This is a genomic window from Curtobacterium pusillum (assembly GCF_013359865.1).
Lineage (GTDB): Bacteria > Actinomycetota > Actinomycetes > Actinomycetales > Microbacteriaceae > Curtobacterium > Curtobacterium pusillum.
In genome coordinates this window covers 1-57,671 of the sequence record NZ_JABMCE010000077.1, presented here as the reverse complement: position 1 = coordinate 57,671, position 57,671 = coordinate 1, and the positions used below count along the sequence as shown (strand labels likewise).

The 57,671-nt window shown below is 70.8% G+C and carries 46 protein-coding genes and 1 pseudogene (1 of these 47 running past the window's edge); 3 read left to right on the top strand and 44 right to left on the bottom strand.

What is annotated here, in order from left to right; all coding sequences use genetic code 11:
• Nucleotides 1–2,778, bottom strand: partial view of a glycoside hydrolase family 2 TIM barrel-domain containing protein gene (locus tag HP507_RS10155; protein WP_271207004.1) — the 5' portion only. It extends 258 nt beyond the left edge of the window; 2,778 of the gene's 3,036 nt are visible here — the first part of the coding sequence; it begins with the start codon at nucleotides 2,776–2,778; its stop codon lies off the left edge, out of view.
• A gap of 154 nt (nucleotides 2,779–2,932) precedes the next feature.
• Here HP507_RS10155 and HP507_RS10150 point away from each other — a divergent pair, with 154 nt between their 5' ends.
• Nucleotides 2,933–3,961, top strand: a complete 1,029-nt coding sequence (locus HP507_RS10150; protein ID WP_175351668.1) for a LacI family DNA-binding transcriptional regulator — start codon at nucleotides 2,933–2,935, stop codon at nucleotides 3,959–3,961.
• Nucleotides 3,962–4,004: 43 nt separating this feature from the next.
• Here HP507_RS10150 and rbfA read toward each other — a convergent pair whose 3' ends face one another.
• The 12 genes from rbfA to HP507_RS10090 all read right to left on the bottom strand — a co-directional run bounded on the left by rbfA (nucleotide 4,005) and on the right by HP507_RS10090 (nucleotide 18,107).
• Entirely contained in the window at nucleotides 4,005–4,457 is a 453-nt protein-coding gene (gene rbfA, locus HP507_RS10145; protein WP_175351667.1) for a 30S ribosome-binding factor RbfA, read from the bottom strand.
• 110 nt (nucleotides 4,458–4,567) lie between these two features.
• Nucleotides 4,568–7,441: a translation initiation factor IF-2 gene (gene infB / locus HP507_RS10140; RefSeq protein ID WP_175351666.1), complete on the bottom strand. Its 2,874-nt coding sequence runs from the start codon at nucleotides 7,439–7,441 to the stop codon at nucleotides 4,568–4,570.
• Nucleotides 7,442–7,515: 74 nt separating this feature from the next.
• The gene (locus HP507_RS18195) at nucleotides 7,516–7,842 is read right to left on the bottom strand and encodes a YlxR family protein (protein ID WP_175351665.1); all 327 of its coding nucleotides are present in this window, start codon (nucleotides 7,840–7,842) and stop codon (nucleotides 7,516–7,518) included.
• A 99-nt stretch (nucleotides 7,843–7,941) separates the two neighbouring features.
• Nucleotides 7,942–8,937: a transcription termination factor NusA gene (nusA, locus tag HP507_RS10130; RefSeq protein ID WP_175351664.1), complete on the bottom strand. Its 996-nt coding sequence runs from the start codon at nucleotides 8,935–8,937 to the stop codon at nucleotides 7,942–7,944.
• Nucleotides 8,938–9,118: 181 nt separating this feature from the next.
• Nucleotides 9,119–10,870, bottom strand: coding sequence for a proline--tRNA ligase (locus HP507_RS10125; protein ID WP_175351663.1), 1,752 nt, complete (start codon nucleotides 10,868–10,870; stop codon nucleotides 9,119–9,121).
• 44 nt (nucleotides 10,871–10,914) lie between these two features.
• Entirely contained in the window at nucleotides 10,915–12,048 is a 1,134-nt protein-coding gene (gene ispG / locus HP507_RS10120; protein ID WP_175351697.1) for a flavodoxin-dependent (E)-4-hydroxy-3-methylbut-2-enyl-diphosphate synthase, read from the bottom strand.
• 58 nt (nucleotides 12,049–12,106) lie between these two features.
• A complete protein-coding gene (locus tag HP507_RS10115) occupies nucleotides 12,107–12,646 on the bottom strand; it encodes a cysteine hydrolase family protein (protein WP_217508681.1) in 540 nt (179 codons plus the stop codon).
• 5 nt (nucleotides 12,647–12,651) lie between these two features.
• Nucleotides 12,652–14,097: a purine-cytosine permease family protein gene (locus HP507_RS10110; protein WP_175351661.1), complete on the bottom strand. Its 1,446-nt coding sequence runs from the start codon at nucleotides 14,095–14,097 to the stop codon at nucleotides 12,652–12,654.
• A gap of 34 nt (nucleotides 14,098–14,131) precedes the next feature.
• Nucleotides 14,132–15,466, bottom strand: coding sequence for a M50 family metallopeptidase (locus HP507_RS10105; protein WP_175351660.1), 1,335 nt, complete (start codon nucleotides 15,464–15,466; stop codon nucleotides 14,132–14,134).
• A gap of 97 nt (nucleotides 15,467–15,563) precedes the next feature.
• Complete coding sequence (gene dxr, locus HP507_RS10100) at nucleotides 15,564–16,649, bottom strand: 1-deoxy-D-xylulose-5-phosphate reductoisomerase (protein WP_175351659.1); 1,086 nt, start codon at nucleotides 16,647–16,649, stop codon at nucleotides 15,564–15,566.
• Nucleotides 16,650–16,652: 3 nt separating this feature from the next.
• The gene (locus HP507_RS10095) at nucleotides 16,653–17,624 is read right to left on the bottom strand and encodes an FKBP-type peptidyl-prolyl cis-trans isomerase (RefSeq protein WP_175351658.1); all 972 of its coding nucleotides are present in this window, start codon (nucleotides 17,622–17,624) and stop codon (nucleotides 16,653–16,655) included.
• Between the two features lie 6 nt (nucleotides 17,625–17,630).
• Nucleotides 17,631–18,107 (bottom strand): OsmC family protein, encoded by a 477-nt coding sequence (locus HP507_RS10090; RefSeq protein WP_271207003.1) that lies wholly within the window; start codon nucleotides 18,105–18,107, stop codon nucleotides 17,631–17,633.
• A 33-nt stretch (nucleotides 18,108–18,140) separates the two neighbouring features.
• On the opposite strand from HP507_RS10090, the gene HP507_RS10085 reads away from it, so the two are divergent.
• A complete protein-coding gene (locus HP507_RS10085) occupies nucleotides 18,141–19,133 on the top strand; it encodes an asparaginase (RefSeq protein ID WP_175351656.1) in 993 nt (330 codons plus the stop codon).
• 2 nt (nucleotides 19,134–19,135) lie between these two features.
• Here the strand turns inward: HP507_RS10085 and HP507_RS10080 are convergent, their stop codons facing one another.
• The 23 genes and pseudogenes from HP507_RS10080 to HP507_RS09975 form a co-directional block, all read right to left on the bottom strand.
• Nucleotides 19,136–19,891 carry a hypothetical protein gene (locus HP507_RS10080; protein ID WP_175351655.1) on the bottom strand — a complete coding sequence of 252 codons (756 nt, stop codon included), beginning with the start codon at nucleotides 19,889–19,891 and terminating at the stop codon, nucleotides 19,136–19,138.
• A 132-nt stretch (nucleotides 19,892–20,023) separates the two neighbouring features.
• Nucleotides 20,024–21,574, bottom strand: coding sequence for an FHA domain-containing protein (locus tag HP507_RS18405; protein ID WP_271207001.1), 1,551 nt, complete (start codon nucleotides 21,572–21,574; stop codon nucleotides 20,024–20,026).
• Nucleotides 21,575–21,997: 423 nt separating this feature from the next.
• A pseudogene (locus tag HP507_RS18555) lies at nucleotides 21,998–22,066 on the bottom strand (zinc-ribbon domain-containing protein); the annotation flags it as partial.
• The gene (locus HP507_RS10070; RefSeq protein ID WP_175351653.1) at nucleotides 22,063–24,549 is read right to left on the bottom strand and encodes a transglutaminaseTgpA domain-containing protein; all 2,487 of its coding nucleotides are present in this window, start codon (nucleotides 24,547–24,549) and stop codon (nucleotides 22,063–22,065) included. The gene HP507_RS10070 and the pseudogene HP507_RS18555, both read right to left, overlap by 4 nt.
• On the bottom strand, nucleotides 24,546–25,958 hold the full coding sequence (locus tag HP507_RS18190) for a DUF58 domain-containing protein (protein WP_175351652.1): 1,413 nt from the start codon (nucleotides 25,956–25,958) through the stop codon (nucleotides 24,546–24,548). Before HP507_RS18190 ends, HP507_RS10070 begins: the two co-directional genes overlap by 4 nt.
• A complete protein-coding gene (locus tag HP507_RS10060) occupies nucleotides 25,955–26,926 on the bottom strand; it encodes an AAA family ATPase (RefSeq protein WP_175351651.1) in 972 nt (323 codons plus the stop codon). Before HP507_RS10060 ends, HP507_RS18190 begins: the two co-directional genes overlap by 4 nt.
• Before the next feature lie 65 nt (nucleotides 26,927–26,991).
• The gene (locus HP507_RS10055) at nucleotides 26,992–32,850 is read right to left on the bottom strand and encodes an Ig-like domain-containing protein (protein ID WP_175351650.1); all 5,859 of its coding nucleotides are present in this window, start codon (nucleotides 32,848–32,850) and stop codon (nucleotides 26,992–26,994) included.
• Complete coding sequence (locus HP507_RS10050; protein WP_175351649.1) at nucleotides 32,847–34,259, bottom strand: serine/threonine-protein kinase; 1,413 nt, start codon at nucleotides 34,257–34,259, stop codon at nucleotides 32,847–32,849. Before HP507_RS10050 ends, HP507_RS10055 begins: the two co-directional genes overlap by 4 nt.
• Nucleotides 34,260–34,388: 129 nt before the next feature.
• Nucleotides 34,389–35,210, bottom strand: coding sequence for a PP2C family protein-serine/threonine phosphatase (locus HP507_RS10045; RefSeq protein ID WP_271207000.1), 822 nt, complete (start codon nucleotides 35,208–35,210; stop codon nucleotides 34,389–34,391).
• Between the two features lie 3 nt (nucleotides 35,211–35,213).
• The gene (locus tag HP507_RS10040; protein WP_175351648.1) at nucleotides 35,214–35,945 is read right to left on the bottom strand and encodes an FHA domain-containing protein; all 732 of its coding nucleotides are present in this window, start codon (nucleotides 35,943–35,945) and stop codon (nucleotides 35,214–35,216) included.
• A gap of 54 nt (nucleotides 35,946–35,999) precedes the next feature.
• Nucleotides 36,000–36,557 carry a hypothetical protein gene (locus HP507_RS10035; RefSeq protein ID WP_175351647.1) on the bottom strand — a complete coding sequence of 186 codons (558 nt, stop codon included), beginning with the start codon at nucleotides 36,555–36,557 and terminating at the stop codon, nucleotides 36,000–36,002.
• A 105-nt stretch (nucleotides 36,558–36,662) separates the two neighbouring features.
• On the bottom strand, nucleotides 36,663–37,427 hold the full coding sequence (locus HP507_RS10030) for a YaaA family protein (RefSeq protein ID WP_175351695.1): 765 nt from the start codon (nucleotides 37,425–37,427) through the stop codon (nucleotides 36,663–36,665).
• 5 nt (nucleotides 37,428–37,432) lie between these two features.
• The gene (locus HP507_RS10025) at nucleotides 37,433–37,696 is read right to left on the bottom strand and encodes a F0F1 ATP synthase subunit epsilon (RefSeq protein WP_022905458.1); all 264 of its coding nucleotides are present in this window, start codon (nucleotides 37,694–37,696) and stop codon (nucleotides 37,433–37,435) included.
• Between the two features lies 1 nt (nucleotide 37,697).
• Entirely contained in the window at nucleotides 37,698–39,152 is a 1,455-nt protein-coding gene (gene atpD / locus HP507_RS10020) for a F0F1 ATP synthase subunit beta (RefSeq protein WP_175351646.1), read from the bottom strand.
• A gap of 47 nt (nucleotides 39,153–39,199) precedes the next feature.
• A complete protein-coding gene (locus HP507_RS10015; RefSeq protein WP_175351645.1) occupies nucleotides 39,200–40,102 on the bottom strand; it encodes a F0F1 ATP synthase subunit gamma in 903 nt (300 codons plus the stop codon).
• Nucleotides 40,103–41,731: a F0F1 ATP synthase subunit alpha gene (atpA, locus tag HP507_RS10010; RefSeq protein WP_175351644.1), complete on the bottom strand. Its 1,629-nt coding sequence runs from the start codon at nucleotides 41,729–41,731 to the stop codon at nucleotides 40,103–40,105.
• A gap of 107 nt (nucleotides 41,732–41,838) precedes the next feature.
• Nucleotides 41,839–42,633 carry a F0F1 ATP synthase subunit delta gene (locus tag HP507_RS10005; protein ID WP_175351643.1) on the bottom strand — a complete coding sequence of 265 codons (795 nt, stop codon included), beginning with the start codon at nucleotides 42,631–42,633 and terminating at the stop codon, nucleotides 41,839–41,841.
• Nucleotides 42,634–42,635: 2 nt separating this feature from the next.
• Nucleotides 42,636–43,181 (bottom strand): F0F1 ATP synthase subunit B, encoded by a 546-nt coding sequence (locus HP507_RS10000; RefSeq protein WP_175351642.1) that lies wholly within the window; start codon nucleotides 43,179–43,181, stop codon nucleotides 42,636–42,638.
• Nucleotides 43,182–43,190: 9 nt separating this feature from the next.
• A complete protein-coding gene (gene atpE / locus HP507_RS09995; RefSeq protein WP_175351641.1) occupies nucleotides 43,191–43,427 on the bottom strand; it encodes an ATP synthase F0 subunit C in 237 nt (78 codons plus the stop codon).
• Nucleotides 43,428–43,494: 67 nt separating this feature from the next.
• Nucleotides 43,495–44,355 carry a F0F1 ATP synthase subunit A gene (gene atpB, locus HP507_RS09990; RefSeq protein ID WP_175351640.1) on the bottom strand — a complete coding sequence of 287 codons (861 nt, stop codon included), beginning with the start codon at nucleotides 44,353–44,355 and terminating at the stop codon, nucleotides 43,495–43,497.
• Nucleotides 44,356–44,459: 104 nt separating this feature from the next.
• Entirely contained in the window at nucleotides 44,460–44,963 is a 504-nt protein-coding gene (locus tag HP507_RS09985; protein WP_175351639.1) for a Cg1360 family ATP-synthase-associated protein, read from the bottom strand.
• Nucleotides 44,960–46,186 carry an MraY family glycosyltransferase gene (locus HP507_RS09980; RefSeq protein ID WP_079236207.1) on the bottom strand — a complete coding sequence of 409 codons (1,227 nt, stop codon included), beginning with the start codon at nucleotides 46,184–46,186 and terminating at the stop codon, nucleotides 44,960–44,962. Before HP507_RS09980 ends, HP507_RS09985 begins: the two co-directional genes overlap by 4 nt.
• The gene (locus HP507_RS09975) at nucleotides 46,183–46,857 is read right to left on the bottom strand and encodes an L-threonylcarbamoyladenylate synthase (RefSeq protein WP_175351638.1); all 675 of its coding nucleotides are present in this window, start codon (nucleotides 46,855–46,857) and stop codon (nucleotides 46,183–46,185) included. Before HP507_RS09975 ends, HP507_RS09980 begins: the two co-directional genes overlap by 4 nt.
• Before the next feature lie 37 nt (nucleotides 46,858–46,894).
• Here HP507_RS09975 and HP507_RS18400 point away from each other — a divergent pair, with 37 nt between their 5' ends.
• Complete coding sequence (locus HP507_RS18400; RefSeq protein WP_175351637.1) at nucleotides 46,895–47,545, top strand: HAD family hydrolase; 651 nt, start codon at nucleotides 46,895–46,897, stop codon at nucleotides 47,543–47,545.
• A gap of 56 nt (nucleotides 47,546–47,601) precedes the next feature.
• Here the strand turns inward: HP507_RS18400 and prmC are convergent, their stop codons facing one another.
• From prmC to HP507_RS09930, 8 genes are all read right to left on the bottom strand, one after another.
• On the bottom strand, nucleotides 47,602–48,489 hold the full coding sequence (prmC, locus tag HP507_RS09965; protein WP_376984388.1) for a peptide chain release factor N(5)-glutamine methyltransferase: 888 nt from the start codon (nucleotides 48,487–48,489) through the stop codon (nucleotides 47,602–47,604).
• Nucleotides 48,490–48,491: 2 nt separating this feature from the next.
• Complete coding sequence (gene prfA, locus HP507_RS09960; protein WP_175351636.1) at nucleotides 48,492–49,574, bottom strand: peptide chain release factor 1; 1,083 nt, start codon at nucleotides 49,572–49,574, stop codon at nucleotides 48,492–48,494.
• A gap of 3 nt (nucleotides 49,575–49,577) precedes the next feature.
• Entirely contained in the window at nucleotides 49,578–51,782 is a 2,205-nt protein-coding gene (rho, locus tag HP507_RS09955) for a transcription termination factor Rho (RefSeq protein ID WP_175351635.1), read from the bottom strand.
• Between the two features lie 162 nt (nucleotides 51,783–51,944).
• Complete coding sequence (gene thrB / locus HP507_RS09950) at nucleotides 51,945–52,901, bottom strand: homoserine kinase (protein ID WP_175351634.1); 957 nt, start codon at nucleotides 52,899–52,901, stop codon at nucleotides 51,945–51,947.
• Between the two features lie 32 nt (nucleotides 52,902–52,933).
• Entirely contained in the window at nucleotides 52,934–54,013 is a 1,080-nt protein-coding gene (gene thrC / locus HP507_RS09945; protein ID WP_175351633.1) for a threonine synthase, read from the bottom strand.
• Nucleotides 54,014–54,051: 38 nt separating this feature from the next.
• Nucleotides 54,052–55,359 (bottom strand): homoserine dehydrogenase, encoded by a 1,308-nt coding sequence (locus HP507_RS09940; RefSeq protein ID WP_175351632.1) that lies wholly within the window; start codon nucleotides 55,357–55,359, stop codon nucleotides 54,052–54,054.
• Between the two features lie 28 nt (nucleotides 55,360–55,387).
• A complete protein-coding gene (gene lysA / locus HP507_RS09935; protein WP_175351631.1) occupies nucleotides 55,388–56,803 on the bottom strand; it encodes a diaminopimelate decarboxylase in 1,416 nt (471 codons plus the stop codon).
• A gap of 59 nt (nucleotides 56,804–56,862) precedes the next feature.
• A complete protein-coding gene (locus HP507_RS09930) occupies nucleotides 56,863–57,618 on the bottom strand; it encodes an LmeA family phospholipid-binding protein (RefSeq protein WP_175351630.1) in 756 nt (251 codons plus the stop codon).
• Between the last annotated feature and the right edge of the window lie 53 nt (nucleotides 57,619–57,671).

Here is a 57,671-nt window from a genome sequence, read left to right as displayed (position 1 = left end):
CACCGACACACCGGCTCCGGCGTCGGTCGTCGCGCTGAGCCAACGGACGTCCTCGTGGTTGCCGCAGTCCTGTGGCACGACGTAGCGGGTGAACATCGCCGAGACGTCGCTCCGCCATCGGCCCACGGTGTTCGCGGTCTTCGAGTCCGGGTAGTTCTCGCCCGGACCGCGCCCGTACCACTCGATGTTCCGAGCGTCGTTCGGGACGTCGAACGACAGCCCGATCCGGGGAACGAGGTCGCGGTAGTCGCCGTACGGCTCACCGGCCACCCGGAGGTCCACCGTGCCGTCTCCGTGGATGTTCCAGTGCATCTCGACGCGCATCCCGTACGCGAGCGACGGCGGTGCGATCGTCCCGGACGACGACATCGTGACGACGCCGTCGTCCTCACCCCAGGACACGCTCCGGGTGCTCGTCTGCATGTGCGCCAGGAGCCGCGGCTCCCACAGGGCCTCGTTCTCCTGGTGGTGGTTGTCGATGAGCGGCTTCCAGAACCCGATCCGCGGGGGCCCGACGACGACGGGCGCACCGTCGAGGGTCCACCTCTCGAGCTCTCCGGTCAGCAGGTCGAAGCGGAGCGCGTCCCCGCGGCTCGTGGTCACTTCGAGATCGGTGCCGACCGTGCTCGCGGTGGCGGGCGAGGTGCCTGCCGTCGGGCTGCTCGCCCAGGCCGAACCGTGGACCGGGAAGTCCCAACGTCCGAGCTCGCGCATCGGCTCGGACCAGCTCCTGGCGGTCGTCGAGTACGCCCGCATGACCAGGCGAGTCTCCCGTCCCGCCACGGAGAGCGGCAGGAACGGCGTCCGCCAGGTGTCTCCCGGTGCGAGCGCACCGGGCCGCAGCGTCGTCGAGGACGTCGGCCTCCCGTCAGAGAGGGTCTCCACGGTGAGGACCACATCGGAAAGGTCGGTGAACCACCGGCGGTTCGTCACGACGATGGTGTCGTCGACGTGGGCGACCAGCACGGGGCAGATCACCTGCTTGTACTCCAGCAGACCGGGACTCGGCTCCTGCCACGGGAACACGAGCCCGTCGATGCAGAAGTTCCCGTTGTTCGGGTAGTCGCCGTGGTCTCCCCCGTACGTGTAGTACCGCTCGCCCTCGGCGGTCTCGGCACGCAGGCCGTGGTCGGCCCACTCCCACACGAAGTGCCCCTGGATGTGCGGCCACCTGTCGAACACCTGCTGGTAATCGGACAGGCCACCGGGCCCGTTGCCCATCGCGTGCCCGTACTCGCAGATGATCCGGGGCTTCGGGTGCGGGTGCTCCCCGAAGTCGTTCATCTGCTGCACGCGCGAGTACATCGTGGAGACGACGTCGACGACCTCGGCGTTCCGGTCCTCCTCGTAGTGGACCGGACGGGTCGGATCGAGTTCCTTGCAGCGCTCGTACATCGCGCCGATGTTGCGCCCGAAGCCGGACTCGTTCCCGAGCGACCACATGACGATGGAGACGTGGTTGCGCTGCGCGAGGACGTGGCGTTCGATCCGGTCGACGTACGCGGTCTGCCAGTCCGGATCGTCGGTCAGCCGCTCGATCTGGCCGATGTTGGCGAAGCCGTGACTCTCGAGATCCGTCTCGGCGAGCACGAGGAGACCGATCTCGTCGCAGAGCTCGTAGAACCTGGGGTCGTTCGGGTAGTGCGCGGTGCGGACCGCGTTGATGTTGTGCTGCTTCATCAGGTGCAGGTCCCGCTCCATCCGCGCGATGTCGACCGCGCGACCGCGTCGGTCGTCGTGGTCGTGGCGGTTGACGCCGTGCATCGTGAAGTACGCGCCGTTGAGGCGCATGAGGCCGCCTTCGATGGTGAGTTCCGCCAGTCCGAGACGGTGCGGCACGTACCCGACGGCACCGTCGTCGCCCTGCACGATGATCGTCATGTCGTACAGGACGGGCTCCTCCGGATTCCAGAAGTGGGCGTCGCGGATCGTGACGGTGACGTCCTCCCCGTCGATCACGTCCGCTTCGGCCACCAGCGTGTCGCCGTCACGGATCTGCCACACGATCGAGCGCGCGCCGTGCGCGTGAGCGGAGAGCGTCACGGAAGCGCTGTCGTCGTCGTGGCGGTGCGTGCGGACGAAGAAGTCGTCCAGATGAGCGGCGGGTCGTGACGTCAGGTAGCAGTCGCGGAAGATGCCCGAGGCCCACCACATGTCCTGGTCCTCGATGTAGGTCCCGTCCGAGAACTGGAGCACCTTCACGGCGAGCAGGTTGTCGCCCGGGCGGGCGTGGTCGGTGACGTCGAACTCGGCGGCGAGCCGAGACCCCTTCGTCGTTCCCACGTAGGCGCCGTTCCAGTAGATCTCCGCGTAGCTCTCGACACCGTCGAACCGGAGGATGCGACGGTCGCCGGACGGGGAGTCCCCGAGGTGGACGACGCGCTGGTAGACCCCGGTCGGATCGTTCGACGGCACCAGCGGCGGGTCGACCGGGAACGGGTACCCCTCGTCGGTGTACTGGAGCCGGCCGTACCCGTCCAACTGCCACAGGTGCGGCACGGACACGATGTCCCAGTCGTCGTTCGCGTCGGTCGCGAACGACGTCGGCACCCGGCCCGGGTGGTCGAAGAGGCGGAAGCGCCAGTCACCGCTGAGTGCGATGAACCCGCGGGATCGCGTCCGGTCTCGGGATCGGGCGTCGTCAGGGGTGTCGTAGTGGAAGAAGTACGCCCGTGCGGGGAGCCGGTTCCTGCCGGTGACCGCCGGGTTCTCCCAGTCGTGGGGCGTGTCGGAGAAGGGGACGACGGCGCGTGCGGCGTCCTTGCCAGAGTGGAGCACGCCGTCAATGTAACCGGTTACAATTGCGAGTGTCAACGGTGCGACCGGCTCGTGTCCGACTTCGGAACCCGCCTTCGCAGCGAGCCGCTCCGACCCCTCGCGGGGCCTCCGCGATACTGGAGGGCCCGCTGAAGGACGTTCCGAGGAGGCAACCGTGCAGCGCCCCAGAACCCGCGCCCCCGGCGTCGCGACCGTTGCGGACGTCGCCCGCGAGGCCGGCGTCTCGCGTGCAACGGTCTCGCGGGTCATCAACGACTCGCCGCTCGTGACACCGCAGACGAAGGACCTCGTGCAGGACGCCATCCGACGGACCGGGTTCGTCGTGAACGCCCGGGGCCGGGCACTCGCCATCGGAAGGGCCGAAACGGTCGGCGTGCTCATCACGGAACCCCTCGACGAACTGTTCGAGGACCCGACCTACGCGCGCATCCTCCGCGGCGTCACGGAGGGGCTGTCCGGCAGCGGCACGCTTCCCGTGATCTTCCAGGCCTCGACCGAGGCCGAACGCGCGCTCGCGCTGCGGAGCTTCGACCGGAAGGCCGTCGACGCCGTCATCCACCTGACGCCCTACCGGGATCCCGAGCTCCTGGATGCACTGGCGGGCACCGGTCTCCCGGTGGTCCTGTGCGGGCAGGTCGAGAACGGAGCGGCTCCCGATCCTCGGTTCTCGAGCATCTACGCCGACGACGTCGCCGGAGCCCGTCTCGCTGCGACACACCTGGCCGAGTCGGGACGCGATCGGATCGCCGCGGTCCTCGGCCCGCTCGACAACCCGGCGACGACCGATCGTCTGCAGGGCTTCCGCGACGTCCTCGGCCCCCGATTGCCCTCGGAACGGGTCCTCTTCACCGGCTGGGACACCTCAGCGGGCATCAGAGCGACACAGACGCTCCTCGAACTCTTCCCTGAGGTCGACGCGATCCTCGCGGGTTCGGACCGCATCGCGGTCGGGGCCATCGCCGTCCTCAACGCGCAGGGACGAGCCGTCCCCTCCGACGTCGCGATCATCGGGTTCGACGACCACCCGATCGCCGCGAGTGCGGTTCCCGCCCTGACCACGATCGCCCAGCCGCTCCAACGGCAGGGAGAGCTCGCTGCGCACACCGCCCTGCAGATGATCGCAGGGCAGTCCCCCACCGTGAGCGAACTCGACATGCGGCTCGTCGTTCGCGCATCCGGGTGATCAGGCGTCGTCGGGCGGTCCCACCAGAGCCGTGAGACCAGCCCTAGGCGCGGGCGGCGTCCTCGTCCTCGTCTTCGTCCTCGTCGTGCTTGTACGGGTCGGCATCGCCGGCGTACGCAGCCCCAGCGGACGCGGCCCGGACCTGCTCGTCCCGCATCCTGGCCTGCGCGAGGAGGTCTTCCAGGTGCGCTGAGGTGTCCGGCAGCGCGTCCGCGATGAACTCGAGCGACGGGGTCAGCCGCGCCGTGATGTTCTTGCCGACCTCGGTGCGGAGCATGCCCGTCGCGGCCTTCAGCGCCGCGGCGGAGTCGGCGCGCTCCTCGTCGGTGCCGTACACGGTGTAGAAGACCGACGCGTGCTGCAGGTCACCGGTCACGCGGACGTCAGTGATGGTCACGAACCCGAGCCGCGGGTCTCGGAGACCCTTGTCGAGCCGGCGTGCGACGACTTCCTTGATGCGGTCCGCCATCTTGCGTGCGCGCTGCGGATCGGCCATGGGTGCCTCCTGAGGCAGTGGCGGGACGGATCCCGCCGGGGTCATTCATGGAAAGGGGTCGGGCCCCGGCCTCTCACCAGGAGAGGCCGGGGCCCAGGGTAGTCACGCGATCAGTCGCGCGGCTTCTCGACGAGCTCGGTGGTCTCGATCTCGTCGCCGATCTGGATGTCGTTGTACTTGCCCAGACCGATACCGGCTTCGAAGTCCGTGCGGACCTCGGTGACGTCGTCCTTGAAGCGACGCAGCGACTCGATGGCGAGACCATCGGCGAGCACCACGCCTTCGCGGATGACGCGCGCCTTGGCGTTGCGCGTGATCGTGCCGGAACGGACGATGACACCCGCGATGTTGCCGAACTTCGAGGAACGGAACACCTCGCGGATCTCGGCGACACCCGACTGGACCTCTTCGTACTCGGGCTTGAGCATGCCCTTGAGGGACTGCTCGATGTCCTCGAGTGCGTTGTAGATGACCGAGTAGAAGCGCACGTCGATGCCTTCGCGCGCCGCACGCTCACGGGCCTTGACGTCCGGACGGACGTTGAAGCCGATGACGATGGCGTTGTCGATCGTGGCGAGGTCGATGTCCGACTCCGTGATCGCACCGACACCGCGGTGCAGGATGCGGAGCTGGACGCTGTCGTCGACCTCGATGTCCAGGAGCGACTGCTCGAGTGCTTCGACAGCACCGGAGACGTCACCCTTGATGATGAGGTTGAGCGACTCGACCTTGCCCTCTTCGAGTGCGCGGGTGAAGTCCTCGAGCGAGATGCGCTTGCGGGCCTTGGCCAGCTGGGCGTTGCGCTCGGCGGCTTCACGCTTCTCGGCGATCTGACGTGCCGTGCGGTCCTCTTCGGTGACGAGGAACGTGTCACCGGCGCGGGGCACCGACGACAGACCCTGCACCTGGACCGGGCGGCTCGGCGTCGCGGCCTTGACCGCTTCGCCGTTCTCGTCGGTCATCGCACGGACGCGACCGTAGGCCGTACCCGCCACGATGGCGTCGCCGACGTGCAGGGTGCCGGACTGGATGAGCACCGTCGCGACCGCACCGCGGCCCTTGTCGAGCCGTGCTTCGATCGCCACACCGCGGGCGTCCTTGTCGGGGTTCGCGCGCAGGTCGAGACCGGCGTCCGCCGTGAGCAGCACGGCGTCCAGGAGGTCCTGGATACCGATGTTCTGACGCGCGGACACGTCGACGAACATGACGTCGCCGCCGTACTCCTCGGCCACCAGGTTGTACTCGGTGAGCTGCTGCCGGACCTTCGCCGGGTTCGCGCCCTCCTTGTCGATCTTGTTCACCGCGACCACGATCGGCACACCGGCCGACTGCGCGTGGTTCAGCGCCTCGATCGTCTGGGGCATGATGCCGTCGTCCGCCGCGACCACGAGGATCGCGATGTCCGTCACCTGGGCACCACGGGCACGCATGGCCGTGAAGGCCTCGTGACCCGGGGTGTCGATGAAGGTGATCGGACGCTCGACGCCCTCGTGCTCGGTGACGATCTGGTACGCACCGATGTGCTGGGTGATGCCGCCGGCCTCGCCCTCCACGACCTTCGAGTTGCGGATGGCGTCGAGCAGGCGCGTCTTGCCGTGGTCGACGTGACCCATGACGGTGACCACCGGGGGCCGCTGCTGCAGCACCGAGTCGTCCTCGTCGTCCAGCTCGGCTTCGAGGTCGATGTCGAAGCCCTCGAGGAGCTCCTTGTCCTCGTCCTCGGGCGAGACGATCTGGATCTTGTAGCCCAGCTCCTCGCCGAGGACCTCGAACGTGGCCTCGTCCAGCGACTCCGTCGCGGTCGCCATCTCACCGAGGTGGAACAGCACCGTCACCAGGTTGCCGGGGCTCGCGTCGATCTTGTCCGCGAAGTCCGAGATGCTCGCACCGCGCCGCAGACGCACGACCGTGTTGCCGTCGCCACGAGGGACCTGCACACCGCCGAGCGACGGCGCCTGCCGCATCTCGTACTCGGCGCGCTTCGTCCGCTTCGACTTGCGGGCACGGCTCTTGCCGCCACCGCGACCGAACGCACCCGCGGTACCGCCACCGGGGCCACGACCGCGGCCACCGCCACCGGCGGGACGCGGGCCGCTGAAGGCCGGACGCGGGAAGCCGCCACCGGCACCACCGGCGCCGCCCGGACGACCACCGGGGCCGCCACGACCGCCACCCTGGCCCGGGCGCTGCCCGAAGCCGGGAGCACGGTTGCCCTGCCCGGGGCCACCGGGACGCGGGGCACCCGGACGGGGAACACCCGGACGCGGCGGGGCCGGACGCGGGATGCCGTTGCCGCCACCGGCACCGCCGGCGGGACGCTGACCCATGCCCTGGTTGGACGAGTACGGGTTGTTGCCCGGACGCGGCGGGCGCGAGCCCATGCCCTGGCTCGACGCGTACGGGTTGTTGCCGGGACGGGCGCCCGGCTTCGGGCCACCAGGCTTCGGGCCGGCTGCTGCGCCCGGCTTCGGGGCACCGCCGGGCTTGACGGCGTCGCCCTTCGGCGCTGCCTGACCGGCGTCACCGTTGTCGGCGGCGGCCTTCGCGGCCGCTGCCTTCTCGGCCGCTGCGGCCTTCCGCGCTGCCTCGGCCTCGGCCTGGCGCTGCGCGACCGACTTCGGGGCACCCGGGACGGGTGCGGACGAGTCGGCGGGGGTCTCTGCGGGAGCCTGTTCCGGCGCCGGGGTGGGCGCGGGGCGGACGGGACCGGGCTTGGCGCCACCCGGCTTCGGTGCTGCGCTGCCGGCAGCCGCACGACCGGGCTTCGGCGCTGCCGAACCGGCCGCGGGAGCGGGTGCCGCAGCGGGCTTCGACGCCGAGGCGCCGTCGGCCTGCAGCGCAGCGCGGAGCTTGCGTGCGACGGGGGGTTCGACACTGGAGCTCGGGCCCTTGACGAACTCGCCGAGTTCCTTGAGCTTCTCCATTGCGGTCTTGCTGTCGACACCGAGTTCGGATGCGATCTCGTGTACGCGTGGTTTTGCCACTGTTCTCCTTCACGGGTCCCACCCCGTGAAGGGGCAGGACTCAATGGATGACGGGTCTCATTTCGAGCCGCTCATCAGTTGTCCATAAGCCGTTCAGCCTGTTCTGTCGTGTCCTGGTGGCGCGCCTGCTCGGAGCTCTCTTCGCTGCGCTGGAGTGCTACGAGGTAGTCACGCACCGCGGACGTGTCCGGTTCATGATCGAGTCGGAGCGCCCGGCGGAAGGCCCGGCGCTTGACGGCCTGATCATGTGCTTCGACGGTCGGGGTGAGCCACGCTCCCCGCCCCGGCATGACTGCCTTCGGGTCCGCCACGACACGGCCGTCGCTCAGGGCGACGACACGGAGGAGGGAGGACCGGGGTGCACGACGGCGACTGCCGATGCATGTTCTGACGGGAACCACCTTACTCCTCCCCTCCGACGACCGCGATCCGGCGCGCCCGGACGGCCGACGCCCGGAGCGAAACCGGGCCCGTCGCGTCCGGACGCGCAGCCGACGTCGTCAGTCTTCGCCGTCCAGGATGGAGTCCGGCTGGATGTCGATCCGGGCACCGGTGAGCTTCGCGGCGAGGCGGGCGTTCTGCCCCTCCTTGCCGATCGCGAGCGACAGCTGGTAGTCGGGAACGAGGGCGCGGACGGCCTTCGTCGAGGCGTCGAGCACGAACGCGCTCGTCACCTTCGCCGGCGACAGCGCGCTGGCCACGAAGGACGCCAGGTCGGACGAGTAGTCGACGATGTCGATCTTCTCGGCGCCGAGCTCCGTCGTCACCGCGCGCACGCGGGCACCGAGCTCGCCGATGCACGCACCCTTGGCGTTCACGCCGGGCTCGTTGGCCTTCACCGCGATCTTCGTGCGGTGACCGGCCTCGCGCGCGAGCGACGTGATCTCGACGACACCCGACGCGATCTCCGGCACCTCGAGCGCGAACAGCTTCCGGACCAGACCCGGGTGCGTGCGCGACACCGTGATCTGCGGCCCCTTCGCACCGCGGCCGACGCTCGTCACGTACACGCGGATGCGCGAACCGTGCTTGTACTCCTCGCCCGGCACCTGCTCCTCCGGCGGGAGGATCGCCTCGACCGTGCCGAGGTCGACGTGCACCATCTTCGGGTTCGGGCCCTGCTGGACCACGCCCGCGACGATGTCGCCCTCCTTGCCACGGAACTCGCCGAGGATCTTGTCGTCGCCGATGTCGCGAAGACGCTGGTTGATGACCTGCTTCGCGGCGAAGGCGGCGATGCGGCCGAAGTCGTTCGGCTGGTCGACGGCCTCGCCGATGACGGTGCCCTCGTCGTCGCGCTCCGGCACGTAGACGGAGACCTCGCCCGACTTGCGGTCGAGCTCGACGCGCGTCTGGGCGTCGACGGGCTCCTCGTTCTCCGCGCGGTGCTTCTGGTACGCGGTCAGGATGGCCTGTTCGATGATCTGGACGAGTTCGTCGAACGGGATCTCCCGCTCACGCTCCATGAGTCGCAGGACTGCGAGATCGATCTTCACCGAGGGCCTCCGTATTCAGATGAGTCGCTCCGGCGCATTGGAACCGCGCAGAAGTCGGCGTCCAGACTACCCCACCCGCAAGACGCAACGAGGGCGGTTTCTCGCAGCGGTACTGCGCTGCGAGAAACCGCCCAGGTGGCGTTTTGCGGACCGGCGGGCCGGCGGGTCGGAGGGCCGGCGGCTAGATCGCGCGGACCGCGTCCAGCAGCTCCGCTGCCGGCACGTCGCGACGCTCGCCGCTCGCGCGGTCCCACAGCTCGACGACGCCGTCGGCGGCGCCACGACCGGCGACGACCACGATCGGCATGCCGAGCAGCTCCGCGTCGCGGAGCTTCACACCCGGCGAGACCTTCGGCCGGTCGTCGTAGACGACGTCGAAGCGCTCGCCCTCGAGCTGCGCGACGATCGAGGTCGCCAGGTCGTAGGCGACCTCGTCCTTGCCGGTGGCGACGACGTGCACGTCGAAGGGCGCGACGTTCTTCGGCCAGACCAGGCCCTTCTCGTCGTTGTGCGCCTCGGCCAGGATCGCGAGGATGCGGGTCACGCCGATGCCGTACGACCCCATCGTGACGGTGGCGAGCTTGCCGTTGTCGTCCTGCACCTTGAGTCCGAGCGCCTCGGCGTACTTGCGGCCGAGCTGGAAGACGTGGCCGATCTCCATGCCGCGGGCGGTCTCGAGCGGCCCGGAGCCGTCTGGGGCGGGGTCGCCCGCACGGACGTCGGACACCTCGGCGACGCCGTCGGCGGTGAAGTCGCGGCCCATGACGAGCCCCGAGACGTGCACGCCACGCTCGTTCGCGCCGGTGATCCAGGCGGTGCCGTCGACCACGCGGGGGTCGACGAAGTAGCGGATGCCGGTGGCGGACTCGGCACCGAGGACCTGCGGGCCGATGTAGCCCTTGACCAGACCCCGGTGCTTCTTGAAGTCGTCGTCCCCGGCCGCCTCGACCTCGGCCGGCGCGAAGGCCACCTCGGCGCGCTTCATGTCGACGTCACGGTCGCCGGGGAGCCCCACGACGACGACCTCGCGCGTGCCGTCGAGGTGCGTCAGCGCGAGCACGACGTTCTTCAACGTGTCGGCCGCGGTCCACGGGGCGCCGTCGCGCGGGGCGACCTCGTTCGCGTGCGCGACGAGCGTGTCGATGGTCGGGGTGTCCGACGCCGGCAGGAGCACGGGCTCGGGCCGACCCTCGATCGGCAGCGCCTCGGGCACCGGCGTGACGTAGGCCTCGACGTTCGCCGCGTACCCGCCGGCGCTGCGGACGAAGGTGTCCTCGCCGACCCCGATCGGGTGCAGGAACTCCTCGGACTTCGAGCCGCCCATGGCCCCCGCGTCCGCCTTGACGATCACGTACTCGAGGCCGAGCCGGGCGAAGATCTTCTCGTACGCGTCGCGCATGACCTGGTAGCTGCGCTCGAGGCCCTCGTCGGTGAGGTCGAACGAGTACGCGTCCTTCATAGTGAACTCGCGCCCGCGCAGGAGTCCGGCGCGGGGACGGGCCTCGTCGCGGTACTTGTCCTGGATCTGGAACAGCGTCACGGGGAGGTCCTTGTACGACGAGTACAGGTCCTTCACGAGGAGCGCGAACATCTCCTCGTGCGTGGGTGCGAGCAGGTAGTCGGCCCCCTTGCGGTCCTGCAGGCGGAACATGCCGTCGCCGTACTCGGTCCACCGGTTCGTCGCCTCGTACGGCTCACGCGGGAGCAGCGCCGGCAGGAGGACCTCCTGCGCGCCGGCGGCCACCATCTCCTCGCGGATGATGTCCTCGATCTTCGCGCGGACGCGGAGGCCGAGCGGCAGCCACGCGAAGATCCCCGGGGACTGGCGGCGGACGTACCCGGCGCGGACGAGCAGCTTGTGGCTCGTCACCTCGGCGTCGGAGGGGTCGTCGCGGAGCGTACGGAGGAACAGATGCGAAAGCCGTGTGACCACGGGGCAAGCCTAGTGTTAGTCGGCTAATCGGCGACGACAGTCGACTAAGCGGTGGTGACGACCTCGGGCTTGCCGGTCGCGGCAGCGGGGCCCATCTCGTCGGCGATGCGGTTCGCCTCGGTGATGAGGGTCTCGACGATCTCGGCCTCGGGCACGGTCTTGATGACCTTGCCCTTGACGAAGATCTGGCCCTTACCGTTGCCGGACGCGACACCGAGGTCGGCCTCGCGCGCCTCGCCGGGGCCGTTCACGACGCAGCCCATGACGGCGACGCGGAGCGGGACGGTCATGCCCTCGAGCCCCTTCGTCACGTCGTTCGCGAGCTGGTAGACGTCGACCTGCGCGCGGCCGCAGCTCGGGCAGGAGACGATCTCGAGCTTGCGCTCGCGGAGGTTCAGCGACTGCAGGATCTGCAGGCCGACCTTGACCTCCTGCGCGGGCGGGGCGGAGAGCGACACACGGATGGTGTCGCCGATGCCCTCGGCGAGCAGGATGCCGAACGCCGTGGCGCTCTTGATCGTGCCCTGGAACTCCGGCCCGGCCTCGGTGACCCCGAGGTGCAGCGGCCAGTCCCCCGCCTCGGCGAGCTGACGGTAGGCCTTCACCATGACGATCGGGTCGTTGTGCTTGACCGAGATCTTGAAGTCGTGGAAGTCGTGCTCCTCGAAGAGGCTCGCTTCCCACACCGCGGACTCGACGAGCGCCTCGGGAGTGGCCTTGCCGTACTTCTGCAGCAGGCTCGGCTCGAGCGACCCCGCGTTCACGCCGATGCGGAGCGAGACGCCGGCGTCCTTCGCGGCACGGGCGATCGCGCCGACCTGGTCGTCGAACTTCCGGATGTTGCCCGGGTTCACCCGGACCGCGGCGCACCCGGCGTCGATGGCCTGGAAGACGTACTTCGGCTGGAAGTGGATGTCGGCGATGACCGGGATCTGCGACTTCTTCGCGATGATCGGCAGCGCGTCGGCGTCGTCCTGGCTGGGGACGGCCACGCGGACGATGTCGCACCCTGAGGCGGTGAGCTCGGCGATCTGCTGGAGGGTGGCGTTGATGTTCGTCGTCGGCGTCGTGGTCATCGACTGGACGGACACCGGTGCGTCGCCGCCCACGAGGACCTTGCCCACTCGGATCTGCCGGGACTTGCGGCGCGGCGCGAGGGTTTCGGGGACTTTCGGCAGACCGAGGTTCACTGCAGGCACGAGGTGCACTCTACGCGCAGTGGTCGACCGTTCCCGATCAGACCACGGTGACGAGCGGCGCGTAGAGCCGCATCGCCGCGAGGGCACGCTCGTGGTCGTCATCGCTCGCGCCCGCGCACGCGTCCGCCACGACCGTCACGGTGGCGCCGGCGTCCGCCGCCGCGAGCGCGGTCGACAGCACGCAGCAGTCCGTCGAGACGCCGGCCAGGACCAGGTGTGGGTGGTCGCCGGTGATGGCCTGGAGGCTGGTCCCCCACTTGCCGAAGGTCGACTCGGTGACGACGGGGTCGCCTCGGTCCGCTGCGGCGGTCCGGAACGGTTCGGTCAGGTCCCAGAGGGGGTCGGCGCCCGGCACGAGGGCGAAGGGCCAGTCCCGGTAGTACTGCGTCCAGCTGCCCTCCGGGCGCTCCGGCGCCACGAAGCGGGTGAACACGGTCCGTCCGGTGAACCGCGGGAGCAGCCGCTCGATGCCCGCGACGGCGTGGTCGAACCGCGGAGCCGCCCACGGGCTGTCCCCCGTGAAGACCTCCTGCACGTCGATGACGACGAGCCAGGCGTCGTCGGGGACGCCGTCCAGGGCACTCACGCCAGCTCCTGCCGGCGGACAGCCGCGCGGGAGGACACCAGCGTGCCGAGGAAGCCGACGACGAGCGCGACGAGGACCCCGAGGTTCGCGTACGCCCAGGCCCCGTCACGTCCGCCGAGGCCGAACGGCTCGAGCAGGTAGCCCTGCCAACCCAGCCAGGACGGCACGCCGTACGTGTTCGTCACGAGTCCCCACCCCAGCCCGGTGCCGACCACCACGAGCGCGATCGCACCCCAGCGGACGTCCCCGTACCGCCCGCGACGGTCGTCGAGCTCGTCCTCGGCGTACGCGCGGCGACGCAGCAGGACGTCGGCGACGAAGACACCGCACCACGCCGCGATCGGGACGCCGAGCGTGACGAGGAACGCCTGGAACGGCGAGATGAAGTCCTTCGCGAAGAAGACCACGTAGACGGCGCCGGCGATCATGACGACGCCGTCCACGCCGGCCGCGACGGGCCGAGGGATCCGGATGCCGGCGCTCAGCAGCGCCAGACCCGACGAGTAGATGTCGAGCACCGCGCCGCCGACGAGACCGAGCACCGCGACCAGGGCGAACGGGATGAGGAACCACACCGGCAGGACCGTGGTGAGCGCTCCGATCGGGTCCGCGCCGATCGCATCACTGAGGTCCTTCGACGACCCGGCGAGCAGGATGCCCACCACGACGAGGATCGCCGGCGCGAGCGCGCCGCCGAACGTCGTCCACCACACCACACCACCGGTCGAGGACGACCGCGGCAGGTACCGGGAGTAGTCGGCGGCCGCGTTCACCCAGCCGAGCCCGAACCCCGTCATGACCAGCACGAGGGCACCGACGACGTTCTGCGCACTCCCCGACGGGAGCGCCGCGACCGCACCGAGGTCGATCGACGGCACGGCGAGCATGACGTAGACGACGGTGAGCACGCCCGTGACGACCGTGATCCAGGTCTGCAGGCGCATGATCACGTCGAAGCCGGCGACGCCGGCACCGATGACGAGGGCGGCGACCACGACGAGCGCGACGAGCTTCGTCACGACCCCGTCGTCCCAGCCGACCTCGCGGAACACCGTCGACGTCGCCAGGACGGCGAGGGCCGCGAGCGAGGTCTCCCACCCGACCGTGAGGATCCAGCTGAGGAACGACGGCAGGCGGTTGCCCCGCACACCGAACGCCGCCCGGCTCAGCACCATCGTCGGCGCGGACCCCCGTTTGCCCGCGGTCGCGACGATCCCGCAGAGCAGGAACGAGAACGCGACGCCGATCACCGAGACGATCGTGGCCTGCCAGAACGAGATGCCGAACCCGAGGACGAACGACCCGTAGCTCAGGCCGAGCACCGAGATGTTGGCGGCGAACCAGGGCCAGAACAACCCACTCGGGCGACCCTTCCGATCGGACTCGGCGATGACGTCGAGGCCCTGCCGCTCGACGGCGCGGACTTCCGGAGCTGTGCTCATGGACAGAGCGTAGTGGGCCGCCCCGGCGCCGTCGCTACCCGAAGAGGTTCACGGGACGGACGATGTCTGCGTAGATGAGGAGCGCGCTCATCCCCGCGAGCAGCACCACCACGACCATCGTCAACGGCATCGTCTTCGCGAGGTCGATCGGCCCCGGGTCCGACTTGCCGACGAGCGCGAACGAGCGGCGCTTCACCGACTCCCAGATCGCGCCCGCGATGTGTCCGCCGTCGAGCGGCAGGAGCGGCACCATGTTGAGCACGAACAGGCCGATGTTGAGCGACGCCAGCAGACCGAGGATCGTGTACGCCTTGTCGATCACGGGCACGCCGCTCATCGACGACACCTCGCCGATCGCGCGGCCGACGCCGACGACCGACACCGGGCTGTCCTGCGACCGCTCCTGCGTGCCGAACGCCGCGTTCCACACCGCGACGAGGCGCTGCGGCAGGTCGATGATGAGGTGCGCCGAGGCCGAGATCTGCGCGCCCGTCGCCGGGAGCACCGCCGCGGGCGACTGCCGGACGAGCGACTGCCCGATGCTGACGCCCACGACGCCGACCTGCTGCGTCTTCGTCGTGCCGTCGTCGTTCTTCGCGACCGTGCCGTCGCTCGTGTACACGTCCCGCGTGGCCGTGGTCGGTGTGACGTGCAGCGTCTTCTCCGTGCCGTCACGGGACACCACGACGGTGACGTCCGCACCCGCGGACTCCTGGAAGACCTCCGACACCTCGGTGATCGTCGGGTCCTGCTTCCCGTTCACCGAGAGGACGACGTCCCCGGCGCGGATGCCGGCCTGCTTCGCCGGCGAGACCGCGTCGCTGCTCGTGCACGTGGTCGCCTGACTCGTCGGGAGGACGCAGTCGACGCTGGACGTGAAGGTGGTGGTCGGCGCGCCGAAGCCGACGAGCAGCACCCCGAACAGGACGACGCCGATGACCAGGTTCATCGCCGGGCCCGCGACCATCACGATGATGCGCTTCCACGGCGTCAGACGGTAGAACGCGCGGGAGTCGTCGCCGCCCGAGTCCGCGATCTGCTCGGCACTCGCCTGGCGGGCGTCCTGCACGAACGCGCCGTACATGCCGGTGTTCGTGATCGCGTTCGGCCGGCCCGACGCACGCGGCTTGAGCATGCCGACCATCGAGATGTAGCCACCGAGCAGGATCGGGCGGATGCCGTACTCGGTGTCACCGCGCGTGAAGGACCACATCGCCTTGCCGAAGCCCAGCGAGTACTGCGTCACCTTGACGTTGAACAGCTTCGCGAAGGACAGGTGCCCGAGCTCGTGGAGTCCGATCGAGACCAGCAGGCCGATGATGAAGACGACCACGCCGAGGACGAAGAGCAGGACGGATTCGACGGTCACCGGGAAAGGGTACGGGACGCTTCCCATGACGGAGCCGAGCGCTGTCTGGGAGACACGCCGCGCCTCCTGGACGGTCTGCCTGGAGGCGCGGCGCGCGTCAGCGGGTCAGCGCGCGGTCCGCCGCGGTGCGGGCCCACCGCTCCGCCGCCAGCACGCCGTCGAGGGACGACTCCCCCGCGGTGTGCGCGTCGACGACGCGCTCGACCGTGTCGACGATGTCGAGGAAACCGATCGCCCCCGCGTGGAAGGCGGCGACGGCCTGCTCGTTCGCGGCGTTGAACACCGCCGGGAAGGTCCCGCCGAGCTCACCCACGCGCTTCGCGAGGGCCACCGCCCCGAAGGCCTCGGTGTCGAGCGGCTCGAACGTCCAGGTGCTCGCGGTCGTCCAGTCGAGCGGGACACCGACGCCCGGGACGCGCTCGGGCCACGCGAGGCCGAGCGCGATCGGCAGCCGCATGTCCGGCGGCGACGCCTGCGCGATCGTCGAGCCGTCGACGAACTCGACCATCGAGTGGACGATCGACTGTGCGTGAACGGTGACGTCGATGCGGTCGTACGGGACGCCGAAGAGCAGGTGCGCCTCGATGACCTCGAGACCCTTGTTCACGAGCGTGGCGGAGTTCGTCGTGACGACCAGGCCCATGTCCCACGTCGGGTGCGCCAGGGCCTGCGCCGGCGTGACGTCCGCGAGTTCCGCACGGGAGCGCCCGCGGAACGGACCGCCGCTCGCCGTGAGCACGAGGCGGTGGACCTCCTCGGCGGTCCCGGAGCGGAGGGCCTGCGCGATCGCGGAGTGCTCGCTGTCGACGGGCACGATCTGCCCGGGTGCCGCGGCGGCCTGCACGAGCGGGCCGCCCACGATGAGGCTCTCCTTGTTGGCGAGGGCCAGCGTCGCGCCGGACTCCAGTGCGGCCAGGGTCGGGCCGAGTCCCACCGAGCCGGTGATGCCGTTCAGGACCACGTCGGCCTCGACGCTGCGGACGAGGCGCTCCGAGTCCTCGGCGCCGAACGCGGTGTCCCGGACGCCGAAGCGCTCGGCCTGTTCGGCGACGAGGTCGCGGTTGCTGCCGGCGGTGAGACCGACGACCTCGAAACGGTCCGGGTTGCGGGCGACGACGTCGAGGGCCTGGGTGCCGATCGAACCCGTACTGCCGAGGACGACGATGCGGCGCCTGGCCGGCACCGGTCAGCCCTTCGCGAGGATGTCGACCACGAAGACGAGCGTGGCGTTCTTCGGGATGCCCGAGCCCTCCTGCGGGTTCGCGCCGTAGCCGTCCTCCGGCGTGACGACGATGAGGACCTGCGAGCCGATCTTCTGGCCGACGAGCCCCGTCACGAACCCCTTGATGAGCGAGCCCTCGGAGACCGTGAAGGTCGTCGGCGCGCCCTTCGACCACGAGGAGTCGAACTCCTTGCCGGTGTCGTAGACGACGCCCTTGTACTGCACGAGAGCGGTGTCGCCGTCGGCGATCGTCGCGCCGTTGCCCTGCTTGATGACCTCGGGCGTGGTCTTCTTCGGAGCCGCGACACCCTTCGGGATCGTGATCTCCGGCTCGCCGTCGGCCTTGTCCTTGACCGTCGGGAGCTTCGGGTCCTGCGTCTGCGGCGTGCCGGTCGACTTCGTCGGGGTCTGCGCGACGACGTCCGCGACGACGACGATCTCGCCGCCGGTGTTGAAGCCGAGCGCCGACGACTGGCCGACCGCTGCGATGCGGTCGCCCACGTTCGCGCAGGCCAGCAGTGCTCCGAAGCCGGAGCCGCCGACCGAGAGGACCTGCGGGTTGCCCTGGTCGAAACCGACCGTGCCGAGCTTCTTCGCGTTCGACGCCTGGTACACGCTGTACGAGACCTGCGCGTAGTCGCCGTCCTTCAGCGCCGTGCCCTTGCCCTGCACGACCGTGCTGGCCTGCGGCTTCTTCACCGTGATGCCGCCGGAGAACTTCACCGTCGGTGCCGTCGTGCCGCCGAACGACCCGGTGACCGTGATCGCCTTCGAGGCCGAGCCCGGATCGGGACAGGACGTGATCGCCGCCGCGGTCGCGCTCGACGACGCGCTCGGGGTGGCCGACGAGTCGCTCGACCCGGATCCGGAGCACGCGGCGAGTCCCAGCACGACGGCGGGGACGAGGGCGATCGGGAGGAGACGCAGACGCTTCACGAGGACCTAGTGTGCCGTACGGACCTTGGTGCGCGGGACGTGGTGCACAGGAAACGCCACCGACCGGGCGATGAAGCAGAGGCTGTTCGCCATCGCGTGCGCGGCCTCGGCATCCGCGACACGATCCGCCTCGAGGATCGTCACCACCGGGTGCAGCGTCGCCTCGGTGAGCTCGCCGGAGCCGTCCCGGTTGAGGTTCAGGCTCGCGGTCGCGCGGTCCTCGTAGTCGACCACGGTGAAGCCCTGCGTCACCGCGACGTGGAGGTAGCTGAGCATGTGGCACTGCGCGAGCGCGGCGACGACGAGTTCCTCGGGGTTCCACCGGTCGCGGTCGCCGCGGAACGTCGGATCGGCCGAGCCCGCGATGTCAGCCTTGCCCGGGGCGAGGACGTCGTGATCGCGGCCGTACTCGCGGTAGCCGCTCGTCCCGGTGCCGTGGTTCCCGGTCCAGCGGACGGATACCTCGTAGGAGTGGTCGGTCACGGTGAGGCTCCTCCGGCTCGGTACGATTGCGGCATGACGGTGAGCTCCGACGTCCGCACTGATCGCCATCCTCTCACCGCCGACGGGTCGGTCGAACTGGCGGTCCTCGACCGCAACGGGTTCGACGAGAGCCGGCACGTCGGCGCCGGCGTGGTGGTCGCCGCCGACGGGACCGTCATCGACTCGGTCGGCGACGTGCAGGCGAGCATCTACCCCCGCTCGACCATGAAGCCGTTCCAGGCGCTCGCGGTCCGCAGGGCCGGAGCGGTGTTCTCCGACGAGGAACTCGTCCTCACCACTGCCAGCCACGCCGGTACCGCCGCGCACCAGGCCATCGCGCTGCACATGCTCGAGTCGTTCGACCACGTCGAGTCGGACCTCGGCTGCCCGCCCGACCTGCCCTTCGACCGCGCGACCGCACGCACGATGACCGAACCCCGACGACTGGCGATGAACTGCTCCGGCAAGCACGCCGGCATGCTCGCCGCCTGCCGGGTCAACGGGTGGGACGAGGACACGTACCTCGAGATCACGCATCCGCTCCAGGAGCGGGTCCGCGCGACGGTCGAGGAGTTCACGCACGAGACGGTCGACGTCGTCGGCACCGACGGCTGCGGTGCTCCCGTGTTCCCGCTCACCCTCGCCGGTCTCGCGCGGGGCTTCGCCGGCGTCGTCGCACGGGCAGAGCCCGACACCGCGGCGCTCACCGACGCCGTGCTGGACCACCCGTGGGCGATCGACGGCATCGGGCGCGCCAACACCGTCACGATCGAACGGCTCCGCCTGCTCGCCAAGCTCGGCGCCGAGGGCGTCATGGTGATGGGACTCCCCGGCGGGGCGGCCGTCGCGGTGAAGACCCTCGACGGTGCGCAGCGCGCCGGGACCCTCGCGGCACTGACGCTGCTCGAGCGGAACGGCATCGTCGACGCCGCGGGCGTCGCGGACGTGATGACGGCGACGGGCGAGAAGGTCCTGGGCGGTGGCGTCCCGGTGGGTTCGCTGCGCGCGGGTGCCGGCCTGCACTGAGGTCATGCGCGCTCCCCGAGCTGCGGGAGCGCCGGCGACACCGGAGTGCCCTGCGGTTCGTTCGGTCGGCGGACGGAGCACCCGTAGCGGGTGACCACCACGGCGACGTCCCATCGCCGCGGCATCTGCCCGAGTCCGGGCACGAGCACGACCGTGGTCGGGACGTTCCCGTCACCCGGGTCCGCGACGAGCGCGGCCGTCCCGTCGGGGAGCGGTGGACAGTGCTCGGAGCCGGACGCCACCACCGAGCGGAGGTCCGGAGCGCTCCCGACCCGGATCCCGTCTCCGGACCCCACTGCCCCGGCACGGACCTGCGCGGCGACGGCGCGGAACACGGCCACCGCCAGGACACCTGCTCCGACGACGACGACGTGCGCGGGTGCTCCGTGGCCGAGGCCGAGGCCGATCGCTGATCCGTCCCGTCCGGTGCCGAGGACGACGGTGGACGGCGGACCGGTCGGGTCGTGGTCGTCGCGCGGCCCGGGAGCCGCATCCGTCCCCTGTCCCCAGGGGGAACGCGACGCCTGGCCCGACGCTGGTTCGGTGCTGGCCCCCGGGCCGAGCACGACCACGTCGACGTCGGTGTCCGTCTCGGCTCTCCGTGTCGCGCGTACGAGCAGCAGGTCCAGGACCGCGCACCAGGCCGCGGCGCCGATGAGCACGGCACGGGAAGCACCCGCCACCGGTCCGACGACCCCGGCCGACAGGAGCACGATCGCCGCCACGACCAGGAGGCAGCGGGCGAGGAACGGGCTCATGCACCCAGCGGACCACAGAACGCCGAGGCGTCGACGCTCCCGGCCTGCAGTCGTGGACTGTTCGCCCCGGGCACCGCCCTGTGGAGGACGGTGCCGGTCGGGCACCGCCCTGTGGAGGACGGTGCCGGTCGGTCACTGCACGAGGAAGAACTGCTCCCCGATGTCCACGCGCGCACCCCGCTCGACACGGTAACGGCGCCCAGGCTCGCATCGCCGGATCGACCCGTCGATGTGCCGCACGACCGTGCCGTTGCCGGAGAACCGGTCGGACACCCACAGGTCGTCCCCGTCGCGGCCGAGTTCGAGGTGGGTCTTCGACACGGACTTGCCCGGGTCGTGCACCGTCACCAGGTCGTCGAACCGCTCCCCCGGCTGCGGCCTCGGGAGTCGGCCGACGAGTCCCGTGCCGTGCACGCCGAACCGCTCCCCGGTGCTGAAGTGCAGCACGAACGGCGCGCGGGTCGGGGTCTTCGAGACGATGCGGGTCTCGTCGACGTCGTCGTCGAGGTCGCTGTCGGCACTCGTCGGACCGCCGTCGGCCGTCGGGAGGGGCAGGGCGGGACCGGTCGCTCCCGGAAGGGGCGGCAACGGGGCCGCGAAGGGCACTCCGATGGCGGCCGTGTCCTGCGCGGACGGTGCGGACGGTGCGGACGGTGCGGACGGTGCGGACGACGGCAGCGTGGCGGAACCCGGGACCGGCGGCACGAACGGCGTACCGCCCGATTCCCGCTCGGTCTCGGTCTCGGTCTCGGTCTCGGTCGCAGCATGGGCGCCGCGCGCGCGAAGGGGCGCCCGCGGGGTGTCGTCGTCGACCGCTTCCTCGCCGCCCTCGTTCACCCAGGAGGGAAGCGGGTTCCGGTTCGGGTTCGAGCCCTCGTCGGTGGCCGAGGCTCCGACGCCTGGGTCGTCACCGTCCGTCGCGGTTCCGGGCTCGTCGGACACGGCCGGCTCGCCATTCGGGCCCTCGGACTCGTGGGCACGGGCGCCGTCGGCAGGAGTGCCGTCGGCAGGAGCGTCGTCGGCGGGAGCATCGTCGGCCGCTGTGTCGTCGGCTGCCCAGTCCGGTCGGTCCATCGGCAGCGGCACGATCTGCCCGGTGAAGGCCGCGGTCACGGCGGGACGCACCGCACCGCACTCGGCGCAGAAGATGTCGTCCGGCTCGAGGCGGTGGCCGCACACGTGGCAGGTCGTCGCCTGCGAGCCAGGCGTCACGAGGGGCGCCGGGCGCGGCGGACGGCGGTCGACGAGGGGCTCCACGACCGCCGTGTCGCCGGGCTGGGGCGGTGAGACGGCGGGGGCACCGGACGACGCGGCGTCGGCGGCCTCGGCGTTGCTCGCGCGGGCCTCCGGGTCGGATGCGGTCGAGTCGGTGTCCGCGCTCGTGTTCGCGGCCGCGCCCGAGTTCGCGGCCGCGCCCGAGTTCGCGGCCGTGCTCGATGCGTTCGAGCGGCCGACCCACCACGACGGTCCGGCGGGTGCCGGCGGGGGTGCCTGTTCCGCCGGCGGGTTCCACACGGGCGCGACGGACTCGTGCGCGACGGGGTCCGGCGTTGAGGAGGATGCGGGGCGCTCGGCAAGCCGGGTGACCTCCGGGTCCTCGCCGTCCCCGGGGGTCGACGGGTACGCGTTCGGGTCGAGCGGCGGCTCGGCCGGCTGTGGCGCGGACGGCTGCTCCGGGGCCACCGGACGCGCAGGCGCACCGGGATGCCCTGGCTGCTCCGGCTGCCCTGGCCGCGCCGGCTGTTCCGGCTGCCCAGGCCGCACTGGTTGCTCCGGTGCGGAGGGTGCATCCGCGCCGACCGGAGCCCGTTGCGCCGACCAGTCGGTGAGGCCGGACCCGGCTCCGTGCACGTGGGTCGGCGCACTCCGCGGAGGGTGGTCCTGCGGACGCTCCACGGGAACGGGCGCCGGCGGCTGCTCACCGTGGCGGTCCGCGCCCGTCAGCCACGCGCGCGTCGCGGGGTCGAGGGTCGCCTCGGGCAGCCATGCCTCGGCAGCCGGGTCCTGCCGACGTCCGTGGAGGTCGGGCTGTTGCAGGGGCGGCGGCGGGGCCTGCTCGACGGGAGTGGGCGCGACGGGGCGTCGACTCGCCGCAGCGGTCACGGCACGCCCGCACTCACCGCAGAAGATCGCCCCGTCGGGGAGCATCGATCCGCAGTGTTCGCATCTGATCACGGGTTCCGCCTGTCCTCACTCGGCCGTCCACGACGCTCGCCGGCCTGCAGGCCATCGTAGTCACGCGGCCGAGCCGGACCCTGGTCGCCCGCGGAACGCCGGCCACGTGAGCCGACTGCCGAGGCGACCGAGGCACGTGCCGACCGCGAGGCGTCGCCGAGGCGCAACGACCGGAGCGACACTGCTGCGCGGATCCGCTCCCTGCGCGTTCGACCGGTCCGGAGGCTCGTCATGGCGTCGTCCGCCGCCGACCACATCCGGTCCGCGGCCGTCACGTCGGCATTGTTCGGACCGAAGACCGAGCGGTCAGCGAGTGCGGCGAGCCCCGTGCCTCCCTCTCCCGGAGCGCCCACGACCGCCTCCCGACGGGTGGCCGAACGTGCCACGTCGTGCCCACGATCGACGAGGGCGTCCCGGTACTCGTCCCACGCCCCGACGATGCGCGCCCGCGGGGTCGGGGCACGGCGCCGTCGCCGACGTCTGACCCGCTTGAGCAGCACGATGACGCCGAACGGCAGCAGCACCAGCGCGACGAATCCGAGCGTGGCGAGCACCCACGGCAACGCGGCCAGCAGGATCCGCAGCCAGAGCGGTTGCACGGGCGGCGTGTTCCGGTCGCTCTGCGGCGGAGCCTGCTGCGACTGGTCCTGCTGCTCGGCCGGTGGCGGCGGCACGACGGTCTCCGGTCGGGTCACCGGTTGCGGCGTCTGCTGCTGCTCGTCGGGGATGTCGCGGACGGCGGGGTTCGGGTCGAGCATGACCCAGCCCCACTGCGCGGTGTCGACCTCGACCCGGGCGGTCACGTCGGAGCCGCGGAACGTCGTCGTTCCGCCGGAGGTCGATCCCGATCCCGTGCTCCCGCCGGCGTCGCCGCCGGCGGTGAACCCCATGACGACACGCGCCGGGAAGCCGAGCTGGTCCGCCATCAGCGCTGCGGCCGCGGCGTACTGCTCCTGGTCGCCGATCATGAGCGGCGAGGTCAGGAGCTCCTGGATCCGGTCGGCCCCGTGGCCGGACCGGCTCGCGCGATCGTCCCCGACACCGTGACTCACGTAGCCGTTGCGCTTGAGCGCCTGCACCATCGCGACCAGCTTCGCGCCGTCCGTCTCGGCGTCCGCCGTGTACGTCTCCACCGAGTCCCGCACCGCATCGGGCACGGACCGCGGCGTCGGCACCGACGCGTTGCCCGGACGCGCCGACGCCAACTGCTCGTCCGTCGGTTGGTCGGGCACGACCGCCGTCAGGTCGTACCGGGTGCCTTCGCCGACGCCGCCCACCACAGCGCCGGTGCCGGTCGAGCCGTTGTAGAAGAACGCGCCGCGCTCCTGCTCGGCGTCCGAGCCGGTGAAGTCGATCTGTTCGAGGTCGCCGACCGTGGGCAGCCACACGCCGCTGTACCCGTCGACGGTGACCCCGACGCGCACGGTGGTCCCGTGGACTCCGCGGACGTCGACCGAGGTCGGCACCCGTTCGAACGTCCCCGAGGACGTCGAACCGTCCGCACCGCCGACGCGGTAGACGACGCCGTCGTAGGTGTCGAGCGTGGCGATCCGGACGAAGCCGTCCGCCGGCAAGCCCGTCACGCGCAGCTGGGTCGCCGCCGACTCGGTCTGCTCCTCGTACGCACGGAACCCGCTGAGCGGACTGACGTAGTCACGCGGGTCGAACGGCTTGACGACGTCCGTCCGCGCGACCGTCCGGCCGACCGACGGCGGGGCGACGAGTCCGAGCCCGGTGGCGACCACGGCCGCGGCGACGATCGTCCCGGTGCCGACGAGCGCCGGACGGAGGACCGACCGCGCCACCGCTACGCGGGTCCCGATCGTCGTCGCCACGGCGACCGCGCGCCGCGCGTGCCGCACGGTCAGCGCCCACACCAGCGCGATGCCGGTGAGCGCGACGGCCGTCAGGATCGAGGTGTCCAGCCGGCTCGGCCCCATCACGACGCCGGCCGCGAAGACCACGAGCGCCGGGATGCTGGCCAGCTCCTGTCTGGAGGAACGGGTCGCCACGCTCACGGCCGTCACCGTGGCGACGAGGAGCGTCACGAAGTACGGCACGAGCAGCGACTCGTACGAGCCCACCGGCAGGCTGATGGTCACCAGGCGTTTCCAGCCGAGGGCGACGCCCGCGAAGAGATCGATCAGCCCCTGCCCCGTCGGCACCAGCCCGTTGGCCTCGCCCGGCACCGCGGCGGGCACCCCGGTGAGGACGAACGCCGCGACCGTGGCGATCGCTACGACCGCCGTGGGCAGACGGAGCACCGTGCCGACGAGCGCCACCAGTGTGCCGAACACCACCGCGGTCACCGCCGCGACGAGCATCGAGTCGTCCCGGTAGACCGGCCACCACGCCACGCTCGCGACGGCCAGGAGCAGCCAGACCGCGAGCGTGCCGCCGGCGAGCCGGAACGGCGAGAGCCGACGGGCGTCACGCCGGACCGTCTTCCGGGCCCGGGTGTCCGGGCTCGCTGCCACGCTCATGCCGCCGCCGATCGGTGCAGGGCGTGACGCAGGTCGTCGAGGTAGCCGATCGTCATCACCGTCAGCCCTGCGACACGGAGGAACCGGGGCTGTGCCTCCGGCTCGCAGATGACGGCCACCACCTCGACCCCGACGGGGAACCGCGTCGCCGCCAGGCGCAGCGCGGGCAACTCGACGGTCGACCCCACGACGAGGAACGCCACCGAGATCCCGGCGGTGTCGGTGCCGACGATGCGCGCGACCTCGGCGATCGGCAGGCAGGCGTCCGCCAGGCCGACGGAGGCGAAGTCGTCGAGCAGTCGCGTGGGGGTGACGGTGGGCAGCGGGTGCACGGCGTACACCGCACGCTTGGCGAACTCCGGCGTCCGCTCGGACACCACGACGGTGACCTCCCGACCATCCCGGATCGCTCGGGCGCCGAGCGACGCAGCCGCGCTGACCGCGAGCTCGAACTCCTCGTCGTCGGCGAACTCCGCACGCGAGATCCCCAGCGCGACCACCAGGTGCGACCTGCGGGTGTCCTCGAACTGCCGGACCATCAGCGCGCCGGACTTCGCGGTCGACTTCCAGTGGATGGTGCGCGGGTCATCACCTGGCATGTACTCCCGGATGGCGTGGAACGCGATGTCCGAGGGCGACAGGTCGGTCGTGGCCTGCCCCTCGAGGTCCCGCACGAGACCGGTGCTCGTCGACGGGATCGCGATGGTCCGCGGGTGCACGATGACCTGCTCCCGCGCCGTCCACACGATCTCCCGACGCACCAGACCGACGGGGTCCGCCCGGACTCCGGTCACCGGCCCGACGTCGAGCACGCCGCGGCGCACCGTCGGAACCGGCACCTCCCGTTCGAACGTCCCGCGCGGGCCGATCGACGGGATGGCCACGTCGACCAGACCGGCACCGACCGGGACCTCCACCGTCGTCGGGACCGACGGGAGGCGCACCGGGTTCTCCGCCGTCACCACCACGCCCGCTGCGTCCCCGACCGCCACCCGGTGCTGTGGCAGTCGCATCCGGATCACGAGCCGCGAGCGTCCGATGAGGGCGATCGCGGCGACGACCACCAGGAGCGCTCCCGCGAAACCGACCACGACGACCTCACGCAGACCGAAGCGGTACCCGAGGACGAACGCGACCAACGTGAGGACCGCCACCGTCCATCCCAGGCCGGTGACCACGGACGAGACCTCTGCCCACCCGCGTTTGACGAGCCTCCAGGCCGTCGCCCAGGCCCGCGCGAGACCGACGACCGCGTCCGCCGCCACACCGTCCCGATCGCCGACGAGACGAGTGCGGACGTTCGTGAGGCCGGCGACCGTCCCGGTGCGCTCGTACGCCGTCGTCCCGCGACGCGACCGCGTCGAGGACGGGCGGCGCGATCGCGTCGAGACGGGCCGGCGGTCGGTCACGACGCGGCCCGGTCCGCCGGCGGCGGGGTCTCGACCAGCAGCTGCGCGATCACGCTCGTGGCGCTGACGCCGTCGAACTCGGCCTCGGCGTCGAGGACCAGCCGGTGCGCGAGGATCGGCACCGCGAGGGCCTTGACGTCGTCCGGTGTGACGTAGTGGCGTCCGCTCAGGGCGGCGAAGACCCGCGACGCACGCATCAGGCCCATCGCTCCGCGGACGCTGACACCGAGGCGAACCTCGCTCGCCGAGCGCGTCGCGTCGACGAGCCGAGCGACGTAGTCGGCGATGACCGGATCGACGTGCACCGAGCGCGCGAGCGTCGCCATCTCGGTGATCGTCGCGGCCGGCACCACGCTCGCGAGCGGCACCGAACTCGACGGAGCCGCGGACGTCTCGAGGATCTTGACCGTCGCCGCGTGGTCCGGGTACCCGATCGACGCCTTCATCAGGAAGCGGTCGAGCTGGGCCTCGGGCAGCCGGTAGGTCCCCGCCTGCTCGACGGGGTTCTGCGTCGCGATGACCATGAACGGGGCGGCCAGGCGGTGGTTCACGCCGTCGACCGTGACCGCCGACTCCTCCATCGCCTCGAGCAGCGCCGACTGGGTCTTCGGGCTCGCACGGTTGATCTCGTCGGCGAGCACGATGTTCGAGAAGATCGGCCCGCGGTGGAAGTCGAACTCCTGCGTCTTTTGGTCGTACACGCTGATGCCGGTGATGTCGCCGGGCAGCAGGTCCGGCGTGAACTGGATGCGGTTCGTCGACCCCTGCACGCTCTGCGCCATCGCGCGCGCGAGGCTCGTCTTGCCGGTGCCCGGGACGTCCTCGAGCAGCAGGTGGCCCTCGCTGAGCATCGCCGTGACCGCGAGGCGGATCACGAACGTCTTCCCGAGGAGCACCTGCTCGACGTTGGTCACGATGCGGCCTGCGACGTCGGCGAACCAGGTGGCCTGCTCCGGGGTCATGCTCATGCGGTGTCGTTCCTCGTTCTCGGGGATGGCGTTACGGGCAGCGTAGAGGCTGGGCGAGCCGGATCTCAGGTACCGGACTGAGGTGTCGAATCCGTCGGGGACGGAGCAGGGTCGAGCTGGACGGGGTCCGTCCACGTCCCGGTCTGCGAGCCGGCGTCGGCGTTCGGTGCATCGACCTTCGCTCGGATCCGCACCCAGTAGCCGCCCGTCGGAGTGTTGAGCGCTACGCCCGGCTTCCAGTCGGTCTGCGATCCGACACGACCGACGCCTGAATCGCCGACGACCGAGCCCGACGCGTACCACTCGACGTCGTAGGTCACGGCCAGGGCCCCGGGCGGAGCCGTGAGGTTCAGCGCGGTCGGGGTGGCTCCGTTCAGTGACACCTCCGTCGAGATGGCTGCGGCAGTGATGTGCTTCCACTGACCGGAGTCCTGGCAGTACGTCCCGACATCCGGTCCACCGCACGCGCGCACGACGATGTCGGTCTGGCTGTTGTACCCGTCGCCCGGCACGCCCTGCCACGACCCGTTCAGTATCTCGAATCCGTTCCCGGAGTCGATCTCGTAGTGGAGACCGTCACCGGAGGCGCCGGTGGGGTCGCTGACACGAACCTGCCAATGGTCGCCGTCGGTGCTCTCGAGGTCGCTCCGAGCGTCGACGGTGCCGGATGGCGTCTCGTACGTCTGCGTCGACGCGTACTCGACGTTGCAGAACGTGCCGTTGCTGGACACCACCGCGTACAGCGGCTTGCCGTACCCGACCGAGTCGGTCACGCCGGATTGGGAACCGAGGTACGTACCCGACGGCGACTTGCAGTCGATCTGGCCGCTGACTCGGTACGCCGAGTAGGACGGCCCGGATCCGCCGGCTGGTTCAGCACCCGCCCAGGTGAGCGTGACGGTCGATCTTCCGTGGTTCGAGCGGTCACCGACGGTTGCCGTGAGGTTCTGCACCTTCCCGGGCGTCCCGACCGCCGTGCCGGTGGCGGACGCCGAGTTCCACTGCACGACCGTGCCGTTGCGGTCCGCGCCGTTGCGGGCGGAGACCGTCACCTTGTACTGCGCCCCACTCTGGGCCCCGGTGAAGGACGTGCTGGTCGCCGTGCCCGTGCTCCGGGTCGAGGACAGCCCGGGGCCCTCGATCGTCACGACGTAGTTGTTCACCGCGGTGCCGTTGTTCGGGGCGGCGACCGCGTTCCAGTCCACGTCGAGCTGGTTCGGCGTGCTCGTGCTCGGCGTGACGGTGATGCCGGTCGGCGGTGCGGGCACGAAGTCCGCGCTGATCGACGCCGACTTCGGCGAGGCGTCGGAGTCCCCGACGGCGTTGGTCGCGACGACGGAGAACTGGTACGACCCCTTCGGATCGAGACCGGTGATCGTGCAGACGGTCGCCGTGCCGCAGTCCTTCGACACCCCGTTGGTGCCCTGCAGCCGGTACCCGGTGATCGGCGAGTTGTTCGCCTGCGGGGTCGACCAGGTGAGCGTCGCCTGGCCGCCCTCGTACGAGCCCGTGCGCGTCGGAGCGCCGGGTGCGTCCGGGACGTCCTGCACCGAGATCGTCACGTCGCCCCAGACGTACCGGTCGGGGTCGTCGGTCGCGTCGGCCACCTGGTACTGGAGGTGGGTGTCGGCCGGCTTGGCGTTGTCGGAGACGCTGACCTGCAGGCGCGACTTGTCCGCGCTCGGGGTGACCGTCACGCCCCCCGGCAGCCCACCGGACAGGCCGCGGATGTTCACGACCCGCAGCCGCTGCTCCGGGAACGGGTTCGTCGGCTGGTCGTTGGCGAGCACGTCGATCGTGGTGGTCTGGCCACGCTTCGTGACGGACTTGTCCGCGCCGGGCTGCACGAGCGGCCGGGTCGATGCGACGACGTCCACGTTGACGACACCGGAGCGTCCGGCGTTCGCGTCGTCGGCGACGCCGATGCCGATCGCCGCGGTGGTGTTCTTCTTCGCGGTGTCCGCGACCTTGATCGTCAGCGTCCGGCCCGAGATCGTCGCGGTGGTGCCGTCGCTCGGCTTGCTGACGACCGAGTACCGCAGTTCGGGGAGGTCCTTCGGGTACGGGTAGTCGGTGAGCTTCGTGAGGTCGATCGAGCGCGACTCCCCCGGCTGCATGTCGACCGCGGACCCGGTGAAGGCCGGCGGTTGGTTCGACCGCGGCGTCACCTTGATCGGCAGGACGAGCGTGGCGACTCGCCCCTTCCCTCCGTTCGCGTTCGAGCCGTCGGTGACCTCGAACGAGATGGAGGCGTTGCCGTAGTACAGCTTCGACGAGGTGAACTGCAGCGTGGACGAGTCGACCACCAGGTCCTGCCCGTTCGCGTGCGTCGCCTTGACCGTGCCGTCGTCGGTGATCTTCGCGGTCTGCCCGTTCGCGGTGATCACGTACTTCGACAGCGGGATCCGGACGGTCGCCTCGCTCTTGACGGTGATCGCCCCCGCGGTCCGGTTGATCTGCGGCAGCGCGTCGTCGAACCCCGGGACGTGGATGAAGCCGTAGGCGACGATGTCCGGGTGGTCGACGCGGGCGACCGAGAACGGGATGACCTGCGAGTCGTCGGTCAGGCGGACGACGATCCGCTGGTCGTCGGTCGTGCGAGCGGTGTCCCCGTACCCGTCGACGACGCCCACCTTCAGGTCGGCGGTCGTGCCCTCGGCGAAGAACACGTTGTCGAGGACGTCGACCGTGACGCTCTGCCGGTGCAGGATGTCCTGCAGGTCGAGCGTCGTGTCGTCGACCTCGGGCCGCAGGGGCTGTGCGTCCGGGTCGACCGTGACGGTGAGGAACGCCGTGCTGGCGCCGCCGTTCTCGTTCGCGACCGTGTACAGGACCGCGTAGTCGCCGCTCTTCGCCGACTTCGGCGGTGTCACGCGGATCTGCTGCTTCCGGAGGACCTTCGCCGACACGTCCTTCGCGGTCGGCTCGGCCTTCGTGACGGTCAGCTGCCCGCCCTCGGGGTCGGAGTCGTTCTGCAGGACGCGGACGGTGACCGAGCCGCCGGGACGGATCGTGACGTGGTCGGCTTCGGCGACCGGGTTCGACGCCTGTTCCGCGCGGGGCGCGATGCCGACGCGCACGGTCCCCGTCGCTCGGGCGCCGAGCGCGTCGACGACCGTGTACGTGAACTCGTCGGTCCCGGCCGAGTAGTCGCCGGCCTCGTACGTCAGCGCGTCCGAGGCGACGTCGGCGACGGATCCCTTGTCCGGGTTCGACGCCACCCCCACGAGCTGCACCGAGTCGCCGTCGGGGTCGATGCCGTTGAGCGGGATCGACACCCGGACCGACTGCCCTGCGACCACACGCGCGGTGACGGTCTGCGGGACCGGGGGGTTGTTCGTGGCCGCGTCCTGCTCGCGCACCGAGATCGACACGGTCGCGTCGGCGTACTGCCCGTCCGGACCGGCGACGCGGTAGACGGCGGTGTAGTTGCCGGGGGTGGTCGGCGCCAGGTACCGCAGGTGGTCACCGGACACGAACAGCAGTCCGCCGTCGCCGGGGACGTTCTGCACGAGGTCCGGCTGCAGGGTCAGCGGTTCGCCCTCGGGCTGGGTGTCGTTGGCGAGCACGTCGATGTTCGCGACGTCGCCGACCCGCACGGTCGCGGCGTCCGGCTGGGCGACGGGCGGCTGGATCCGGTCGGGCTTCGGGATCTCGACCACCGTGATCGTGCCCGTCGCGGATGCGAGACCGTTGGTCTCGGTGTACCCGAAGGACACCGGCCCGTCGAGCGGTGCCGTGAGCGTGACACGCACGGTGTGCTGGTCGAGGATGCTCGCCTGGACGCCGGACCCGCGCTCGGGTCCGTCGAGCGCCGTCACGAGCAGGACGCCGCCCGCGGGGTCGATGTCAGTCGCGGTGACGTCGGTGTCCTTCGTCGACAGCGTGTTGACGAACACCGTCTTCGGCGTGGTGATGGGCGCGGTCGACGCGTCCGGTGGGGCCAGGATGGTGATGCGGACGATGCCGCTGGAGGTCTTCGTGCCGTCGGTGACCGTGTACTCGAGCTGGTGGTCGCCGGCGCTCGCGCCCTGCACCCGGAAGGTGCCGGAGTCGTAGCTGGGCGTGACGGTCAGTCCGCTGGCCGACGACACGCTCGTCAGCGTGACCGTGCCGTTCCCGCCTCGGACGTGGTCGAGCGGGTCGACGGTGAACGTCTTGCCGGCGTAGCCGCGGACCGGGAACGGGTCGGCGTACAGCGGCACGCTGCCCTGCTTGGCCACGTGCACCGTCACGGATCCGCGGCCGTCGGCCCGCCCGTCGCTCACCACCAGCTGGACGGCACGGTCGCCGGTGCGGCCGCTCGCGTTGCGGTAGTCGAGGAGACCGTCCGGCGTCGTGGAGACGCGGTCGGCGTCCGACGCGGTCGCCGACTCGAGGTACACGGGGTCGCCGTCGGGGTCGACCCAGTCGCCGAGCACGTTCGTGACGACGTGCCCGTTCTGCACGGCGTCGGCCGACGTCTTGCGGACCTGGCGCGGTGGGTCGTTCTCCGAATCGGGTCGGACGGTCACCGTGACCGTCGCTGCGTCCGAGCCGCCGTTCCCGTCGGTGATCGTGTACGGGAACGAGACGGTGCCGGTCGCGCGGGCGGAGAGCGTGATCTGCAGACGCTGGCCGTCGCCGACGATCGCGACGTCGCCGACCGCGTCGCCGATGCTGCCGACCTCGCTCACGACGATCGGGTCGCCGTTCGGGTCGTAGTCGTTGAGCAGGACCGGGAGGCTCGTGGTGCGTCCCGGACGGGCGCCCAGATCGTCATCGACCGCCACCGGCGGCTTCTGGTCCTTGTCGATCTCGGGGTCGTCGTCGGACACCTGCTCCTGCTGCTGGTCCTCGTCCTTCTTGATGAGGTCGGCCCAGTTGTCGATGAGCTGGCCGCTGCGGTCGATCGCCCAGGACCGGCCGCTCTGCGGGTCGTTCGCGACCACCGTCTCCCCGTTGTGCAGGATCTGCAGGTCGCCGGTCCCGCCGGTGCTCGCGAGGCGCTGCAGACCGTTCCCCTTGCACGTGTCGAGCGCCTGGCCGCCGGCCCACGCCGCGTAGGTGCACGAGCCGACGACGGTCGGTCGAGCGGCGCGTCCGGACACCTGGAGGGCGGTGGTGTCGACGCTGCCGGACGCCGACACGCGCACGAGCCCCGCCGTCCCGGCCACGACCGCTTCGGATGCATCGTCGGTGGATCGCTGCAGCGAGGGCGCGGTGCCGACACGGGCACCGAGGTCGACCGTGTCGCCGTCGACCGAGATCGTCCCCGACGTCCGGTCGAGCACCGCGAGGTGGTCGCCGAAGGACGCGACCTGGAAGTCGTCGGCGCGGTCCATCTTCACCGTCCATCGCTTCGCGACCGACAGCGTGCTTCCGACGTCGACGAGCGCGGCGGTGCCGGTCTTCGGCGAGTACACCGCGACGTGGTGGTCCGAGGCGTCGAACACGGCGTCTGCTCCGAGCGTGAGGTCGGCCTTCGTCGAGGCGTCGAACTCGCCGAGGTCCTTCGCGGGCGTCGCCCAGAGCTCCCCGGTGTCGCCGTTGCCGATCACGGCCGTGGCGCCGGCGAAGAACACCTGCGGCGAGCCCGCGGGCAGCGTGACAGGGTCGGCGACGGTGGCGTCGGCGACGTCGACCTTGGCGACGGTGCCCTTCGTCTCGTCCACGCTGTAGACCGTCGACCCGCGCTGCAGGACGGAGAGACTGTCGCTCGCGGTCTCCACGGCGGTGTTGAGCTGGAGGACGCCGGTGTTGGCCCGACCGACCGCGCCGTACTCGGCCGACGGGACCCAGACGGTGCCGTCCCCGAGGTCGACGCGCTGCGTGTGGTACCCCGTCGAGGCGACGGCAGTGGTGGCGACGACGGCCCCGACGACGATCGACGCACCGACCGTCACGGCCGCGGACCGGTGCTTGGCGAGGAACGCCCGGATCACCCGGCGCTCCCGATCGTGGCGCACTTCTGGGCACTCGCGGCGCCGGTCTTCCCGTCACGGTTGACCGCCACGGCGATGCACTCCTCGTCGCCCTTCTTCCCGGACACGACGAAGCTCGTGCCGGTCTGCTGGCTCGAGGCGCCGTTCGACGAGATGACGTAGGTGTCGCCGGTGCGCAGCCCCGGGTCGGCCCAGGTGAAGGTCACGGAGCCCGTGGAGGACCGGGCGTGGACGTCGGTCACCACCGGGATCGCACCGGTGCCCAGACGTCCGACGACGATGACGGTGGCGATCGCGAGTGCTGCGACGACCACGACCGCCAGCGATGTCGCCCAGACCAGCGTCGATCGCGTGCGACGTCGGGCGCGGGTGACCGATCCGGTGCGATGGACGGTGCCGCCGCTCTGCGACGCTGCCGCCGTCGAACCGCCCTGCACCGCCTTGCGCGTGCGTCGCCGCGCGCCGACGCGGGTCGGTGGCTGGAGCTCGCGGATCATGGTGCGGTCGCCGTCGGGGGTCGGGGTCGCGACCGCCCACGCCTCGACCGCGACGTCGGCCGGTGTCTGCGGGATGCCGAGCTCGGCCTCGACCTGTTGGAAGCCCCGGACGAGTTCCATCACCGTCGAGGGGCGCCCCGCGACCTTGCGCGACATCGCCGCCGCGAGCAGGCGCTCGAGCGACGGCGGGACGTCGGTGCGACCGGTCGGCTTCACACCGCCCTTGTCGATACGCCCCATCAGGTCGGCGGCGCCGTTCTTGCCGCCGCGCACCTCGAACGGGCTGCGACCGGCGAGGAGCGAGAACACGGTCGCGGCGAGCGAGTACACCTCGGACTGGATGGTGCCGCGCGACTCGTCGATGAGGACCTCGGGTGCGGACCACGGGATCGACATGCCGATCGGCTCGTCCGGGTCGGCCTCGCCGATGGTCGCCGCGATGCCGAAGTCGGACAGGACCGGGTTGCCGTACGCCGTGAGCAGGATGTTCGAGGGCTTGATGTCGCGGTGGAGCACGCCTTCGCGGTGTGCCGTCTCGAGCGCCGAGCCGATGCGGATGCCGATCGCGAGGACCTCGGACACCGGGATCGGCTCACGGCGGTAGCGCTCGCTCAGCGATGACGAGCAGAGCTCCATGACGAGGTACGGTCGGCCGTCCGATGCGACGCTCGCCTGGAAGACCGTGAGGATCGAGGGGTGCGTGCTGAGGCGCGCCATGAGGTTCGCCTCGGCCTGGAACATCTGACGGACGCGGTCGTCGACGACCTCGTCGAGGAGCACCTTGACGGCGACCTGACGCCGCGGCATGTCCTGCTCGTAGAGGAAGACGTCGGCGAAGCCGCCGGAACCGAGGACGTGCACGGGACTGAAGCCCGCGATCACGGGCGGGGTGGACGGCAGGCGTCGCGCCATCGTCCTCTCCTCCCCGGCCGAGCGGCCAGCTCTCTCGTCACGGCCATGTCATTCTACGAACCGTGTGCGACCGACATTCCGCACACCGCTGCGTGCGGAAGGACCATGGTCCCCCAGTTCGGGGGGCAGTCAGTGGCGCGGGAGCGTGTCCTCCACGTCCCCGTCGTCCGGTGCGTCGTCCACCTGGAGCACGACCACCGTCACGTTGTCCCGCCCGCCGGCGACCACCGCATCGCCGACGAGGCGCTCGGCGAGGTCCTGCGCGGAGGGCACCCGAGCGGCGATCCGGGCGATGCCCGCATCGCCGAGTTCCTTCGTCAGGCCGTCGGAGCAGACGATGTACCGGTCCCCCGCACGGAGCGGCAGCGTCCACCAGTCCGGCTCCGGCGGTTCCCCGAAGCCGACGGCCCGTGTGATCACGTTGCTGTCCGGGTGCCGCTCGGCGTCCTCGGAACGGAGCAGGCCGGCGTCGACCATCTCCTGGACGACCGAGTGGTCGACCGTGACGCGGCGGAGCACGCCGCCCTCGATCCGGTAGGTCCGGGAGTCGCCGACGTTGAACACGAGGGCTGCGGGCTGGCCGAGTGACGCGACGAGCGCGACCCCGGTGACCGTCGTCCCGGCTCCGATCGCGTTGCCACCCGCCGCACGCTCGATGTCGGCCGTGGCGAGCAGGAGCGCCCGCTGGATGGCCTGTCGCGTGGTGAAGGGGCTCTCGGTCACCTGCTCGAGCCGACGAACCACGGCGTCGCTCGCCCGGTCCCCCGCGAGGTGTCCGCCCATGCCGTCCGCGACGACGAAGAACGGCGCCCCGACGATGTAGCTGTCCTCGTTGTGGTCACGCCGCCGACCGACGTCGGTCGCGGCTCCCCACGAGAGCGTCAGGGAGGCGCCGTCGGCACCGGGGACGTCGATGGCGTGCGCAGTCGCTGCTCGGCCGAGTTCGGTCACGTTTCAGGATCGCTCTCTGGGGGTTCGGGGCGTGCCGGTTGCTGGATCGGACGGCCGCGTGGGAAGGGGTGGGAGGCCCCCCGACGGCGGTGCGACCCGCAGGTGCGGCGAGAGGACCTCGATCACGTTGCCGTCACCGATCTCGACAACCGTACCCGTCAGCACGACGTTCGACGCACCGGCCGGCATGCGGAACGGTGCCGCACCCGCCGGCCGCACGACCGTCCCGTTGGTGGAACGGAGGTCGTCGATCACCGCGACCTCGCCCTCGGCGTGGACCAGGACGTGCGACGAGGACACCTGCCCGCTGCGCGACGGCACGGTCACGAGTTCCGGAGTCGGACCACGCAGGATCCGCGGCAGTGAGGGGCGCCGTCCCACGATGACGGGACGGTCGAGACGCAGCACGCGGTCCCCGACACGGATCGAGGGCACCCTGGTCGTCGGCGCCGGCGGGACCGACGGGAGGCGCGGCGCGGCTCCGGCGGGCGGCCCGCTCGGCTCGACCGGTCCCCTCCGCGCACGGACGACCGTGTCGTCGATCGGGTCGTCCGCCGGGCGCGGCGCGGCTTCCCGGCGGATCACGGTGTCGTCGACCGCCGATGCACCGTCTTCGCCGGGCACCTGCGGGACAGGCCGGATCACGGTGTCCCCGAGGGCGTCCTCCGCCGGGTCGCCGGACGGCGGAGCACCGGGTCGACGGATGACGGTGTCGTCGATGTCGTCGTCGCGCACTCGAGCCCTCCAAGCGTGGTCGAGACCACCGTAGACGATCCTGTCCCCCGGTCGTCATCGCCGCTCCCACGCCGGGCCACTGCCCGCGCGGACGGACCGGAGCACGAGGGCGGCCAGCGGATCGTCCGCGCGGGTGTCCAGCGCGTACTGCGCCCGGGTCTGTGCGCGTGCTGCCGACCCGAGCGCCCACGAACACCACGACGCCAGCGCGAGGGCACCCGCAGCACCGGCAGCCGTGTCGGCGGAGAGGTCCTCGGCGCGCCACGACCGCCATGCATCGGCGCAGCGGTCCCCCGCGGTCCGGAGCCGACCACGATCCGGCTCCGGGCCGAACCCGCAGAGCGCCGGCGGCGTCGGGTCGCGGAAGGGATCGAACGCGGTGACCGTCCGTGGATCCCGGTGGTCGGCCGCGGTGAGGAACGCGACCAGCGCGAAGCGCGGCGCGAGAGCGCCGCACGCGGTGAGGACCGCGATCGACGCCGCGCGCGGGAGCCGCCCGCGGCCGGGCGCGACGAGGGCGGCGCAGGCCGCCGGGAGGGTGACGGCGGCGGCGATCTCGCGGGGGTAGCGCACTGCGGCGGAGGGATGACTGCGTGTCGTGACGGGGATCATGCACGACATCGAAACGCACACCGCGCCTCCAGGCCGGAACGGAACGGCCATCTGTGGAACGCGCGGGCCCCGCCCGTCCTGTGGAGGACCGAGACGGGGCGCAGGTCAGACCGTGGCGGGTTCGAGACTCTCGGCGACGAGGTCCCACGAGCCGTCGTGCTCCTCGAACACCACCCCGTGCGCCGCTGCCCAGGCGACGAGCTCGGGCAGGGAGGACACGTCGGCACCCGTCCGCGCGAGCAGCCCCACGAGGCGACCCTTCGCGGTCTTGTTCCAGTGGTTGAGCGCTCTGCGGCGTCCGGAACCGTCGACGCTCACGACGCGCGGCGCGACAGCGCCGGACACGGGGCCGAGCTGCCGGTACCCCTCGGAGCGCAGGTCGAGGACGAGGCCGCCCGCGGTGTGCGCCGCGAGCAGCCTGGACGACGGGCCCGGCCAGTGGGACGCGAGCCGGATCGACCCGAGCCGCGAATCGTGCGAGAGCCGGTAGGCGGGCACGGGGTCGCCGCCGCCGATCGGACCGAACATCGCGGACTGGATGACGACGTGGTCGAACCACCACGCGCGGGACGTCTCGTCCGCGGTGAGCGAGCCGAGCGGGTCGTACAGCACGCCCGTGTACCGGTCGATCGCCGGCATCGTGCCCGAGGTCTCGAGCGCGAGGTTGCGGAACCGCTCCTCGATCGACTTCGGCCCGAGCTTCAACGCCGTCCGGGCAGAGGACTCCTCGGAACTGACGGAGCGGGCCGCGGTGATCACCGCGGCCCGCTCGTCGGACAGTTCCGGGAACGACAGCGCACGCAGATCGAGCGTGCAGTCCGTGTCCCCGCCCTCCCGCTTCGTCTCCGAAGGCGGGAGGAGGACGGTCAGTCCGGTCAGGACGCCAGCGCGGCCTGCCGCGCCACGATCGTGACCGTGTCGTGCTCGACCGACAGGAAGCCGTCCTCGGCGTCCGCCGCCACCGTCGAGCCGTCGGCCCGGGTGATGCGGACCTGACCCTGCGCGAGGGTCGCGAGCAGCGGCTCGTGTCCCGCGAGGATACCGATCTGGCCCTCCGTCGTGCGTGCGACGACCATGGTGGCGTCGCCCGACCAGACCTCGCGGTCGGCCGAGACGACACTCACGGTGAGTGCCGCCATGTCAGCGGTTCTCCTTCTGGATCTGCGCCCACTTCTCTTCGACGTCATTGATGCCACCGACGTTGAAGAAGGCCTGCACGGCAACGTGGTCGAACTCGCCGTCGGCGATGGCGCGGAAGGACTCGATGGTGTCCTTGAGCGGCACCGTGGAGCCCTCGACACCCGTGAACTTCTTCGCCATGTAGGTGTTCTGCGAGAGGAACTGCTGGATACGACGAGCGCGCTCGACCGTGATCTTGTCCTCTTCGGAGAGCTCGTCGACACCGAGGATGGCGATGATCTCCTGCAGCTCCTTGTTCTTCTGGAGGATCTGCTTGACGCGCGTGGCCGTCTCGTAGTGATCGGCACCCAGGTAACGGGGGTCCATGATCCGCGAGGTCGACGTCAGCGGGTCGATCGCCGGGTAGAGACCCTGCGACGCGATCTCGCGCGAGAGCTCCGTCGTGGCGTCGAGGTGCGCGAACGTCGTCGCCGGCGCCGGGTCGGTGTAGTCGTCGGCCGGGACGTAGATCGCCTGCAGCGAGGTGATCGAGTGACCGCGCGTCGAGGTGATGCGCTCCTGGAGCACACCCATCTCGTCAGCGAGGTTCGGCTGGTAGCCCACCGCGGACGGCATGCGACCGAGCAGCGTGGAGACCTCGGAGCCGGCCTGCGTGAAGCGGAAGATGTTGTCGATGAAGAGGAGCACGTCCTGCTTCTGGACGTCGCGGAAGTACTCCGCCATCGTCAGCGCCGACAGGGCCACGCGGAGACGCGTTCCCGGCGGCTCGTCCATCTGGCCGAACACGAGGGCGGTCTTGTCGAAGACGCCCGCCTCTTCCATCTCGCCGATGAGGTCGTTGCCCTCACGGGTGCGCTCGCCGACACCGGCGAACACCGACACACCACCGTGGTCCTGTGCGACGCGCTGGATCATCTCCTGGATGAGGACCGTCTTGCCGACGCCCGCACCACCGAAGAGGCCGATCTTGCCACCCTGCACGTACGGGGTGAGGAGGTCGATCGACTTGATGCCGGTCTCGAACATCGAGGTCTTCGACTCGAGCTGGTCGAAGGCCGGGGCCTTCCGGTGGATCGGCCAGCGCTCGGTGATCTCGAGCTTCTCGTCGGTGTTGAGCACGTTGCCCAGCACGTCGAAGACCTTGCCCTTGGTGACGTCGCCGACGGGCACCGAGATCGGAGCGCCCGAGTCACGGACCTCCTGGCCACGGACCAGACCGTCGGTCGGCTTCAGGGAGATGGCGCGGACGAGGTCGTCGCCGAGGTGCTGCGCGACCTCGAGGCCGATCTCCTGCGACGAGTCACCGATGGTGATGGTCGTGTACAGGAGGTTGTACATCTCGGGGATGGCGTCGTGCGGGAACTCGATGTCGACGACGGGGCCCGTGACACGGGCGATCCGGCCGACACCGGGCGCCGACGACGTCTCGACCGCGGTGGTTGCGGTGTCGGTCATGGCTGGTGCCTTCCTGAGGGTGGGTAACTGTCCGCGAACGACGCAGACTACTTCTTCTTCGACGAGAGGGCGTCGGCGCCGCCGACGATCTCGGAGATCTGCTGGGTGATCTCGGCCTGTCGAGCGTTGTTCGCGAGACGCGTGAAGTCGCGGATGAGCGAGTCGGCGTTGTCGCTCGCCGCCTTCATCGCCTTCTGCCGGGCGGCGTGCTCGGAAGCAGCCGACTGGAGCATGGCGTTGAAGATGCGGCTCTCGATGTAGACCGGGAGCAGCGCGTCGAGCACCGCGTCGGCGTCCGGCTCGAACTCGTACAGCGGGAGCGGCTCGTCGTTCGACGGGGCCTCGACACCCTCGACGACCTCGAGCGGGAGCAGCCGGACGACCTGCGGCTCCTGCGTGGCGAGGCTGAGGAAGCGGTTGAACACGATGTGGATCTCGTCCACGCCGCCTTCGGCCGTGTCCTGGAGGAACTTCGACACGACCGCGTCGCCGATCTCCTTCGCCGTCGAGAACTCCGGCTGGTCGGTGTTGCCGACCCACTGCTGCTCCGACGAACGCTCACGGAAGGCGAAGTACCCGACGGACTTGCGCCCGACCAGGTAGAACACCACGTCCTTGCCCTCGCTGCGGAGCAGGGAGGCGAGCTCCTCGCCCTGCTTGAGGACGTTCGTGCTGAACGCGCCGTTCAGACCGCGGTCCGACGTGAAGAGCACGACGGCGGCACGCGTCGACGACTCCGGCTCAGTGGTCAGCACGTGGTCGACGTTCGAGAACGTCGCCACGGCCGACACCGCACGCGTCACGGCCCGCGAGTACGGACCCGACGCAGCCATACGGGCCTGCGCCTTCTGGATCCGCGACGCCGAGATCAGCTCCATCGCGCGGGTGACCTTCTTCGTGGTCTTCGCGGAGCGGATTCGCTGCCGGTAGACCCGGACCTGTGCTGCCATTTAGCGACGACCCTTGACGATCTGCTCCTGGTCGACGTCCTCGGCCTGCGCGGCCTCGAACTGCTCGGACCCGAGCGTCTTGCCCTCGCTCGTCTGGAAGCTCTTCGAGAACTCGTCGATCTGCTTGCTCATCTCGGCGACGGTGTCGTCGCTGAGCTGGTTCGTCTCGCGCAGGGTGGTCAGCACGTCCGAGTTGCGGCGCAGGTGGTCGAGCAGCTCCGACTCGAAACGGAGCACGTCGCCCACGGGGACCTCGTCGAGCTTGCCGTTGGTGCCGGCCCAGATCGAGACGACCTGCTCCTCGACCGGGTACGGCGAGTACTGCGGCTGCTTGAGGAGCTCGGTCAGCCGGGCACCGCGCTCGAGCTGACGACGCGACGCCTGGTCGAGGTCGGACGCGAACATCGCGAACGCCTCGAGCGAGCGGTACTGCGCGAGCTCGAGCTTGAGCGTGCCGGAGACCTTCTTGATCGACTTGACCTGTGCGTCACCACCGACCCGGGACACCGAGATGCCGACGTCGACGGCCGGACGCTGGTTCGCGTTGAACAGGTCCGACTGCAGGAAGATCTGGCCGTCGGTGATCGAGATCACGTTGGTCGGGATGTACGCCGAGACGTCGTTCGCCTTGGTCTCGATGATCGGGAGACCCGTCATCGAACCGGCGCCGAGCTCGTCGGACAGCTTCGCGCAACGCTCCAGCAGACGGGAGTGCAGGTAGAAGACGTCACCCGGGTAGGCTTCACGGCCCGGCGGACGACGGAGGAGGAGGGACACGGCACGGTAGGCCTCGGCCTGCTTCGACAGGTCGTCGAAGATGACGAGGACGTGCTTGCCGGCGTACATCCAGTGCTGGCCGATGGCCGATCCGGTGTACGGCGCGAGGTACTTGAAGCCGGCCGGGTCGGAGGCCGGGGCGGCGACGATGGTGGTGTACTCCATCGCACCGGCGTCCTCGAGCGCACCCTTGACCGAGGCGATCGTGGAGCCCTTCTGACCGATGGCGACGTAGATGCAGCGGACCTGCTTGTCCTCGTCGCCCGACTCCCAGTTGGCCTTCTGGTTGATGATCGTGTCGATCGCGATCGCCGTCTTGCCGGTCTGGCGGTCGCCGATGATCAGCTGACGCTGACCGCGGCCGACGGGGATCATCGCGTCGATGGCCTTGATGCCGGTCTGGAGCGGCTCGTGGACCGACTTGCGGGCCATGACGCCGGGCGCCTGGAGCTCGAGGGCGCGACGCCCCTCGGCCGGGATCTCGCCGAGCCCGTCGATCGGTGCGCCGAGCGGGTCGACGACGCGACCGAGGAAGCCGTCGCCGACGGGGACCGAGAGGACCTCGCCCGTGCGGGTGACTTCCTGGCCCTCTTCGACACCGGCGAACTCGCCGAGCACGATGGCGCCGATCTCGTCCTCGTCCAGGTTCTGCGCGAGGCCGAGCGTGCCGTCCTCGAAGCGGATGAGCTCGTTCGCCATGACGCCGGGGAGGCCCTCGACGTGCGCGATGCCGTCGCCGGCGTCGATGACGTGCCCGACCTCGGCCGTGGAGGCCTTCGTCGGCTCGTAGTTCGAGACGAAGTCCTTCAGGGCATCACGGATCTCATCGGGGCTGATGGTGATGTCTGCCATGGGATTTTCCTTGTTGGTTTCCGGGGCCGTTCGGCTCCGAGAGGGTGACGCTGCCTGACTCGGCAGTTCCCGTTGTGGACTTGGGAGGGGCGACTTCGACCGTACGCTCAGCCGGCGAGCTGGAGCCTGAGTTCCGAGAGACGCGTGGAGACGGTGCCGTCGATGACGTCGCCGCCGATCTGCACCCGGACCCCGCCGACGACCGAGGGGTCGACGACGTGGTTGATGCTGATGTCCTTGCCGTACCGCTCGGAGAGGCCACGGGCGACGCGAGCCGCCTGACCGTCCGAGAGCGGGGTCGCGGTGATCACCGTCGCGACGAGCTTGCCTGCCTGGTCGGCCACGATGCGCGAGGCATCACGGACGAGTTCGCCGATGCGGCGGCCCCGGGGCTGCTGCACGAGGTGCGACAGGATCGCGATCGTCTGCGCCGAGGCCTTCCCGCCGAGCAGACGCTCGACGAGCGAGCTCTTCTCCGCCGGGCTGCCGAGCTTGGTGCCCAGCGCCAGTTCGAGGTCGGCGTCCGAACGGACGGCGGACTCGAAGGAGAACAGTTCGGACTCGATCGACGTGTCCGACGGCGCCGTGGCCGCGATGGCGCGGATGCCCGCGTCCTCGATGCCGACGAGCAGGTCGTCGTGCGACGACCAGCGCGAGCCGGCCACGGCGGTCAGGACCGCGCGAGTCGCGGTCGACTGGCCGGCGAAGACGCGGTCGACGACCACCTTCTTGCCGGCCGGGTCGGCCGTCGGGTCGGACAGCAGACCGAGCAGCTGCGGCGCACCGGCGATCGCACGCCCTGCGGCGAGGATCTCGGCACCGGCGGCGAGGTCGGCCGTGCCGCCGAGATCGGCGAGCACCGCCCTCGTCGACGCCAGTGCTTCTCTGGTGGCACTGCGCATGCTCAGCGCTCCCCGGTCTTCGAGGCCTCGAGGTCGGCGAGGAAGCGGTCCACGACCGCGGTCGACTTGGCGTCGTCCTTGAGCGACTCCCCGATCACGCCGGAAGCGAGGTCGAGGGCGAGCGTGCCCACCTCGGACCGGAGCGACTGGAGCGCGCTCTGACGCTCGGCCTCGATCTGCGCCTGCGCGTTGGCGGTGATGCGTGCTGCATCGGCCTGCGCCTGCTCGCGGAGCTCGTTGCCGATCGCGTTCGCGTCGGAACGGGCCTGCTCACGGATCCGCGACGCCTCGGCACGGGCCTCGGCGAGCTGCTTGTTGTACTCGTCGAGCGCGGCAGCGGCCTGCTCCTGAGCGGCCTCCGCCTTCTTGATGCCACCCTCGATGGCCTCGGTGCGCTCGTCGAGCATCTTCGTGATCCGCGGGATGATGACCCGCCAGAAGACCAGCAGGATGACGACGAACGCCACCGCGGACCACACGATGTCGTACAGCGGCGGTACGAGGGGATTGTGCGTCTCCTCGGCCGCGATGATGAGTGCGTTCTGCATCGAGAGGCCTTACTTGGTGAAGATGAAGTACGTCGCGATACCGATGAAGGCGAGGGCCTCGGTGAAGGCGATACCGATGTACATGAGGGTCGTCAGGCGGCCCTGGAGCTCCGGCTGGCGAGCGACGGACTCGATCGTCTTGCCGACGACGATGCCCACGCCGATGGCCGGACCGATCGCTGCGAGGCCGTAGCCCACCGTCGCGATGTTGCCGTTGATCTCCGCGAGAACGGTCGTTGCGTCCACGTGTTTTCCTTTCAGGATGCGGCCCGACGGATGTCGTGCCGTACAGGGGGTCGGTACAGGTCGTTGGTCAGTGCTCGTCAGCCAGCGCGAGCTGGATGTACACAGCGGTCAGCAGCATGAAGACGTACGCCTGCAGCAGCGCGACCAGGATCTCGAAGAAGCTGAACGCGATGCCGAACGCGAGCGTCCCGACTCCGAAGAGAGCGAAGAGGTTCCCGCTCTCGAAGAAGAAGAACTGCGTGGCGGCGAAGAACAGGACGAGCAGCAGGTGGCCGACGACCATGTTCATCAGGAGTCGCAGCGTCAGCGTCACCGGACGGAGCACGAAGGTCGAGACGAGCTCGATCGGCGTCACGATGATGTAGAGGTACCACGGCACTCCGGGCGGGAACAGCGAGTTCCGGAGGAAGGTGCCGGGGTGCTTGCGCAGACCCGCGTAGATGAAGGCGACGTAGGCGACGATCGCGAGGATCATCGGGTACGCGATGCGGCTGGTGCCCTGCAGGTTGAACCCCGGGATGAGACCGGTGAGGTTCAGGAACAGCACGGAGAAGAAGATCGTGGCGAGGAGCGGGAGGAACCGCTTGCCGTCCTTCTCACCCAGGTTGTCGAAGGTGTTCCGGCGGACGACGTCGAACGCGTACTCGACGAGCGCCTGGCCACGGCCGGGCACGAGCTTGAGCGAACGGGTCCCGATGATGCCGATCAGCAGCAGGACCGCGACGGCGATGAACCGGATGATGACGAGTCGGTCGATCTCGAAGGGCGTCCCCGCGAAGAAGATCGCGTCCGGGAAGAACTCGTTGATCGACGGACCATGGAACTCGGCGGCCTGGCTGCTCCCCGCCGCGACGGGGTTACCCGCAGCGGTGAGGGACAGGGGAAGAGCGTGGGATAGCAGCGCTGTCTCCTGTGTCGGCGCGCGCACGCAAGGCACGCGATGGTGGACGTTGTGGAGGCTCGCCCGCTCCGAGCAGTGCTCCGGACGCGGACTCCGAGAAGCCTATCAGGTGCGGGAGGCTTCCCGGGCTCTCAGTTGCGGGGGTGACCGCTCTCAGGATCCGTCGAGCGATCCGCCGCACCGCCGTCGGAGTCCCCGGGCAGTGCGACCCCGATCGGGATGCGCGCCTTCGCCACGGCCACGACGTCGATGACGAGCGACCCGACGACGCCGACGATGATGACGATCGCGAGCACCGGGAAGTCCACCCAGGCGCGGTCGCGGAGCAGCAGGAGCACGACCAGGAACAGGATGAACTTGAGGATCCACGTGCCCATGACGATCCCGAAGAAGGCTCCCGAGATCATCTGCCCCTTCGACACCCGCAGGGCGACGAGCACCGAGAGCGCGGTCAGTCCGAGGAACACGACGCTCAGCACGGCACCGAGGAGCCCGCCGACGAGCCCCGGCGTGCCGGAGACGAGGAGCCCGACGATCCCCCCGACGACGGCCAGGGCGACGGCGAGGACGGCCGCCCACACGAGGATGCGGCGGAACACCGGCCGGACGTGGTCGAGCGCGTTCGGTGCGGTCACGTGATGTCTCCTGGGATCGAGCGGTCGTTGGCGGCCCGGTCGAGCGGGTCGAGGCTGGCGTCCACCACGGTGGTGGACCGGGTGGCGGCCTGCGCGGCGAACTCGGCGCGCTTGCGGCCGAGCGGGGCGAACGTGGCGACGGCGCACACCGTGAAGCCGACGGCGACGAAGACGACGACCCAGTACCAGTCCACGAAGAGGAAGAGCAGGCAGCCGACGGCCACGGTGGCCGTCCACGCGTAGAAGATGAGCACCGCGTGGAAGTGCGAGTGCCCCATGTCGAGCAGGCGGTGGTGCAGGTGCTTCCGGTCGGCCGAGAACGGCGACTTCCCCGCGCTCAGCCGTCGGGTGACCGCGAGTCCGAAGTCGAGGATCGGCACGATGAGGATCGCGAACGGCAGCAGGATCGGGATGAACGCCGGCAGCAGTGCCTGGCGTGTCTGCACCGCGGCGGGGTCGATGTTCCCCGTCACGGACACCGCGCTCGTCGCCATGAGGAAGCCCACGAGCAGCGCACCGGCATCGCCCATGAAGAGCTTCGCCGGGTGCCAGTTGAGGATGAGGAACCCGAAGCACGCGCCGACGAGCACCGCGGTGAGCAGCGACGGCAGGTTGAAGAAGAACTCGGTCTGCACGACCACGCGGTTGATGAAGAACGTGTAGAGGAAGAACACGCCGCCGGCGATGATCGCCACGCCCGCCACGAGACCGTCCAGTCCGTCGATGAAGTTCACCGCGTTCATGACGAGCACCACCGCCAGCACGGTGAAGATCAGACTCATGTAGGACGAACCGACGCCGAGGGTGTTGCCGATCGGCAACGACACGATCGCCACGCCCTGCCACGCCAGGATGCCGGCGGCGATGATCTGCCCGGCGAGCTTCGTCATCCAGTCGAGGTCCCAGATGTCGTCCGCGACGCCGAGCACCACGATGATGGTCGCTCCCCCGAGCACCGCGAGCACGCGTCCCGGTTCGGAGAACACCAGGCGGAAGTAGTCGGTCCCCGCGATGGACGGGAACAGGAACCACGCCGCGAGCAGGGACACGATGACCCCGATGTACATCGCGATCCCGCCGAGCCGAGGGGTCGGCGTGCGGTGCACGTCCCGCTCACGGACCTTCGGGTACCACTTGTACTTCAGCCCCAGCTTCCACACGATCCAGCTGACGCAGAAGCTCACGACCGCCGCGATGGCCCCCGCGAGCAGGTAGTACTTCATCCGACGAGGTCGGCTCCGACGACCCTGGTGATCTCGTCGTCGGAGATCACACCGTGACGGACGATGCGGAGCTTCCCGCCGTCCGAGAGCCCCGTGGCGTCCACGATCGTCGACCCGGTGGACGCCTCGTACCCCTCGTGCGCGTCGAGCGGGCCGCCGTCGAGGTACACCGCGACGCTGTCGCCGAGCATCGCCTCGGCCTGGTCGGCGTCCATCGCCGCCGGGTCGCCCGTGGAGTTCGCGGAGGACACCGCGAGCGGCCCGACCTCCTGCAGGAGCTCGAGCGCGATGCGCGAGTCCGGCATCCGGAGCGCGACCGTGCCGCGCGTCTCGCCGAGGTCCCAGTCGAGCGACGGCTGGGCGCGGAGGATCACGGTGAGACCCCCTGGCCAGAACTCGTCGACGAGGTCCCGCACCTGCTGCGGGATGTCGCTCGCGAGCGCGTCGAGGGTCGGCGGGCCGGGGATGAGGACCGGCGGCGGCGACTGCCGGGTGCGGCCCTTCGCGTCGAGGAGGCGCTGGACGGCGGTCGCGCTGAAGGCGTCCGCGGCCACGCCGTAGACGGTGTCGGTGGGGACGACGACGAGCTCTCCGCGCCCGAGCGCGGCACGTGCGAGCCGCATCCCGGTCAGGAGCCCGTCGGAGTCGGTGCAGTCGTATCGGGATGCCATGACTCGACGATGATAGTGCGACACAATGGGTGGCATCGTGAACGAGACGCCCGCGCCCCGACTCCTGTTCCTCTTCGACATGGACGAGGTCCTCGTCCGGTACGACTGGCAGGTCCGGATGGCCGCCCTCGCGGAGTTCACCGGACACGGGTTCCAGGAGCTCCGCCGGCGCTGGTGGGACTGCGGGCACGAGATGCGTGCCGAGGCGGGGCACTTCGCCGACGGGGACGAGTACCTGGCGGCCTTCGCTGCCGCGATGGAGTGCGAGGTGCCCGAGTCCGAGTGGGTCCGGATCCGCGGAGCCGCGATGACGGAGCTGCCGGAGCGGATCGAGGCCGTCCGCCTTGCGGCCGAGCACGGCCGGGTCGGGCTCCTCACGAACAACGGGCCGCTGGCCGGTCGGTGGATCCACCACTGGGCGCCGTCGCTGCCGCCGCTGTTCGGCGAGCACCTCGACACGACGAGCAACTTCGGGGCCCGCAAGCCCGAGCCCGAGGTCTTCACCCGGGCGCTGGAGCACCACGGCGTGCCCGCGGCGCGCACGTTCTTCGCCGACGACATGCCGATCAACGTCGAGGGCGCCCGGAGCGTCGGCATCCACGCGGTGCTGGTCGAGGAGCACACCGACCTGCGCGCGGAGGTCAGCGCCTTCGTCGCCTCCCAACGCGAGGCCGCCCAGATCGCCTGATCCGAGACCACCTCCCCTCGACGCGGGGACGGACTGGAGGCGCGGGTCGCCTCCGGTCAGCGGGTCGCGGTGGTCGTGCGGTCGCGGCCCGTCAGGTCGACGTGCGTCTCCGGGGTGCGGAACCCCCGGCGCGCCAGGACCTCGCGCACGCCCGCGCCCTGCGGCTCGGCGTGCTCGATCACGAGGACTCCCCCGGGAACGAGCAGCCGCCACGCGGTCTCGGCCAGGGCACGCACGGCGTCGAGGCCGTCCGGTCCGCCGTAGAGCGCCACCGCGGGGTCGTGGTCGCGGACCTCGGGGTCGATCGGCACCGCGTCGTCCGGCACGTACGGCGGGTTCGACACGACGACCGACACGGTGCCGTCGAGTTCGGGCAGGGCGTTCGCCAGGTCGCCCTCGACGAGCCGCACCGTGCCGCCGTGGGCCTCGACGTTCCGCCGGGTCCACGGGAGCGCCTCGGGAGATCGCTCGACCGCGTACACGACGGCGTTCGGCACCTCGGTGTCCATGGCGATCGCGATCGCACCGCTGCCGGACCCCAGGTCGACGGCGATCGGCGCCGGCACCGCGGTGGCCCGGAGTGCGTCGATGCCGAACTGCACGACGCCCTCGGTCTCCGGCCGCGGGACGAAGACGCCGGGTCCGACCGCCAGGGTCAGGGCACGGAAGTACGCCTCCCCCGTGATGTGCTGCAGCGGCTCGCGGGTGGTCCGACGGGCGACGGCGTGCCGGAAGCGCTCGACGTGCGACGGCTCGATCGCACCGCCGGTGAGCGCCCGGGCCTGCACCGCGCCGCGCGACGTGTCGGTCGCCCAGGCGAGCAGGAGTTCGGCGTCGACCTGCGGCGTCGGGACGCCGGCGGCGCCGAGCGCCGCGGTCGCCTCGCGCAGGAGGCGATCCGCGCCGAACGTGGGATCACTGACGGACAGGAGCCGCGCCTCCAGGCTCACGCGTCCTGGTCGCCGATGGCGGCCAGCCGTGCCTCTTCATCCGCGCTGATGGCGGACTGGATGACGGGCTCGAGCGCACCGTTCATGACGCGGTCGAGGTCGTACGCCTTGTACCCGGTGCGGTGGTCCGCGATGCGGTTCTCCGGGAAGTTGTACGTGCGGATGCGCTCGGAACGGTCCATCCCGCGGATCTGCGACTTTCGCGCGTCCGAGGCGATCGCGTCGAGCTCCTCCTGCTGCCGCGCGAGGATGCGGGCACGGAGGACGCGCATGCCGGCCTCACGGTTCTGCAGCTGCGACTTCTCGTTCTGCATCGCGACCGTGATGCCCGTCGGGAGGTGCGTGATGCGCACTGCCGAGTCCGTCGTGTTGACCGACTGGCCACCGGGACCGGACGACCGGTACACGTCGATCTTGAGGTCGTTCTGGTTGATCTGGACCTCTTCGGGCTCGTCGACCTCGGGGAAGACGAGGACACCGGTCGTCGAGGTGTGGATGCGCCCCTGCGACTCGGTCGCCGGCACGCGCTGCACGCGGTGCACACCGCCCTCGTACTTCAGGTGCGCCCAGACGCCCTGGGACGGGTCGGTCGCGTTCGACTTGATCGCGACCTGGACGTCCTTGTAGCCGCCGAGGTCGGACTCGGTGCGCTCGAGCAGCTCGACCTTCCAGCCCTTGGACTCGGCGTAGTGCGAGTACATGCGCAGGAGGTCCGCCGCGAAGAGCGCCGACTCCTCGCCGCCCTCGCCGCCCTTGATCTCCATGATCACGTCGCGCCCGTCGTCGGGGTCGCGCGGGATGAGCAGCCGGCGGAGACGCTCCTGGCGCTCCGTCAGCTGCTCCTCGAGCGCCGGGACCTCGTCCGCGAACGCCTCGTCCTCACGCGCGAGTTCCTGGGCGGCGGCGAGGTCGTCCCCCGCCGCCTGCCAGGACTCGTACGCGGACTTGATCTGGTTGAGCTCGGCGTACCGCCGGTTCACCTTCTTCGCCCGGGCCGCATCGGCGTGGAGCGCGGGGTCCGACAACTGCTGCGTCAGGTCCTCGTGTTCCGCCAGCAGCCCTGCCACCGACTCGAACACGCGTTACTCCTGGTGGCCGTTGTGGTGGCCGCCGGTCGTGGGGACCGACTTCTGCACCTGGACCAGGAACTCGACGTTCGACTGCGTCTCCTTGAGGTTCCGCAGGACGATCTCGAGCGCCTGCTGCGGGTCGAGGCCCGCGAGGGCCCGACGGAGGCGCCAGGTGATCTTGACCTCGTCGGCGGAGAGCAGCTGCTCCTCGCGACGGGTGCCGGAGGCGTTGACGTCGACCGCCGGGAAGATCCGCTTGTCCGCCAGGTGGCGGTTGAGGCGGAGCTCCATGTTGCCGGTGCCCTTGAACTCCTCGAAGATCACCTCGTCCATCTTCGACCCGGTCTCGACGAGCGCCGTCGCGAGGATCGTCAGCGAGCCGCCGTCCTCGATGTTGCGCGCCGCGCCGAAGAAGCGCTTCGGCGGGTACAGCGCCGACGAGTCCACGCCACCGGACAGCACGCGACCGGAGGCCGGCGTCGACAGGTTGTAGGCGCGGCCCAGGCGGGTGATCGAGTCGAGGAGCAGGACCACGTCGTGGCCGAGCTCGACGAGGCGCTTCGCACGCTCGATGGCCAGCTCGGCGACGGTCGTGTGGTCCTCGGCGGGACGGTCGAAGGTCGAGGCGATGACCTCGCCCTTCACCGTGCGCTGCATGTCGGTGACCTCTTCGGGCCGCTCGTCGACGAGCACGACCATGAGGTGCGCCTCGGGGTTGTTCTTGGCGATCGCGTTCGCGATGGCCTGGAGCACGACGGTCTTGCCGGCCTTCGGCGGGGAGACGATGAGACCGCGCTGGCCCTTGCCGATCGGTGACACGAGGTCGATGATCCGCGTGCTGAGCTTGCCCGGCTCGGTCTCGAGACGAAGGCGCTCGTTCGGGTACAGCGGCGTGAGGTCCTGGAAGTCGACGCGCGCGGCGGCCTCGTCGGCGGTCTGCCCGTTCACCGAGTCGACCTTCACGAGCGCGTTGTACTTCTGGCGGCTCTGCTGCTCGTTGTCGCGCGGCTGCTTGATCGCGCCGACGACCGCGTCGCCCTTGCGCAGGTGGTACTTCTTCACCTGGCCGAGGGAGACGTAGACGTCGTTCGGGCCCGGGAGGTAGCCGGTCGTGCGCACGAAGGCGTAGTTGTCGAGGACGTCGAGGATGCCCGCGATCGGGATGAGGACGTCGTCCTCGGTGATCTCCGGCTCGAACTCGTCGTTCTGGCCGCCGCGGCCGCGCTTGCGATCGCGCTGACGACGGCTGCGGCCGCCCTCGGTCTCGTCGGCGTGCTGCGGGCCGCTCTGCTGCTGGTTCTGCTGCTTCTGGCCGTTCTGCTGCTGCTTCTGACCGTTCTGCTGCTTGTCGTTCTTGTCGTCCTGCGGGGTGTTCTTCTGCTCGCCCTGCTGGCCGTTCTTCTGCGCGTTGTCGCGGCCGCCGTTCTGCTGGCCGGCGTTCTGCTGCGCCGGCTGACCGGTCTGGTCGCCGCCCTGCTCGCCGTTCTCGGCGTTCTGCCCACGGCCACGACCGCGGCCACGGCTGCGACGGCCACGACGCGAACCGCCCTCGCCCTGCTGGTCGTTCTGGTCGCCGGCTTCCGCGTTGCCACCGTTGGACTGCTCGTGCTGGTCGGCCGGGGCGGACTCGCCCTGCGCCTCCTGGGCCGGCTGTGCGGTCTGGTCCTGACCCTGCGAGGTCTGCTCGGCGTTCTGCTGGTCGCGCTGGCCGCGTCCGCGGCGCTGGCCACCGGCCTGGGCGGCCTCCTGCGCGTCCTTCTCGGCGCGGACCTGGTCGAGGCCGGCGAGGAGGTCCTCGGTGCCGGTGTGCCCGTGGTTGGTGTGCTCGGCGGCCGAGGTCGGCGCGGCGCTCACGGGGCCGCCGGACGATGCGCGGCGCGAGCGGCGGGCACGCGACGACGCAGGCACGTCGGCCTGGGCCTCGGCGGCGGGGGTCTCGGTCGCCGGGGAATCGGCGGGCGCGACAGGAGCCTCGATCGGCTCGGGCAGCGTCGGCTGCTCCGCCGGGGCGGCCTCGGCGGGTGCGGCCGGTGTCTCGGCCGGGGCCTCGTCGGTCACGGGGCGCTTGTCCTCGATCGAGGCGATGAGGTCGCCCTTGCGGAGCTTCGAGAGCCCCGTGATGCCGAGGGAGGAGGCGATGCGCTGGAGTTCCGGGAGCCGGAGGGCGCGCAGGTCGGTGGGGATCTCCACGGGAGTGGAGTCGTTGACGTTCGTCAAGGTCGGTGTTTCCTTTCGAACCGCAGAACGCGGAGAGTTTCCACCGTCCCGGATGCACGGGTATGCATCGACCGCCGTTCAGACGACGGACCGGGATTCGGTGATCAGAAAGAGATTGCCCCCGCGCACCGGACCCTGCGTGGCGAGGAACGTTCCTGCCGCCTACGCGGGTTCGGCTTGGAGCGCCGAGTGCGGCACCACTGTAGCACCACCCAGGTCGACGGCCAGCATGAGCGCCCGCCAGTCGGATTCACCGTGTCGCGACACGAGGTCGGCCGCGGTGAGGCGCTGGGCCGGGTCGCTGCCGAGGACCAGGAGGCTCGGACCGGCCCCGGAGACGACGGCCGCCAGACCGTGCTGCCGCAGCAGGCCGATGAGGGCGTCGGTCTCCGGCATGGCGCTGGCACGGTAGGCCTGGTGCAGCCGGTCCTCGGTCGCCGCGAGGAGCAGCTCCGGGCTCTGGATGAGCGCCGCGACGAGGAGGGCCGAGCGCGAGACGTTGAACGCGGCGTCCTCGTGCGGGACGCTCGCGGGCTGCAGGGACCGCGCGAGCTTCGTGGACAGGGTCGAGGCCGGCACGAAGACCACCGGCGAGACACCGCGGTGCACGAGGAGACGCTTGTACGCCGGCCCCTCGGCGGTCATCCACGCGATCGTCAGACCCCCGAAGAGCGCCGGCGCCACGTTGTCCGGGTGCCCCTCCATCTCCGTCGCCAGGGTCAGGAGTGTCGAGGCGTCGAGGTCGACGATCCCCTCGAGCAGCCCGCGGGCCGCCATGAGCCCGGCGACGATCGCCGCCGCCGAGGACCCCATCCCGCGGCCGTGCGGGATCGCGTTGACGGCGTGCAGCTCGAGTCCGGGCTGCATCACCCCGGCGTGTTCGAGCGCGCGCCGCACGGCACGGACGACGAGGTTGTCGTCGTCCGTGGCGACCTCACCCGCGCCGACCCCCGTCACCGTGACGGTGGCGCCGGGCTCCGGTCGGACCCGGACCACCACCTCGTCGTAGAGGGACAGCGCGAGCCCGAGCGAGTCAAAACCCGGTCCGAGGTTCGCCGACGTCGCCGGCACCCGAACGCGGACCGCCCGTCCGGCCGGTACAGCGATCTGGGCGGTCATGCCCTCCCCCGGTCCGGACGAGCGGCCCTCGCTCACGCCGCGCCGACCAGTCCGAGCACCTCGGCGACCGACTTCGTGTCGACCGGGACGCTCGTCGGGGCGACCTCGCCGCCGTCCTGCGTGCGGAGGGCCCACTGCGGGTCCTTGAGGCCGTGTCCGGTCACGGTGATGACGACCTTCGCGCCCTTCGGGACGACACCGGCGTCGGCGCGCTCGAGCAAGCCGGCGACACCGATCGCCGAGGCGGGCTCGACGAACACGCCGACCTCGGCGGAGAGGATGCGGTGCGCGGCGAGGATCGCCTCGTCCGTGATCGCGCCGAAGTAGCCGTCCGTCTCGTCACGGGCCTCGAGGGCGAACTGCCACGAAGCCGGGTTGCCGATGCGGATCGCCGACGCGATGGTGTCCGGGTTGGTGACGACCTCGCCGCGGACGATCGGGGCGGAACCAGCCGCCTGGAAGCCGAACATGCGCGGGAGCTTCGTCGAGCGTCCGGAAGCGACGTCCTCACGGTAACCGCGGGAGTACGCCGTGTAGTTGCCGGCGTTGCCGACCGGCAGGAAGTGGAAGTCCGGCGCGTCGCCGAGGACGTCCACGACCTCGAACGCGGCGGTCTTCTGCCCCTCGATGCGGTCGTTGTTCACGGAGTTCACCAGGTGCACCGGGTAGTTCGCGGCGAGGTCCCGCGCGATGTCGAGGCAGTCGTCGAAGTTGCCCTGCACCTGCAGCAGCTGGGCATCGTGGGCGACCGCCTGGCTGAGCTTGCCCATCGCGATCTTGCCCTCGGGCACGAGCACCGCGGCGGTGATGCCGGCGTGCGTGGCGTACGCCGCGGCGGACGCACTCGTGTTCCCGGTGGAGGCGCAGATGACGGCCTTCGCGCCGTGCTCGACGGCCTTCGAGATCGCCATCGTCATGCCGCGGTCCTTGAACGAACCGGTCGGGTTCATGCCCTCGAACTTGACGTAGACCTCGGCGCCGGTGCGCTCGGACAGGCGGCGCGCCGGGATGAGCGGGGTCCCGCCCTCACCGAGCGTGACGACGGGCGTCGCTTCGGTGACGTCGAGACGGTCGGCGTACTCGCGCAGGACTCCCTGCCACTGGTGGGCCATGAGGCTCTCCTTGTTCGGTGTTCTCGTGAGTTGTCGTGTCAGGCGCCGACGACGCGCAGCACGCTGGTGATCTCCGCGACGACGTCCTCGTTGCGGAGCGCCACCACGGTGCTCGCGAGGTCGAACTCGCGCGCCAGGTGTGTGCCGATCACCAGGGTCGCGGTGCCGTCGGCGTCGGTGGCGACGGTCTGCTCGACGGTCTCGACGCTGACGCCGTGCTTCGCCAGGACGCCGGCGACGGTGGACAGCACCCCGGGGGCGTCCGTGACGTGCAGCGTGATCTGGTACCGGGTGCGGACGGTGCCGATCGGGAACACGGGCAGGTCGGCCCGCGTGGACTCCGCGACGCCCGGACCGCCGATCACGTGGCGGCGGGCTGCCGACACGAGGTCGCCGAGGACGGCGGACGCGGTCTCGACACCACCGGCTCCGGCGCCGTAGAACATGAGGTCGCCGGCGGCCTCGGCCTCGACGAACACGGCGTTCTTCGCACCGTGGACGCTCGCGAGCGGGTGCGACTCGGGCACGAGCGCCGGGTAGACGCGGGCGCTGACGCCCTCGGTGCCGTCGGCGTCGGTCAGGCGCTCGGCCGTCGCGAGGATCTTCACCACGTACCCGGCCTTGCGCGCGGCCCGGACCTGCTCGATCGTCACCGAGGTGATGCCCTCGCGGTGCACGGCGGCGAGCGGGACCGAGGTGTGGAACGCCAGGGAGGCCAGGATCGCGGCCTTCTGCGCGGCGTCGTAGCCCTCGACGTCGGCGGTCGGGTCCGCTTCGGCGTAGCCGAGCTCGGTCGCCGTGGCGAGGGCGTCCTCGAACGTCGATCCCTGCCGGTCCATCAGGTCGAGGATGAAGTTCGTGGTGCCGTTGACGATGCCCATGATGCGCACGATGCGGTCACCGGCGAGGGAGTCGTGCAGCGGGCGGATGATCGGGATCGCACCGGCGACGGCGGCCTCGTAGTAGAGCTGTGCGCCGACCTGCTCGGCCACCGCGAAGAGTTCCGGGCCGTGGGTCGCGAGCAGGGCCTTGTTGCCCGTGACGACGTCCGCGCCGGACTGCAGCGCCTGGAGGACGAGCGTCCGCGCCGGCTCGATGCCGCCGATGAGCTCGACGACGATGTCCGCGCCGAGGATGAGCGACTCCGCGTCCGTCGTGAAGAGCTCCTTCGGCAGGTCGACGTCGCGGGGGGCGTCGACGTCGCGGACGGCGATCCCCACCAGCTCGAGCCCGGCGCCGGCGCGCGAGGCCAGCTCGTCGCCGTGTTCGAGGAGCAGCCGCGCGACCTGGGAACCGACCGAGCCGGCTCCGAGCAGCGCGACGCGGACGTTGCGGTATTCGATCATCTGGTGGGCATTCCTGTTTCTTCGGGGGTCAGCGGCCGGCGCTGGGCTCGGGGACGACCCCGGTGTCGCGGGCGAGGAGGTCGTCGATCGACTCGCCACGCACGAGGATACGGGCTGCGCCGTCGGCGACGGCCACGACGGGCGGGCGTCCGACGTGGTTGTAGTTGCTCGCGAGGCTCCAGCAGTAGGCACCCGTGGCGGCGACGGCGAGCAGGTCGCCGCGCCGCACGTCGCCGGGCAGGTACTCGTCGTTCACGACGATGTCGCCGCTCTCGCAGTGCTTGCCGACGACCCGGCTGAGGACCGCGGGCGCGTCGGACGTCCGGGCGAGCCGGGCCGTGTAGTCGGCGCCGTACAGGGCGGGACGGGCGTTGTCGCTCATGCCGCCGTCGACGGACACGTAGGTGCGGGTCGCGGACTCGGAGGCCGAGGCCTCGAGCGTCACGGGCTTGATGGTCCCGACGCGGTAGAGGGTGATGCCGGCCGGCCCGACGATGTACCGCCCCGGCTCGACCGCGATCTCGGGCACCGGGATGTCCCGTTCTGCGCAGGCCTCGGCGACGATGGTCGCGAGCGCGTCGGCGACGTCCTCGGGCGCGAACGCCGAGTCGGCCTCGGTGTAGTCGATGCCCCAGCCCCCACCGAGGTTGAGCTCCGGGACGGGCCCGGACGCGACGAGCGTGGCGTGCACGTCCATCAGACGCCGCGCGGCCTCACGGAAACCGGACTCGTCGAAGATCTGCGAGCCGATGTGCGAGTGCAGTCCGACGAACGCGAGCGAGGGCTCCGCGCGCACGGACTCGGCGGCCGTGACCGCCTCGCTCAGCGGGATGCCGAACTTCTGGTCCTCACGCGCGGTGGCGAGGTACTCGTGCGTGGAGGCGTGCACACCGCTGTTGATCCGGATGCGGACGCGCTGCACGACACCGGCGTCGGCCGCGGCTCGGGACACGCGCTGGATCTCCTCGTGGCTGTCGAGGACGATCGTGCCGACCCCGACCTCGACCGCGCGGGCGATCTCGGCGTCGGACTTGTCGTTGCCGTGGAAGCCGAGGAGTGCCGGGTCGACTCCCCCGGCCAGCGCCACCGCGAGCTCGCCGCCGGTGCAGACGTCCACGCGGAGGTCCGCCTCGGCCATCCACGCCGCGACCTGCGTCGTCAGGAACGCCTTGCCGGCGTAGTAGACGTGCGCCCGGGTGCCGATGCGCTCGAACGCCTCGGTGAACGCGTTCCGCACCCGGACGGCGCGGGACTGCACGTCGCGCTCGTCGACCACGTACAGCGGCGTGCCGAACCGTGCGGCCAGGTCCGATGCCGTCAGGCCGCCCACGGCGAGTTCACCGTCGTCGGTCCGCGTCGCGGAGGCGGGCCAGATGCGTGCGGTCAGCGCGGAGGCATCCGTCGGGAACCGCAGTCGCTGCGGGGCAAGGGGGTTCTCGCTCACGGGACCCGATCCTACCGAGCCGAGCCGCGCCTCCCGGGCCGTGTGACGCGAGCCTGCGCTCAGGAGCACTTCCCGACCGTCTGCAGGCCCTGCTCGTTGAGCGGCAGCGAGTCGGCCGTGACCCGCACCGACGCGTCGGCGGACGTGATGTCGAGCGAGCGCACCCGGAGCGACGACGGCAGGAACTTCGCCGTGCACACCTCGACGGGCACGTTCGTGACCCCCCGGATCGAGTCCACCTTGAGACCGAGCGCCGAGTTCGTGATGCGCACGGTCTTCGGCGTGATCGTGATGCCCTTGCCGTCGTCCTGCGCGACGACGTCGCCCTTCGCCGCGTAGGTGATGTCGTAGCCGAGCACCGCGGTCTTGCCGGAGAGCTCGACACCGCCGTCGACCAGGCTGAGGCGGTCGAACAGCGGGCTGTACTTCGACAGCTCCTTCACCGAACCCGCGGCGAGCGTGACGTGGCCGTCGACGTCGTGGACGTCCCCCTTGCCGTCGATCGGCACGTCCCGCGCGGTGACGTCGGCCGCGAGCGGGATGCCGTCGATCGTGAGCTTCCGCGACGAGATCTCGACCTCGTCGAGCTGTCCGCCGATGAGCTGCGGGATGACGACGCCCTTCGCGTGCGCCTGGACCTTGCCCGTCGCGCCGGCCGGCAGCGACTGCTCGACCTGCTGGGCGATGATGCGGTCGACGACCCCGCGCAGGACGAACTCGGCGATGACCACGAGCGCGGCGAGGACGAGCACGACGACGATCAGCACGCTGGGCCAGCGACGGCGCTTCCGGGGGGTCTCGGTGGCTGCGGACATGCGTCCCACCCTGCCAGGGCGGCCTGCGGCCCAGATGCAAGACACCGGTGTTC

What these genes read in the sequence shown, in the direction of transcription:
- rbfA (WP_175351667.1), bottom strand. Translation starts at nt 4,457, where the DNA reads ATGGCCGATCCGCAGCGCGCACGCAAGATGGCGGACCGCATCAAGGAA.
- HP507_RS10110 (WP_175351661.1), bottom strand. Translation starts at nt 14,097, where the DNA reads ATGAGCACAGCTCCGGAAGTCCGCGCCGTCGAGCGGCAGGGCCTCGAC.
- HP507_RS10085 (WP_175351656.1), top strand. Translation starts at nt 18,141, where the DNA reads ATGACGGTGAGCTCCGACGTCCGCACTGATCGCCATCCTCTCACCGCC.
- HP507_RS10080 (WP_175351655.1), bottom strand. Translation starts at nt 19,891, where the DNA reads ATGAGCCCGTTCCTCGCCCGCTGCCTCCTGGTCGTGGCGGCGATCGTG.
- HP507_RS10070 (WP_175351653.1), bottom strand. Translation starts at nt 24,549, where the DNA reads ATGAGCGTGGCAGCGAGCCCGGACACCCGGGCCCGGAAGACGGTCCGG.
- HP507_RS10060 (WP_175351651.1), bottom strand. Translation starts at nt 26,926, where the DNA reads ATGAGCATGACCCCGGAGCAGGCCACCTGGTTCGCCGACGTCGCAGGC.
- HP507_RS10050 (WP_175351649.1), bottom strand. Translation starts at nt 34,259, where the DNA reads ATGGCGCGACGCCTGCCGTCCACCCCGCCCGTGATCGCGGGCTTCAGT.
- HP507_RS10035 (WP_175351647.1), bottom strand. Translation starts at nt 36,557, where the DNA reads ATGATCCCCGTCACGACACGCAGTCATCCCTCCGCCGCAGTGCGCTAC.
- HP507_RS10025 (WP_022905458.1), bottom strand. Translation starts at nt 37,696, where the DNA reads ATGGCGGCACTCACCGTGAGTGTCGTCTCGGCCGACCGCGAGGTCTGG.
- atpD (WP_175351646.1), bottom strand. Translation starts at nt 39,152, where the DNA reads ATGACCGACACCGCAACCACCGCGGTCGAGACGTCGTCGGCGCCCGGT.
- HP507_RS10015 (WP_175351645.1), bottom strand. Translation starts at nt 40,102, where the DNA reads ATGGCAGCACAGGTCCGGGTCTACCGGCAGCGAATCCGCTCCGCGAAG.
- atpA (WP_175351644.1), bottom strand. Translation starts at nt 41,731, where the DNA reads ATGGCAGACATCACCATCAGCCCCGATGAGATCCGTGATGCCCTGAAG.
- HP507_RS10005 (WP_175351643.1), bottom strand. Translation starts at nt 42,633, where the DNA reads ATGCGCAGTGCCACCAGAGAAGCACTGGCGTCGACGAGGGCGGTGCTC.
- HP507_RS10000 (WP_175351642.1), bottom strand. Translation starts at nt 43,181, where the DNA reads ATGCAGAACGCACTCATCATCGCGGCCGAGGAGACGCACAATCCCCTC.
- HP507_RS09980 (WP_079236207.1), bottom strand. Translation starts at nt 46,186, where the DNA reads ATGAAGTACTACCTGCTCGCGGGGGCCATCGCGGCGGTCGTGAGCTTC.
- HP507_RS09975 (WP_175351638.1), bottom strand. Translation starts at nt 46,857, where the DNA reads ATGGCATCCCGATACGACTGCACCGACTCCGACGGGCTCCTGACCGGG.
- thrB (WP_175351634.1), bottom strand. Translation starts at nt 52,901, where the DNA reads ATGACCGCCCAGATCGCTGTACCGGCCGGACGGGCGGTCCGCGTTCGG.
- thrC (WP_175351633.1), bottom strand. Translation starts at nt 54,013, where the DNA reads ATGGCCCACCAGTGGCAGGGAGTCCTGCGCGAGTACGCCGACCGTCTC.
- HP507_RS09940 (WP_175351632.1), bottom strand. Translation starts at nt 55,359, where the DNA reads ATGATCGAATACCGCAACGTCCGCGTCGCGCTGCTCGGAGCCGGCTCG.
- HP507_RS09930 (WP_175351630.1), bottom strand. Translation starts at nt 57,618, where the DNA reads ATGTCCGCAGCCACCGAGACCCCCCGGAAGCGCCGTCGCTGGCCCAGC.